Genomic DNA, 56,165 nt, shown 5'->3' on the forward strand with positions numbered 1-56,165 from the left:
GTGACGGGGGTTCCAGGGGGTCGCCCCCCTGGGCTAGAAGGGGCGGGCCGTGGGTGGGATGGGGTAGGGCAGGGCGGTGGCGCCGGTGAGGTAGGCGTCGACGCCGTGGGCGGCGGCGCGGCCCTCGGCGATGGCCCACACGATCAGGGACTGGCCGCGGCCCATGTCCCCGGCGGCGAACACGCCGTCCACGGACGTCTTGTAGTCGCCGTCGCGGACGACGTTGCCGCGCTGGTCCAGCTCGACGCCGAGCTGGTCGAGCAGGCCCTCCCGCTCCGGCCCGAGGAAGCCCATCGCGAGGGTGACGAGCCCGGCGGGGATCTCCCGCTCGGTGCCCTCGATCGGCTTGAACCCGGTGTCCGGCCCGCCGACCTCCACCAGGCGCAGGGCCCGGACGTTGCCGTCGCCGTCGCCCGCGAACTCCGTGGTGGACACGGCGTAGACGCGGTCGCCGCCCAGGTCGGCGAGCTCCTCGTGGGCGCTCTCCATCTTGAACAGCATCGGGTACGTCGGCCACGGCTGCGCGTCCGGGCGGGACTCCGGCGGCCGCGGCATGATCTCCAGCTGGGTGACGGACGCGGCGCCCTGCCGGATCGCGGTGCCGACGCAGTCCGCGCCGGTGTCCCCGCCGCCGATGACCACGACGTGCTTGCCCTTCGCGGAGATCGGCGACTCGTCGTAGTCGCCCTCCTGCGCCCGGTTGGACGGCGGCAGGTACTCCATCGCCTGGTAGACGCCGTTCAGCTCGCGTCCGGGGACGGGCAGGTCGCGCCAGGCGGTGGCGCCGCCCGCGAGGACGACGGCGTCGTGCCCGGCGCGCAGGTCGTCGGCGGTGACGTCGACGCCCACGTGCACGGACGTCTTGAACACGGTGCCCTCGGCGCGCATCTGGTCGAGGCGCCGCTCCAGGTGCCGCTTCTCCATCTTGAACTCGGGGATGCCGTAGCGCAGCAGGCCGCCGATCCGGTCGGCGCGCTCGTACACGGTGACGTCGTGCCCGGCGCGGGTGAGCTGCTGCGCGGCGGCGAGGCCCGCGGGCCCCGAGCCGACGACCGCGACGGTCCTGCCGGTCCTCACGGCGGGCGGCTGCGGGCGCACCCAGCCCTCCGCGAACGCCCGGTCGATGATCTCGACCTCGACCCGCTTGATCGTCACCGGGTCCTGGTTGATGCCGAGGACGCAGGCGCTCTCGCACGGCGCCGGGCACAGCCGCCCGGTGAACTCCGGGAAGTTGTTGGTGGCGTGCAGCCGCTCGATCGCCTCGTGCCAGTCCCCCCGGTGGACGAGGTCGTTCCATTCGGGGATGAGGTTGCCGAGCGGGCAGCCCTGGTGGCAGAACGGGACGCCGCAGTCCATGCAGCGGCTCGCCTGCTTCTCCAGGCGGTCGCGGCCGAAGTCCTCGTAGACCTCGGACCAGCTGCGGATCCGCACGTCGACCGGACGGCGCTTCGGGAGCTCCCGCCGGACGGTCAGAAAACCCTTCGGGTCGGCCATTGAAGGAAGTCCCCCTCTCTCAGCTCTGCGCGGCGGCCATGACGGCCTCGTCCACGTCGCGTCCCTCGGCCTCGGCCCTCGCCATGGCGTCCAGGACGCGCCGGTAGTCGCGCGGCATGATCTTGGTGAAGCGGGCGGCGGCGGCGTCCCAGTCGTCCAGGAGGCGGCGGGCGACGGCGGAGCCGGTCTCGTCGAGGTGCCGTTCGACCAGCGTCCGGACGGAGTCCACGTCGGCGGCGTCGAGTGGCTCCAGGTCGACCATCTCGGCGTTGACCCGCTCGGGCACCAGGTCCAGGACGTAGGCGATGCCGCCGGACATCCCGGCCGCGAGGTTGCGTCCCGTCCGCCCGAGGACGACGGCGCGGCCGCCGGTCATGTACTCGCAGGCATGGTCGCCGACGCCCTCCACGACGGCGGTGGCGCCGGAGTTGCGGACGCAGAACCGCTCGCCGACGATCCCGCGCGCGAACAGCTCGCCTGACGTCGCGCCGTACAGGATGACGTTGCCGCCGATGATCTGCTCCTCGGCCGCGAACCCGGCGTCCGCCGGGGGACGCAGCGTCAGCCGCCCGCCGGACAGGCCCTTGCCGACGTAGTCGTTGGCGTCGCCGACCAGCCGCAGCGTGATGCCGCGCGGCACGAACGCGCCGAACGAGTTGCCCGCCGAGCCGGTGAACGAGACGTCGATCGTGTCGTCGGGCAGGCCCTCGCCGCCCCACTTGCGGGTGATCTCGTGGCCGAGCATGGTGCCGACCGTCCGGTTGACGTTGCGGATCGGCAGCTCAAGCGTGACCGTGTCGCCGAACGCGATCGCGCCCTCGGACAGCTGGATCAGCGTGTTGTCCAGCGCCTTCTCCAGGCCGTGGTCCTGGACGGTGGTGCGGTGCAGCGCGGCGCCGTCCGCGACCTCCGGCGCGTGCAGGATCGGCGCGAGGTCCAGGCCGGACGCCTTCCAGTGCTCGACGGCGTCGCGGGCGTCGATCAGCTCGACGTGCCCGATGGCCTCGTCCAGCGAGCGGAACCCGAGCGCCGCCAGGTACTCGCGGACCTCCTCGGCGACGAACTCGAAGAAGTTGACGACGAACTCCGGCTTGCCCGCGAACCGCCGCCGCAGGACGGGGTTCTGCGTCGCGACGCCGACCGGGCAGGTGTCCAGATGGCAGACGCGCATCATGATGCAGCCCGACACCACCAGCGGGGCGGTCGCGAAGCCGTACTCCTCGGCGCCGAGCAGCGCGGCGACGACGACGTCCCGTCCGGTCTTCATCTGCCCGTCGGTCTGCACGACGATCCTGTCGCGCAGGCCGTTCAGCAGCAGCGTCTGCTGCGTCTCGGCGAGGCCCAGCTCCCACGGCGCGCCCGCGTGCTTCAGCGACGTCAGCGGGGACGCGCCGGTGCCGCCGTCGTGCCCGGAGATCAGCACCACGTCGGCGTGCGCCTTGGACACCCCGGCCGCGACCGTCCCGACGCCGACCTCCGCGACGAGCTTGACGTGCACGCGCGCCGCCGGGTTGGCGTTCTTCAGGTCGTGGATGAGCTGCGCGAGGTCCTCGATGGAGTAGATGTCGTGGTGCGGCGGCGGCGAGATGAGGCCGACGCCGGGCGTGGAGTGCCGCGTCTTCGCGATCCACGGGTACACCTTGTGGCCTGGCAGCTGGCCGCCCTCGCCGGGCTTGGCGCCCTGCGCCATCTTGATCTGGATGTCGTCGGAGTTGGTCAGGTACTCGGACGTGACGCCGAACCGGCCCGACGCGACCTGCTTGATCGCGCTGCGGCGCAGGTCGCCGTTCTCGTCCGGGGTGAAGCGCACCGGGTCCTCGCCGCCCTCGCCGGTGTTGGACTTGCCGCCGAGCCGGTTCATCGCGATCGCGAGCGTCTCGTGCGCCTCCGCCGAGATGGACCCGTACGACATCGCGCCGGTGGAGAACCGCTTGACGATCTCCGATACGGGTTCGACCTCGTCCAGCGGGACGGGCTCCCGCTCGCCCTCCTTCAGCCGGAACAGGCCGCGGAGCGTCATCAGCTTCTCCGCCTGCGAGTCGACCTTGGAGGTGTACTCCTTGAAGATCTCGTAGCGGCGGGTGCGGGTGGCGTGCTGCAGCTTGAACACCGTGTCCGGGTTGAACAGGTGCGGCTCGCCCTCGCGGCGCCACTGGTACTCGCCGCCGACGTCGAGCGTCCGGTGCGCGAGGTCGTTGCCGCCCGGCGGGTAGGCGCGGGCGTGCCGCTCGGCGGCCTCGCGGGCCAGCACGTCGAACCCGACGCCGCCGAGCCGGGACGTGGTGCCGGTGAAGCAGCGGGACACGACGTCCTCGCCGAGGCCGATCGCCTCGAAGATCTGCGCGCCGGTGTAGGACGCGACCGTCGACACGCCCATCTTCGACATGACCTTCAGGACGCCCTTGCCGTACGCCTTGACCAGGTTCCTTACGGCCTTCGGCGCGTCCAGGCCGTCGATGACGCCGCCGCGGACGAGGTCCTCGACGGTCTCGATCGCCAGGTACGGGTTGATCGCGGACGCGCCGTACCCGATCAGCAGCGCCATGTGGTGGCACTCGCGGGCCTCGCCCGTCTCGATCACCAGGCCGACCCGGGTGCGGGTCTTCTCCCTGATCAGATGGTGGTGGACGGCCCCTGTCAGCAGCAGCGACGGGATCGCGGCGCGGGCCGGTCCCGCGCCCCGGTCCGACAGGACGATGATGCGGGCGCCGGCGTCGATGGCCCGGCTGACCTCGGAGTTGATCTCCTCCAGGCGGGCCTCCAGGGCCGCTCCCCCGCCCGCGACGTCGTACAGCCCATGGACGACGTGGGCCTGCAGATGCGGCAGCGATCCCTCGTCGTCGATGTGGATGATCTTGGACAGCTCGTCGTTGTCCAGGATGGGCGTGGGCAGGACGAGCCGCCGGCACGAGTCGGGGCCGGGCTCCAGGAGGTTGCCCTCCGGGCCGAGCGTCGACTGGAGCGAGGTGACGAGCTCCTCGCGGATCGCGTCCAGCGGCGGGTTCGTGACCTGCGCGAACAGCTGCTTGAAGTAGTCGAACAGCAGCCGCGGACGCTCCGACAGCACCGCGATCGGCGTGTCGGTGCCCATGGAGCCGATCGGCTCCGCACCCGTCCGCGCCATCGGCGTCAGGATGATCCGCTGTTCTTCGAGCGTGTACCCGAACGTCTGCTGCCGCTTCACCAGCGTGTCGTGCGTCGGGATCTCCCGCTCGCGCTGCGGCAGCTCCTCGAACCGGACGAGCCCCTCATGCAGCCACTCCCCGTACGGGTGCTCGGCGGCCAGCTCGGCCTTGACCTCGTCGTCCTCGACGATCCGCCCGGCGGCGGTGTCCACCAGGAAGATCTTGCCGGGCTGGAGCCGTCCCTTCCGGACGACGTCGGCCGCCGGGATGTCGAGCACGCCCGCCTCGCTGGCCAGCACGACCAGGCCGTCGCGCGTCACCCAGTACCGGCCGGGACGCAGCCCGTTGCGGTCCAGGACCGCGCCGACGACGGTGCCGTCGGTGAAGCTGACGCTCGCCGGGCCGTCCCACGCCTCCATCAGCGTGGAGTGGAACTCGTAGAAGGCGCGGCGCTCCGCGTCCATCTCCGTGTGGTTCTCCCAGGCCTCCGGGATCATCATCAGCACGGCGTGCGGCAGCGACCGGCCGCCGAGGTGCAGCAGCTCCAGGCACTCGTCGAACGACGCCGTGTCGCTGGCCTCGATGTCGATCACCGGGTAGATCCGGGACAGGTCGCCCGGCAGCAGGTCGGACTTCAGCAGCGCCTCGCGGGCCCGCATCCAGTTCCGGTTGCCCTTCACCGTGTTGATCTCGCCGTTGTGCGCGATGAACCGGTACGGGTGGGCCAGCTCCCACGCGGGGAACGTGTTCGTCGAGAACCGGGAGTGGACGAGCGCGATCGCGCTGCTGAACCGGCGGTCCGACAGGTCGGGGAAGAACGGCTCCAGCTGCGGCGTCGTCAGCATCCCCTTGTAGACGATCGTCCGGCTGGACAGGCTCGGGAAGTAGACGGCTACGTCCTGTTCGGCGCGCTCGCGCATGCAGAACACGACGCGGTCGAGCTCCAGGCCCGTCTTGCCGTCGTGGGGGCCGCCGGCGGTGGGCGTGACGAACAGCTGCGCGAAGTGCGGCATGACACGTCGGGACGCCGGGCCGGTGAAGTCGGGGTCGTGCGGGAGCTCGCGCCACCCGAGGGCGGTCAGGCCCTCTTCGGCGCAGAGCGTCTCGACGTGGGCGATGACGGCGGCGCGCTCGTCGCCGTCCTGCGGGAGGAACGCGATCCCGGCCGCGTACGCGCCGCGCTCGGGGAGCGGGAAGTCGCAGACCTCGCGGAAGAACGCGTCCGGGACCTGGACGAGGATGCCGACGCCGTCGCCGTCGTCCGGCTCCGCGCCCACGGCCCCGCGGTGGTCGAGGTTCTTCAGGACGGTCAGGGCCTTCTGCACGATGTCGTGGCTCGTGCGGCCGTGCAGGTCGGCGACCATGCCGACGCCGCACGCGTCGTGTTCGTTCGCCGGGTCGTACAGGCCCTGGGCGCGGGGGCGTCCCGTCGCGCCGGGCGCGGGCGCGGGGGCGGTGGGCTCAGGGGCGGGAGCGGCAGGTGCGCCGGGCGCACGGCCGGCGGGTGTGAGGGCAGCAGCAGCCATGAAACCCTCCGTCGTCGTCTTGTCACTGCTTCGGTGTCAGTGCAGGCTCGGGACGACGTTGGCCCTGCTGCGGTGAGATGACATTACATCACTGCCGGGATCATGCCCGAAGGCACCAGATCACGAAACTTCCGGGCGCCGATCGACCCCGTGGCATCTCACAGTGGTTTAGACCAGTTTACCCGCAGAGCCCCGGCGGGAAGGGCGCTGACCTCGGTGAGCATCGTCACCGGCGCACAAGGTTTACGGTCCCCGCCGGTAACCTGCCCGAAACCCGGTCAGTCGGACGTGCGGGCGGCGCGGCCGAGCACCGCCGGGGCCTTGCCGCCCTCGATCAGCAGCGACAGCAGCGTCTCGTCCTTCTCGTCGCCCTTGCCGTCCAGGCGCTCCGCCCACGTGACCACGGCGAAGTGGCCCATGGCGAGGCCGCGCGACATCCCGAAGCCGCGTCCGAAGACGTCCAGCGGGGCCGGGGCCTCCAGCGGCCGGACGGACCCGGCGCCGAGCGTCTCCTCCAGCGTCGCGACGAACCGGTCCGCGTCCGCCGACCCGGCCAGGTTGAACACCGCGACGGCAAGCCCGTAGCCGCGCTCGGTGTCGGAGTAGATCCCGCGGACCGCCTGCGTGCAGCCGCCCTTGCCCAGCACGTCGCCGACGGTCGCGCCCCACACGGCGGCCGCGCAGTCGGCGTCGAGGCGCTTGGCGCGCAGCTTCACCTCGACGTCGCCGTCGGGGACGGACAGCGTCGTGGCCGACGCCGGGAACGCCTCCTCGATCGTCAGCGGCTTGGCGTCCGTGCCGCGGGACGCGATGCCCGCGTACGCCGACGTCGACGGCGAGCTGGAGTAGAAGTCCGGCGAGAGGCCGTTCCCCGCGGGCTTCCCGATCCGCGCGTTGCTCATGGCCGGGCTCTCGGCGCCGCCCCCGCCGCGCAGGACGACCACCACGCCGAGTCCGAGCAGCACGAACAGGCCGAGGACGGCCGCCGCGCCGAAGTACAGCCTCGGCCCGAGCCCGCCCCCGCCCCGCCCGGGACGGGCCTGGCACGCACCACGGCCGTCGCGGATCTCGCGGCCGTCACGGCCGTCGCGGACGTCGCGCGGCGGCTCGATCGGAAGCTCGGCCCTGGCGTCGCGCCGGTTCCGCCTGCCGGGACGCGGCGGCGGTGCCTGCCTGGACGCGTCCCGGTACCCGGACTCGTCGTCCTCGTAGGGCAGGCGCGGCGGAGGCGTCGCGGGACGGTCCGGGCGCGGCGGACGGCGGGACGCGTCGCGCGGGCGGGGGGCGCCCGCGCGGCCCGGGACGGTCCGGCGCGGGGCGGGGCGCCCGCGGCCCTGGCGGCTCACCGGCGCCCGCCGGGGGCCGCCGCCGCGGCGGCGTTCGTCAGGTTCCATGGCTCATCGGGGTCCACGACCGCGCAGACTACTGCCCGGCGACCGGTGACGCGCCCGCGCGCCGCCCGCTCACGGCCCGGGCTTCCCGCTGGAGGCCAGGTCGAGCCGCCCGTACAGGAAGTCGGCGGCGTTCTCGATGACCAGGCTCACGTCGATCATCTCGTTGAGCGAGCCCGGCTGCTGCCCGCCGGCTCGCTCCACCAGCGTGAGCACCGCGTAGTGGCCGTAGGTCTTGGCGTAGGCGGCGCTGAACCCGGCGCCGGTCGCGGGCACGCCCGGCGCCTTCAGCAGGGTCGGCCAGCCCGCCTTGGTCCGCGGGTCCAGGTCGCGCAGGATCTGCTTGACGCCCTCGACCCCCACCAGGTTGATCACGATGAAGTGGCCGACGTGCTTCTTGTCGGCGCTCACGTACGCGGCGCGGGCGACCTGGTTGCAGCCGAACTTGGCGAGGTCGCCCTGCAGCCGGGCGCCCCACGTCGCGGCCTTGCAGTCGGACTTCAGGTCGGACGCGGCGAGCGCGAAGGTGTAGCCGCCGGACTTCAGGCTCTTGGCGGAGAACGCCTCGCCCTCGGTGATCGCGCGGCCGTCGGCGGACCGCTCGGCGATCTGCCGGAAGCCCTCGCCGTTGTAGTCCGGCGTGTAGGCGGTCGGCAGGACCTCCTTCGGGGCGGCGCCGCCCTCCGTGCCGCCGCCGGTCAGCGCCATCACGGCCACCACCGCGACGACCACCGCCACCAGCGCGGCGGCCGCGGCGTACAGCAGCTTCGGACTGGGGAGCCGGCGGCCGGGCTTGTCGTCGTCCGGCCAGAAGTCCCGCCCGCGGCCCCGGCGCGGGGTCTTGCGGGAGCCTGTGTCACGAGCCTCGATCACGTCCGGGAGCTTAGCGGCCCCGCCGCCCCCCGCGAGGCCAAAAGGGCGTTTCATCCAGATTCCTTGGACGGCCGGGCGGACCCTCCGGCGGGACCGTTCCGATCAGCTCGTCCCGATCAGCGCGCCCACCCCGTAGGTGATCGCCGCGGCGGCCGCGCCGAACAGCAGCTGCCGCGTCCCGCCGGACCACCAGGCGCGGGTCGTCACCCGCGACACCAGCGCTCCGGCGGTGAACAGGCCGAGCGCGGCGACGCCCGCGGCGGGCCACAGCGAGGACGCGCCCAGCAGGTACGGCAGCACCGGCAGCAGCGCCCCGACCGCGAACGACAGGAACGACGAGCCCGCCGCCAGCACCGGGGACGGCAGGTCGCCGGGCGTCACGCCGAGCTCCTCCCTGGCGTGCACCTCCAGGGCCTCGTCCGGGTCGCGGGACAGTTGCCGCGCGACCTCCGCCGCGGTGTCCGGGTCGACGCCCCGCGCCTCGAAGACCCCGGCCAGCTCCCGCTCCTCGGCCCCCGGATGCCGGGCGAGCTCCAGCCGCTCCACCTCGATCTCCGCCTCGGCCAGCTCCGACTGGGACGCGACCGAGATGTACTCCCCCGCCGCCATCGAGAACGCGCCCGCCGCCAGGCCGGCGAGACCCGCGAGCAGGACGACCCGCTGACTCGCCTGGCCGCCCGCGATGCCCGCGATCAGCGCGAAGTTGGAGACGAGGCCGTCCATCGCGCCGAACACCGCGGGCCGCAGCCAGCCGCCGGTGACGTCGCGGTGCTGGTGGTGGCGCTCCGGACGCACTCCGGCCTTGCCGCTGGTCATGTCTCCCGCACCGGTCGCCGCCGCCGACTCCTACTTCCCGTCCCTGACGGGCTCCCCTTCTTCTACCCGTTCGGTGGGTTCGGCGGCACCGTCGTCTTTGGCGTCCCCGGCGCGATCCTTCTCGGGCTCCTCGTCGTCCGGGTCGTCCTCCGTGTCCTCCGCGTCCGCGTCGGAAGCGGGCTCCTCGCCGGAGTCGGACGCCTCGTCGGCCTCGGGCTTCTCCTCGGCTTCGGACGCCTCGGCGGTTTCGGTCTTCTCGGCGGGTTCTTCGGGTTCCGGCTCTACCGCGGCGTCCGGGGTGACCGCGGTCTCTTCAGTGTCCGCCTCGTCCTCCGGATCGAGGTCCTTGTCCAGGTCCACCTTGGTCTCGGCGGAGTCGGCGGGGTCGGCGGTGGCCGATTCGCCGGACGCGGGTTCCGTGGCGGGAACGCCGACGTTCTCCGGGGCGGTGCGGTTGCGGGCCTGGTACATGTACGCGACCGCGCCCACGAAGAGGATGATCGACGTCCAGTCGTTCAGCCGCAGGCCGAGGATCTCGTGGGCCTCGTCGATGCGCAGCGCCTCGATCCAGGCGCGTCCCAGGGTGTAGGCGGCGACGTAGAGCGCGAACGCGCGCCCGTGCGTGAGCTTGTAGCGGCGGTCGGCCCAGATGACGAGGATCGCGACGCCGACGCACCACAGGAACTCGTACAGGAACGTCGGGTGGTAATGGGCGATGTCGGCGTACTCGGGGTCGAGCGCGGGCCCGCCGTCCAGCACCGGACGGTGGTTCTCGTCGATCTCGATGGCCCAGAACGCGTCGAGCGGCCGCCCGTACAGCTCCTGGTTCCAGTAGTTGCCCCACCGGCCGATGGCCTGCGCGAGGACGATGCCCGGCGCGACCGCGTCGGCGAGCGCGAGGGTGGAGATCCCGCGCCGCCGGCAGCCGATGATCGCGCCGACCGCGCCGACCGCGATCGACCCCCAGATGCCGAGGCCGCCCTTCCAGATCTCCAGCGCGCGGAGCGGGTCGCCGTCCGCGCCGAAGTAGCGCTGGTAGTCGGTGAGGACGTGGTAGAGCCGCCCGCCGACGAGCCCGAACGGCACCGCCCACACGGCCACGTCGACGATCACGCCGGGCGCGCCGCCCTTGGCGGCCCAGCGGCGTTCGCCCAGCCAGACCGCGACGACGATGCCAAGAATGATCATGACGGCGTAGGCGCGGATCGGGATGGGCCCGAGGTGCCAGACGCCCTGCGAGGGACTCGGAATATAGGCCAGCGGCTCCATGCCCGCAGACGTTACCGCCTCGGGGCCGCGGTGCGCGCGGTCTCGATCACGCCGCCGGGTCGCCGCCCGTCGCGGCGCCGCCCGAGTGGGTGACGGCGGGCGCCGGGGCCCGTCCCCCGGTGGCCTTCGCGACGGCCTTCTCCAGCTCGTCCGGGGAGCCGAGGACGTCGGCGTCGACCTTCCGGCCGTTCAGCGCCAGGTACGGGGTGGCGTCGACGCCGGACCTCCCGGCCAGGGCGCTGGCCTTCTCCACCAGGTCGATCCGCTGGGAGCCGTTGACGCAGGCGGCGAACGCCGGGTCGGCGGTCCCCTGCGCGGCGGCCCAGTCGATCAGGTCCTCGTTGCCGAAGCCCGTGTCGCCCTCGGTGGGCTGCTCCGCGAAGAGCCTGTCGTGGTACGGAACCCAGTTGGCGACCGGGATGCAGGCCGCGGCGTTCGCGGCGCGCCGCGAGTTCGACATCAGCGGCTCCTGCTGGAAGAGCTGGAACGGCCGGTAGACGACCTTGGCCTTGCCCTCGGCGGCGAGCTGCTTGATCGTCCCGCCGAGCCGCTTCTCCAGGGCCCTGCACGCGGGGCACTGGAAGTCCTCGTACAGGTCGAGGACGGGTGCGGAGACGCCGGGCCGCGCCATCGCGACGGCGCCGTACTGCTCGCGGGCCGTCGGCGCCAGCGGGCCCTCGTACGAGTCGAGCGCCTCGTCCCCGGCGTCGCGGGAGACGACGGCCACGACCACCACCACGACCACGACGGCCGCCGCGACGACCCCGCCGAGGACGACCAGCAGCAACCGCCGGCGCCGCTCCCGCGCCTCGGCCCTGGTCCACTCGTCCGTGAGCCGCCGGCGTGCCGAAGGCTCACTCCCCTGCTCGCTCATCGATCCCCCGATCGCTACCGTGCGTGACTGAATGCTCGCACGAGCGTAGCGGGACGCGGCGCCACGGGGCGGTCAAACGCGCCGCGCCGCGCCGTCCCGGCGGGGACGGCGCGGCGCGGATCGGCCGGACGTTACTTGCCGGCGGCCCTGGCGGCGTCGATGGTGGCCCGCAGCGCCCCGGGGTTCGTGAACTGCTCGGAGTTGAGCTTCTTGCCGTCGAGGAAGAGGGTCGGCGTGCCGTCGACGGCCCGCGTCTGCAGGGCGTACTTGGTCATGGCGTCGACCTGGGGCTTCTTCTGCTCGTCCCGCACGCACTTCTCGAAGTTCGCGTCGGTGACGCCGACGTCCTTGCCCCACTTGACGAGGTCGTCGGGGGAGAAGCCCTCGTCGCCCTCCCTGGGCTGGAACTTGAACAGCGCGTCATGGTAGGAGATCCACTTGTCGGCCGGGACGCAGAGCGCCGCCTCCGCCGACCGCAGCGAGTTGATCTTGACCGGGTCCTGCTGCTGCCCGAACAGGTGGAACGGCCGGTAGACGACCTTGACCTTGCCCTGCTGCGCGAGCTCCAGGATGGTCTTGCCGGTGCTCTCCTCGAACTGCTTGCAGATCGGGCACTGGAAGTCCTCGAAGATCTCCAGTTCGGGCTTGGCGACGCCGGCCTGGGCCATCACGATCGAGCCGTCCGCCTGGCGGCTGAGCGGGGCGAGCGCGCCCGTGTGCGGCTCGGCCTTGCCGTTCTTGCGCTGCTGGTCGACGATCAGGACGGTCCCGACCACGATGACCGCCACCGCCACCACCGACCCGAGGACGATGGCGAGCAGCCGCCGCTGCTTCGAGCGCGCCTCCTGCCGCTTGCGCTCCGCGGCCAGGCGCTCCCGCGCGGACCGCTCTCGTGCGGCCTTGCTCATGGGGTTTCTCCTAGTGCGTGTGGGCCGCGCCGCCACCGTGCGGCGCGGTGACGGCGAGACTAGTCCACTTGACCGATTCGCCGGAATTCGTCGATGAGAACGAGAAGGAAGAGAAGGACGGTCACGACGTGCACCCCGGTGCACCACAGGCAAATTTTGTGCAGAATTGCCAGCTCGACGGTGACGAGATAGACGACGAACAGAACGCCGACCGCCACGCTCGCCACCCGCGCCCACCGCAGCGGCGGCCAGGCCGACCGCAGCGCCCACGGGGTGATCAGCGCGGCGAACACGACGAAGAACGACAGCCCGAGCAGCGGCATGGGAATCCCGGCCAGCTTCGAGTACTCGCTGGTCGTGACCGCGTGGCAGTCGACCGTCTTGGACGCCGAGCACACCAGCGCCCCTTCCCGGTAATGCGCGATCGTCAGGTAGACGGAGATCCCGAACCCGGCGACCGTCAGGATCCAGGCCACGACCTGGAACCATGCGGGCGGCAGCGGCGGCGCGGCCGTCTTGGCCCGGTCCTTCGCCGTCATCTCTTGCGTCATCGTGATCCTTCCAGGACCGCCTCACCCGGCGAACACACACCCTACGGGAGAGCGGCGGCATCACAAGCACAACTCGGAGGCCGCGTCCGCGAGTTCCCGGACCCGCATCCCGTGGGGGACGCCCCAGGAATCGAGGGGCGTCCCACCGGGAATGTAGACCCTCTGGTCAGCGGGCGCGGACGCCCGCGGCCAGCTCCTCGGTGAGCGCGCGGACGCCGGCCAGCCCGGACGCGAGGTCGGGCGCGTCCAGCAGGCGGCGGACGAACGCCGACCCGACGATCACGCCGTCGGCGAACCCGGCGACCTCGGCGGCCTGCGCGCCGTCGCCGACGCCGAGCCCGAGCCCGACCGGCAGCGCCGTCCCCGCCTTGTCGATGATCGCGCGGGTCCGCTCCACCAGGCGCGGGGCGCCGGTGTCGACGGCCCTGCGGGCGCCCGTGACGCCCATCAGCGACGCCGCGTACACGAACCCGCGGGACGCCCCGGTGATCTTCTCGATGCGCTCGTCGGTGGAGCTGAGCGCGACGAGGAACACCCGGTCGAGGCCCTCCCCCTCGCCGTGCGCGTCGGACGCCGCCAGCCACGCGCCGCCCTCCTCAGGCGTGAGGTCCGGCGTGATCAGCCCGGAGCCGCCGGCGGAGGCGAGGTCGCGGGCGAACCGGTCGACGCCGTAGTGGTCGACGGGGTTCCAGTACGTCATGACGAGCGTGGGGACGCCGGTGGCGGCGACGGCCTCGACGGTCCGGAACACGTCGGCGACGCGGACGCCGCCGACCAGCGCCTGGTGCACGGCGTCCTGGATGGTGGGGCCGTCCATCATCGGGTCGGTGTAGGGCAGCCCGATCTCGATGACGTCGCAGCCCGCGTCGACCATCGTCTTCAGGGCGTCGACGGCGCCGTCGCGGGTGGGGAACCCGGCGGGCAGGTAGCCGACGAGCGCGGCGCGCCCCTCGGCCTTGGCCTTGTCGTAGGCGGCCTGGACGCTCACTGGCCTTCTCCCTCGGGCATCAGGCCGAAGAAGCCGGCGGCCGTGTGCATGTCCTTGTCGCCGCGTCCGGACAGGCACACGACGATCGTGGCGTCCGGGCCCAGTTCGGGACCGATCTTGAGCACGCCCGCGAGCGCGTGCGCGGACTCGATGGCCGGGATGATGCCCTCCGTGCGGCACAGCAGCGAGAACGCGTCCATCGCCTCCGCGTCGGTGATCTCGCTGTACTCGGCGCGGCCGGAGTCGCGCAGCCACGCGTGCTCGGGGCCGACGCCTGGATAGTCGAGGCCGGCGGAGATCGAGTGGGTCTCCAGGGTCTGGCCGTCGTCGTCCTGCAGCAGGTAGGTGCGCATGCCGTGGATGACGCCGAGCGAGCCGCCGACCAGCGTCGCGGCGTGCCTGCCGGTCGCGACGCCGTCGCCGCCCGCCTCGAACCCGAGCAGCCGGACGGACTCGTCCGGGACGAACGCGTGGAACACGCCGATCGCGTTGGAGCCGCCGCCGACGCAGGCGACGACCGCGTCCGGCAGCGAACCGGTCAGCTCCAGGCACTGCCGCCGCGCCTCGACCCCGATGATCCGCTGGAAGTCGCGGACCATCATCGGGAACGGGTGCGGGCCCATCACGGAGCCGATGCAGTAGTGGGTGTCCTCGACACTGGCGACCCAGTCGCGAAACGCCTCGTTGCAGGCGTCCTTGAGGGTGCGGCTGCCGGTCGTCACCGGGACGACCTCGGCGCCGAGCATCCGCATCCGCGCGACGTTGAGCGCCTGCCGCTCGGTGTCGACCTCGCCCATGTAGACGGTGCAGTCCAGGCCGAGCAGCGCCGCCGCCGTGGCGGTCGCGACGCCGTGCTGGCCCGCGCCCGTCTCGGCGATCACGCGGGTCTTGCCCATCCGCCGGGTCAGCAGCGCCTGCCCCAGCACATTGTTGATCTTGTGGGAGCCGGTGTGGTTGAGGTCCTCGCGCTTGAGGAGCACGCGGGCGCCCGCGCGCTCGGAGAAGCGCTTCGCCTCGGTCAGCAGGCTGGGACGGCCCGCGTAGTTCGCGAGCAGGTCGTCCAGTTCGGCGGTGAAGGCGGGGTCGTGCTCGGCGGTCTCGAACTCGCGGGTCAGCTCGTCCAGCGCCGCCATCAGCGCCTCGGGGGCGAACCGGCCGCCGAACGATCCGAAGTGGCCCGTCAGGTCGGGCACGGCACCGCGCGCGGTGTCGATGGTCATGGGAAACGCGTCCTGTCGTAGGAGAAGGGGCTTGTCACTGAGTCAGAGAGTGAAGCCCTGCCATCGCTCCCGGAGCGGTTCGACCTGCATGCCCACAACCCTATCCAGTCTCTCAGCCGCTCTGCCGCAGCGCGGGGTGGGCGCCCGCGGCGACGAGGTCGGCGACCGCGGTGCGCGGGTCCTTGCCGATCACCAGGCTCTCCCCGACCAGCACCGCGTCCGCGCCGCTTGAGGCGTAGGCGAGCAGGTCGTGCGGGCCCCGCACGCCCGACTCGGCGATCTTCACGACGTCCTTGGGGAGGTGCGGCGCGACCCGGGCGAACACGCCGCGGTCGACCTGCAGCGTCTTCAGGTCGCGCGCGTTCACGCCGACGACCTTGGCGCCCGCGTCGACGGCGCGGACGGCCTCCTCCTCGGTGTGCGCCTCCACCAGCGGGACCAGCCCGATCGACTCGGCCCGCTCGACCAGCGACACCAGCGCGTCCTGCGCCAGCGCGGCGACGATGAGCAGCGCCATGTCGGCGCCGTGCGCCCGCGCCTCCCACAGCTGGTAGGACGAGACGATGAAGTCCTTGCGCAGGACGCAGACGTCGACGTTCGCGCGGACGGCGGCGAGGTCGTCCAGGCTGCCGCCGAACCGGCGCCGCTCGGTCAGCACGCTGATCACCTTCGCGCCGCCGGACTCGTAGTCGCGGGCGAGGGCGGCGGGGTCGGCGATCGCGGCGAGCGCCCCCTTGGACGGGCTGCTGCGCTTGACCTCGGCGATCACCGAGACGCCCGGCCCGCGGAGCGCGGCGAGCGCGTCCCGCGCGGCGGGGGCGGCCGCCGCCTTCTCCTTCAGGGCGTCGAGCGGGACCTCACGCTGCCTTTCGGCGAGATCGGCCCGGACGCCCTCAACGATCTCGTCCAAAACGCTCAAGGTCGCAGGCCCCCCTATTTCAGGTCGTTCCGTGCACCGATCGTAGCCGCCCCCTGGAACGGTCTCCGCATCCGGGACCCCTCCGGCGGCTCCGTCGCCCGGGGCGCCGCTCAGGGCGCCAGCGCCTGCGCGAACGGCAGGTTGCGGACGACCCAGTACACGGCGAGGACGCCGACGAACGAGTACGCCACCACCGGCCTGAACAGCGCCGACCGCATCGGCATCCCCCGCGCGCCCAGCACCGTCCACCGGACGAACATGTACCCGAACACCGGCAGCAGGACGAACATCAGCGGGTTGAGCCCGAACGCCGTCCCCACGTCCCCGTGCGTGAGCGCATGGACGGACCGCATCATCCCGCACCCCGGACAGTAGTACCCGGTCATGGCCAGAAACGGGCAGCCCGGATAGTGCCCCGCCTCGTTCGGGTCCCGGAACGCGACCATCAGCGCGCCCGCGACGACCCCGCTGAGCACGAGCCCCTGCGGCAGCAGCGTCCGCCTGGCCGACGGCGATGACACGCGAGTCACACCGTCCACCCTAGGAGCCCCCGCGGCGAGATCACCGGTCGAGGACGTAGCCGACGCCGCGCACGGTCCTGATCGGGTTGCCTTCGCCCAGCTTGGCGCGGAGCTGGGCGACGTGGACGTCCACGGTGCGGCTTCCGGCGCCGGCCCCCGGGCCCCAGGCGGCGTCGAGGAGCTGCTCGCGGGTGAAGACGCGGCCGGGGTTGGCCATGAGGAATTCGAGGAGGTCGAACTCGGTGACGGTGAGGGTGACGCGGCGGTCGGCGATGACGGCGGTGCGGCCCGCGGGGTCGAGGGCGACGGCGCCCGCGCGGAGCGGGCCCGGCGTCTCGGCGGGCCCGCCGCTGCGGAGCGCGTCGGCGACGGCGCCGACGAGGACGCGGGGGCTGAAGGGCCGGTCGACGTGGTGGTCGCCGAGGGTGCGGGCGACGGCGGGGTCCAGCGGTCCGGTCACGGCGATCACGGGCGCGGGCCGCGCGGCCTCGGCGACGCGCCGGTACAGGTCGGCGGGCAGCGCCGAGACGGACAGGTCGAGGACGACGACGTCGGGCCGCCCGCGCTCGGCGGCGGCGGGCGCCCGGCCGGGATCGGCCTCGATCTCGACGTCGAAGCCCTCGCGGGCGAGGTAGCGGCGCTCCAGTTCGGCGACGGCGGGGTCGTGCTCGACGACGAGGACGACCCCGAGGCCGTCGGTGTTCACGGGCGTCCGTTCTTCTGGGCGGTGGGGTCCTCGCCGCGGTCGAGGGACTTCCACATGGCGGACGGATCGTCGTCGGCGGGCCCGACCCCGGCGGGCCCGGCGTCGGCCTCGGCGGCGGGCTTCCGCGGGGTCGCGCGCTCGTAGCGCGCGGACATGGCGGGCCAGCGCGCGCCGCGCACCGCCGTGACGGCGCCGGCGGCGACGAGCAGGACTCCGCCGGCGACGGAGACCGTCCACCAGAGGTTGACGTCCACGGCGGGGTCGGCGCCGAGTTTCAGCAGGGCGCTCTTGTCGCCCGCGGCGGACAGCACGTTGGAGCGTTGCACGGCGGCGGCCGAGGCGTAGACGATGCCGGCGCCGAACAGCGCGATGAGGACGCCGACGCCCGCGCGCACACGGCCGCCGGCGGCGAAGATCGCGGCGAGGCCCGCGAGGCCGGCCCAGCCGAGCGCGCCGGAGGCGCCGCCGAGGTCGCCGCCGGTCAGGGTCTGGCTGAACGGGGTGATGGCGTCCTCGGCCTCGACGGCGGCCCAGGTGCGGCCGGCGGCGAGCAGGACGAGACCGGCCCCGGCGGCGCACAGCAGCGCCGCCAGCCCGCGTTCGCGCCCGGGGGTCATCGGCCCTGCTTCTTCGCCGGCCCGGTCACGGGGCGGGGTCGGGTCGCTCGCCGACGGCGGCGTCCAGGACGTCGGCGTCCCAGCAGGTGCGGTCGCCGGTGTGGCAGGCGGCGCCGACCTGGTCGACCTTCACCAGGATCGCGTCGGCGTCGCAGTCCAGCGCGACCGACTTGACCCACTGCTGGTGGCCGGAGCTCTCGCCCTTCACCCAGTACTCCTGGCGGCTGCGGGACCAGTAGGTGCAGCGGCCGGTGGTGAGGGTGCGGTGCAGGGCCTCGTCGTCCATCCAGCCGAGCATGAGCACCTCGCCGGTGTCGTACTGCTGGGCGATGGCGGGCACGAGCCCGTTGGGGTCGCGCTTGAGCCGGTCAGCGATCTTGGGGTCCAGATTGGACGGTCGAACGGACATGGTGTCCATTGTGCCGCGTGCCGTCCGCCGCACTCGACACGGCCCCGGCGACGGTCTCAACCACGGTCTCGGTCACGGCGACGACGACGGCGACGGTCTCGGAACTGCCCCGGCACACGAAAGGACCCGCCTCCTGCTGAAGAAAGACGGGCCCTGACGTACGACTACGGGCTTTACAGGGGGACGACCTGGTCGGCCTGCGGACCCCGGTTACCCTGCGTCACCTCGAACTGGACGCGCTGGTTCTCGTCCAAAGTGCGGTACCCGGAGGTCTGGATAGCCGAGTAGTGCACGAAGACGTCCGGTCCGCCGCCGTCCACGGCGATGAATCCGAAGCCCTTCTCGGCGTTGAACCACTTCACGGTGCCCTGCTGGGGCATGTCTTTCTCCTTGCGGCAAAACCTGGGCCCACACCTCGCGGGCCCGTGCGGTCGCTGCGGAACGCTCTCGCCCCCGGTACGGTCCCGGAAAAGCCAAAACGCCCGCTGCCATCAGTCCGCGGGCGTCTGAACGATCGAGAACCACGACTGCAACCGACCGGACCACCGTATCACCGCTTCCGCGTAAAGCGGAGGAGCCGCAAGGCTCGCGATTCACCTCTCCGCGAACCATGCCGTTACCTGGCCGTTAAAGACTCCAACCGGTCTCGGTCAGGGTCTTGACAGCGTCCGTCGCCCCGGTGAGGCGGACGTTCGCGACGTCCCCGCGGCCCAGTGCCCACAGGACGAGTTCGCCGACCGGGCCGTGGACGCGGACGGCGCCGCGACCCCGTCCTGATGCGCGGACGCTCCGTCCGTCCGGCTGGACGAGCGTTACCCGAACATGAACTTTCCTTAGGACAAAGCGGGCAATTCTTATCCGTCGCCAGAGCAGTTCCTCTAGTTCCGGGGAGATCTCCCGCGGCTCCCAGTCAGGACGCGCGCGGCGGATGTCCTCATGGTGAACAAAGAACTCGACGCCGTTCGCGATTTTGTCCACGCCGGGAAGCGCGTACGGCGAGAACTTCGGCGGTCCCGACCGAAACCGTTCTACCAGACGGTCGAACGGAACGGTCCGCGCCGTACGGCGCCGCACGCGCTCGGAGTAGAAGGACAGCGGGGGCAGAAGTATTCCCGGTGCGGCGTCGGGACGCCCTTCCCGGACGATCAGATGCGCGGCGAGATCCCGCGCGTTCCAGCCGGCGCACTTGGTGGCCGCGTCCGGTCCGGCCTCGGCGAGGGCGTCGGCCAGCGCCCGCCGCTCGCGCCGGACGGGTTCGTCCTGCCGCTCGCGCCGGACGGGCCCGTCCTCCGGGGTGCTCATCGCCTGATCGTAGGCCGCGGCGGACGGGCCGGGAATAAGCGCGGGTGGCAAATGGTAGGCAATATCCAGGCCCGCAAACCCCCACAACCCCGTTCGCAGGGGGACATTTCCCGGGCGCCAGCCGTGATCGAGGAGTCGCCGTGCCACCTGCGTCCAGACGGGTCAGCCCGCATGTCCTCCGGGAGGGGATGGCCGTTCTGTGGGTCGCGGTGCGGGCCGAGCCCCGGGTCTTCGCGCTGTCGGTCCTCGCCAGCGCGCTGTACGCGGCGATGACCGTGGCGACCGCGACGGTGCTCGGCTGGGCGACCGAGGAGGTCGTGCTGCCGGCGTTCGAGTCGGGGGACACGACGGCCGGGTCGCTGGCCGGGGCGGCCGTGCTGATCGTCGGGGTCGCGCTGCTGAAGGCGGTCGGCGTGGCGGGACGCCGGTTCTACGCGGGCCTGATGCAGTACCGCCTGCAGGCCGAGTACCGGCGTGCGGTGACGCGGCAGTACCTGCGGCTGCCGCTGGCGTGGCACCACCGGCATCCGACGGGGCAGCTGCTGTCGAACGCCAACGCGGACGTGGAGGCGGTGTGGGCGCCGATCGCGCCGCTGCCGATGGCGGTCGGCGTGGTGTTCATGCTGCTGATCGCCGCGGTGTCGATCATGGTCACGGATCTGGTCGTGGCCGGGGTCGGGTTCCTGGTGTTCCCCGCGATCGCGCTGATCAACGTCGTGTACCAGCGGCGGCTGTCGCCGGTGGCGACCCGCGCCCAGCAGCTGCGCGCGGAGGTCAGCGAGGTCGCGCACGAGAGCTTCGAGGGCGGCCTGGTCGTCAAGACCCTCGGCCGCGAGGAGGCCGAGACGGAGCGGTTCGCCGGGCGGGCGGAGGCGCTGCGGGACGCGAACGTCGCGGTCGGCCGGATCCGCGGGCTGTTCGACCCGGTGCTGGAGGCGCTGCCGAACCTGGGCGTGCTCGCCGTCCTGCTGATCGGGTCGCTGCGGCTGGAGTCGGGGGCGATGTCGCCGGGCGACCTGGTGAACGTCGCGTACCTGTTCACGCTGCTGTCGTGGCCGATCAGGGCGCTGGGCTGGGTGCTGGGCGAGGTGCCGCGCAGCGTCGTCGGCTGGGAGCGGGTCCGGAGCGTCCTGGACGCGACGGGCTCCCTGCCGTTCGGGGACGGCTCCCTGGACGGGGCGGGGAAGGCGACGTCGCTGGAGGTCAGGGACGTCCGGTTCGCCTACGAGTCCGCGGCGGGGGACGGCGACGCGGCGGGACGGCCCGTCCTGCACGACGTGTCGTTCGCCGCGTCCCCCGGCCGGACGATCGCGGTCGTCGGCCCGACGGGCTCCGGCAAGTCGACGCTCACCTCGCTGCTCGTCCGGCTGGTCGACCCGGCAGGCGGGGCGGTGCTCCTGGACGGCGTCGACCTGCGCGACGTCCGGCGGGGCGGGGTCGCCGAGACGGCCGCGCTCGTCCCGCAGCAGACGTTCCTGTTCGACGACACCGTCCGCGGGAACGTGACGCTCGGCCTGGACGTCCCCGACGAGCGGGTCTGGGAGGCGCTCCGGCTGGCGCAGGCCGAGGGGTTCGTCGCGGCGCTCTCCGGCGGGCTCGACACGCGGGTCGGGGAGCGGGGGGCGACGCTGTCGGGCGGGCAGCGGCAGCGGCTGGCGCTCGCGCGGGCGCTGGTCAGGCGGCCCCGGCTGCTCGTCCTGGACGACGCGACGTCCAGCGTCGACCCGCAGGTGGAGGCCCGCATCCTGCGAAGCCTCCGGGACGCGCAGTCCGCGGCGGCGGGCGGCGCGACCGTCGTGGTCGTCGCCTACCGCAAGGCGACGATCGCGCTGGCCGACGAGGTCGTCTACCTGGAGCACGGCCGCGTCACCGCCCGCGGCTCCCACGCGGACCTGCTGGAGCGGTCCGAGGGCTACCGCAACCTCGTCACCGCCTACGAGCGGGCCGAGGCCGAACGGGCGGAGGCGGAACAGGCCGACGCGGAACAGGCGGACGCGGAACGGACGGCGGTCGAAGGCGGAGAGGAGGCCCTGACATGACGGTTGCCAGTGGGACGGGGCTCAGCGAGACCGCGACGACGGAAGGCGCCCTGAGCACGCTCAAGCGGGGCGTCCTGCTGAGCCCGGAGTTCAGCGCGGGGCTGGCCGGGACGCTGATCCTCGCGCTGCTGTCCACGGCCGGACGCGTGGTGGTGCCGATCGCCGTCCAGCAGACGATCGACAAGGGCCTCGGCGGCGACGGCGGCGGCCCCGACATCGGGTTCGTCCGGACGGCGGTGGCGCTGTGCGCGGTGGCCGTGCTGGTGACGGCCGTGTGCGCGTACCTGATGAACGTCCGGCTGTACAAGACGTCCGAGGGCGGCCTGGCGGGGCTGCGGATCAAGGCGTTCCGGCACGTGCACGACCTGTCGATGCTGACCCAGAGCGGCGAGAAGCGCGGCGCGCTGGTGTCGCGGGTGACCGGCGACGTCGACCAGATCAGCCAGTTCATGCAGTCGGGCGGGCTGATGTTCATCGTGTCGATCGGGCAGCTGGTCGTCGCGAGCGTGCTGATGCTCGTCTACTCGTGGCAGCTGGCCCTGCTGGTGTGGCTGGCGTTCCTGCCGCTGGCGTGGGCGCTGCGGCACTTCCAGCGGATCCTGTCCGCGGCGTACATGGGGGTGCGGGAGAAGATGGGCGACCTGCTGGCCGCGGTCAGCGAGTCCGTCGTCGGAGCCCCGGTGATCCGCGCGTACGCGTCCGAGGACCGAACCGGACGGCGCGTGAACGAGACCGTCGACGCCCACCGCGACGCGCAGACCGGCGCCCAGGCCATGGTCGCGCTGACCTTCCCGGTCAGCGAGCTGGTCGCCGCCGTCGCGACCGCCGCCGTCGTCATCGCCGGGACGCTCCTCGGCATCGGCGGGCACCTGTCGGCCGGTGAGCTCATCGCGTTCCTGTTCCTGGTCACGCTGTTCGTCAGCCCGATGCAGACCGCCACCGAGGTGTTCAACCAGGCCCAGAACGCGATCGCGGGCTGGCGGCGGGTGCTGAGCGTGCTGGACACCGTCCCCGACGTGGCCGACCCCGGCGACGGCGGCGAGACGCTGCCGCGCGGGCCGATCGAGGTGCGGTTCGAGTCCGTCGGGTTCGCCTACCCGGGCGGGCCGCCCGTCCTGCACGACGTGACCGTGGACATCGCGCCGCGCAGCCGCGTCGCGGTCGTCGGCGAGACCGGCTCGGGCAAGACGACGTTCGCCAAGCTCCTCACCCGGCTCATGGACCCGGCGTCCGGACGGGTCCTCGTGGACGGCGTGCCGCTCGACCGGATCCGGTTCTCGTCGCTGCGCGAGCGGATCGTCATGGTGCCGCAGGACGGTTTCCTGTTCGACGCGTCCCTGGCGGACAACGTCCGGTACGGCCGGCCGGACGCGTCCGACGCCGACCTCGTCCTCGCCCTGACCGAGCTGGGCCTCGCCGACTGGCTCGACGGGCTCCCCGGCGGCCTGGGCACGCCCGTCGGGCAGCGCGGCGAGTCGCTGTCGGCGGGCGAGCGGCAGCTCGTCGCCCTGGCCCGCGCCTACATCGCCGACCCGGACCTCCTCGTCCTGGACGAGGCCACGTCCGCCGTCGACCCGGCCACGGAGGTCCGCATCCAGCGCGCCCTGGACGGCGTGACCCGGGGCCGCACCGCGATCTCCATCGCACACCGGCTCTCCACCGCCGAGGCCGCAGACGAGGTCATCGTGTTCGACGCGGGACGCATCGTCCAACGCGGCCCACACGCCGAACTCGTCGCCGAGGAAGGCGTCTACGCCGACCTGCACTCGTCCTGGATCAGCCAGCGAACCCTGTGACCGAACGGGCCCGCGACACGGAAAGAAGGCGCTCCGCTGCGAAGACAGCCCTAAAGCACTTGCCCGTTATCTGGTCTCGTGCGCATTCTGGCGTGGTGAGTAACGAGGTCGTGTTGGAATCGGCGAGCACGCTGCACGGTCAGTTGCAGCGGGGGCTCGGGAGGGCCGCGCGGCGCGCGGCGGACAGGCCGGGCGCGGGCGAGTACGTCTACGACTGCATCCGGCGGGATCCGCGGTGGGACCGCCAGTGCGAGTCACGGCGGCTGTATTACGCCCGGTTGATGGTCGATCTGGAGATGCCGACGGGGCCCGTGGCGGCGCATCTGTTCGACCCGTCCGACCAGGCCGACGCCGACGAATGGCGGGTCGACCTGGCGCTGGGCGTCCTCGCCGACCTGGTGCGGCTGAGCCGGCGGGAGGCCGCGGCGCCGCTGCGGCGGTACGCCGAGGAGGGCGCGCAGTGGTTCGACGCCGTCGAGGAGCTGATCGATCTTGAGGACCCCGCGCTGACCGTGGGTTTGGACGAGCTGGTCGCCGCCCGCTGCGACGAGTCGGATCTGGCGCTGCTGATCCCGGCGCACCACAACCCGGTGATCGAGTCGTGGGCGGCGCGGCAGCCGCGGATAGCCGAGGCGCTGGCGCGCCAGCGGGAGGCCGGACGGGCGGCGCGCCGGGCGATGGTCGCCGCGCCCGGACGGGACGCGCAGAGCGAGGCCGAGCTGCTGGACGTCGCGCGACGCCGCGGCGAAGGGGCCATCGGCGCGATCTTCGAGCTGGGCCGACGCCGGACGCTCGCGCTGCTCGACCTGGCCGAGGAGCTGCTGCCGCAGCGGCCCAGCAGGTACGGCGGGGCGGTGTGCCGGGCGCTGCGGGAGTACGGCCCCGAGACGCTGCCACGCGCGCGCGCGTGGGCGACGCAACGCGGCGGCTGCGAGGACATGGGGCTGAGCATCCTCGCCCGCTACGGCACCCGCCAGGACGTCCCGCTCCTCATGGACGAGCTGCACGTGGCCCTGGACCGGCGCGAGTGGCGCGCCGCCGCCAGCCCCATCGAAGGACTCGGACGCCTCCGCGCCGGCGAGGCCGTCCCGCTGCTGAAATCCGCTTGGACCGAGTCGACGTACGCGTTCCTGAGACCCAGAATCCTGACCGCGCTGACGAGGACGGCCCCGCACACCGCCGAGTCCTACACCGTCGAGGGGCTGTGGGACTGCGAGGAGGGCGTCCGGCTGGAGGCGGCGCAGTTCGCGCCGATCACCCGCGACACGGAGATCCGCCTGCAGCGGCTGCATCACGACACGTCCGAGGAGCCCGGCGTCCGGGCGGCCGCCGCGGCCCGTCTCGTGGCCTGAACCCGTCCGAATGAACCCCGCCGGGGCGGGGCGCGTATTCAACACCCGAATCGCGCATCTCACCCCGGAGGAAGAGCGATGGGTTCCCGACACCACCTGCGCCTGACGAAACACGCATTCCTGTGCGCCGCGGCGGTGGCGTTGCCGCTGGCCGCCGGCTGCTCCGCGAAATCGGACGCGGCCGGCGGCGAGGGCAAGGTCGCCGAACCGGCGAGCCTGGCGCAGCTCGCCCAGCAGACCAGCTGCTCGCTGACCGGCCAGCGGAAGGTGAAGGACCTGGAGCAGGGGAACTGCAAGACCTCCCAGGGGCGCTACGTCCTGCTCAGCTTCACCACCGACAACGGCATGAACGCCTGGCTGCGCGAGGCCAAGCCGTGGGGCGGCGTGTATCTGGTCGGGGCGCGCTGGGTGGTGGTGAGCCAGCAGCCGACCCTGGAGACGCTCCGCAAGGACCTTGGCGGCAAGATCGTCCACGGCGACAACCACGGCGGCGGCGGCGGGGCGAGCCACGGCACGACCCACGGAACGGGCCACGGCTGACCCGGCCGGGCCCGCGCCAGGCTGAGCCGGGCGAGGGCAAACACCGGCGGCCGGTCAGGGCCAGGGCGGGAACGGGCCCGTCAGGGCGTCCGGGCCTCGGTTCCGTGCTCGTCGGCGTCGTCCGCCGCTTCGTCCTCGCCGCGCACCAGCAGGACGCCCCAGCGTTCGAGCGCGGGGCCGACGCGCGCCAGGATCCGGCGCGCGGCCAGCCCGCGGCCGACCATGCCCGGGTGCAGCAGCCGATGGCCGGGACCGTCGACGATGACCCGGACGGCCGCGACCGGACGGCTCCCCGCCCGCGCCGCGACCACGGCGGACTCCATGTCCGCCGCCCGCGCGCCCTGCGCGGCCCAGATCGCCCGCTCCTTCCCGCGGACGACGTGGTCGGTGGTCACGAGCGGCCCGACCTGCACGCTCAGGCCGTCCCTGATGAGCTCCTCGGCGAGCAGGCGCGGCGCGGCGCACGGCACCGGGTCGGCGCACGGTCCCATCCCCTGGGGAGGGTCGGCCCCGCTCGCGCCCCGGGACGGCCCGGAGCCGCGGATCTCGTCGGCCACCAGGACGTCCCCGGGGCGCAGCCGCTCGTCGAGCGCGCCCCCGAAGCCGACGATCACGAGCGCGGCGCTGGCGGCCGGCAGCCGGTCGGCGCGGCGGGCCCGGTAGCCGACGACCACGACCGGCGTGCGGACGAGGCCGCGGCGGACCGCGCGGGCCTCCACGCCCAGCGCCGCGCACACCACGGGCCCCACCATCGGCCGCGACTCCCCCGCGTCGTCACTGGTCACCGGTCCAGCGAAACACGGCGGCGGCGGAAGATCCAGTCGCGTCACCGCGCGGTACTACATCGGCCGGCCGCGGATCCGCCTTCGGGATGGCGCAGCCATCGGGAGCGTGGCCCTAGACTCCCCGGCATGACCTCCTTTCCCGTTCGGCGGAAGCTGGCCGTCCTGCCGTTCGTCCTGCTGCCGCTCGGCGCCGTGGCCGCGTGCAGCGGCGAAGGCAACAACGCCACCACCGACTGCGGCGTGAACTCCTGCACGGTGACGTTCGACCGCGGCGTCGACGCGAACGCCTCCATCCTCGGCATCAAGGCCGAGCTGGTGAAGGTGCAGGGCCAGATGGTCACGCTCAAGATCGCGGGCCAGACGGTGACGGTGCCCGTCGGCGAGGGCGAGCAGGCCGAGGGGTTCGACGTCTCGGTCCAGTCCGTCACCAAGGACAAGGTCGTCGTCAAGATCTCCGGCGGCGGGGGCGGCTGATCCGGCCGGACGCGCTAGGCTTTCGCTCATGCGTTCGATGAACGTGGCGGAGCGCCGCGCCCGGCTCGGCGTCCGCCACCGCCTGTCCCCCGTCGCCAGGACCGACGACGTCGCCGGTATCGCGCGGTCGATGGTGGTACTGCACGCCACCGACCCGGCCACCGTGTACCTGTCGGTCGCGGCACGCAGCGTCGACGCGGTCCCCGGGGCGGTGGAGCGGGCCCTGTACGACGACCGCACGCTGCTGCGGATGCTCGCGATGCGCCGGACGATGTTCGTCGCGCCCGTCGAGCTCGTCCCGGTGCTGCAGGCGTCCACGGCGAACGCGCTGGCGGTCAAGCAGCGCGCCACCTATGCCCGCATCATCGAGCGGGGCAGCGACATCCCCGACGTGCCCGCCTGGTTCGCGGAGGTCGAGAAGGCCGCGCACGCGGCGCTGCTGGCGCGCGGGGAGGCGACGGGCGCGCAGCTCAGCGCCGACGAGCCCCGCCTGCGGACGCAGGTCGACCCGGCGCCCGGCAAGCCGTACTCCAGGCCCACGAACGTCACCACCTGGATCCTGGTCACGCTCGGCTGCGAGGGCCTCGTCGTCCGCGGCCGCCCGAACGGGTCGTGGATCAGCAGCCAGTACAGGTGGTCGCCGATCGAGGCGTGGCTGCCCGGCGGCATCGAGGCCGTCCCGGCCGGGCCGGCCCGCGCCGAGCTCGTCCGCCGCTGGCTGCGCGCGTTCGGCCCCGCCCCGGTCTCCGACCTCAAGTGGTGGACGGGCTGGAACGCCGGCGACGTCAAGAAGGCCCTCGCGCTCCTCGACGTCACCGAGGTCGACCTCGGTGACGGCGGCACCGGGCTCGCGCTGTCCGACGACCTGGAGCCCGAGCCCGCGCCCGACCCGTGGGCGGCGCTGCTGCCCGCCCTCGACCCGACGCCGATGGGCTGGCAGGAGCGCGGCTGGTTCCTCGGCGGCCACGGTCCGCGGCTGTTCGACCGGAACGGCAACATCGGCCCGTCCGTCTGGTGGGACGGCCGGATAGTCGGCGGCTGGGCCCAGCGCAAGGACGGCGAGATCGCCGTCCGCGTCCTGGAGGACGTCGGCGCCGACGCGCGGGCCGCGATCGAGCGGGAGGCCGCGCGGACGGCGGCCTGGTACGGCGACGTCCGCGCGACACCCCGGTTCCGCACCCCGCTGGAACGCGAACTGACGTCCTGACGCGGGTCCGGCACCGGGCGCGGTCAGTAGTCGTAGCGCGGCGGAGTGTCGACGGGCGGGGTGTCGACCGGCGGGGCGGCGACGGGGGCGGCCCTGCGTTTCGCGCCGCCGCGCCGGACGATGACGACCGTGAACACGATGGCCGCGGAACCCGTGAGGCCGGCCGCGACCAGGAGGGCGAGGCCCAGGTAGGCGTAGGCGGTGTCGTCCGGCGTCACCAGGATGGTCTCGTCGGTGCCGCGGCAGGTGAGCAGGGCCGTCCCGGAGACGGGCGCCTCGAACGAGGCGGTGTAGCGGTACGACGCGTGCTCGGACGCGCTCCACGAGTTCTTCCGCGTCAGCTGGATGGGCCCGGACCGGCCGTCCACCTCGACCGAGCACGCGAACGGCGACGGCCCGCCGGTGCGCACGTAGAGGAAGTAGCCGTACCCGCGCGACAGCTCGATCGTCACCCCGGCCGCGGGGTTCCCGGACGCGGACGGGCCGTCCGCGGCCTCCGAGTCGTCCCAGACGAACGCGACGACGATGGCGAACCCGATGGCCGCCACCAGTAACAGGACGACCGGCAGGGCGTACCAGCCGGCGGACGGCCTGATCGGCGGCGGCGGAGCAGGAGGACCCCACGAGGGCCCCGGCACCGGCCCGCCAGGCTGGCCCGGCCCCATGGGCGGCGGACCCATCGGCGGATTCGACCCGGGCCACATATGTCCCCCTATGGAGCCGGCGGTGCGGTACACAACGATTCCAGAGAACCCCGTACCCGCCAAGGGCGCCCGTCAGGACGCGGCGGCGACCGCGGTCGCGGGACCGGTTACCTTACTAGGGAGTAGCGAAATCGGCGGAGACGGAGGCGGCATGGCGCCCTGGGACCGACTGCCCACTCCGCCGATCAAGCTTCCCCGGCCCCGCGGGCTGGCCCCGTACACCGTCCGGCGCGACCTGCCGGTGCCCATGCCGGACGGCGTGACGCTGCTCGCCGACCGGTACGTCCCGTTCGGGGTCGAGCGCCCGCCCACGATCCTGGTGCGGACCCCGTACGGGCGGCGCGGCCCGGCGGCCCTGGCCAACGGGCTGCCGTTCGTCCCGTTCGGTTTCCAGCTGGTCGTGCAGAGCGTGCGCGGGACGTCCGGGTCCGGCGGCGAGTTCGACCCGCTCGGCCGGGAACGGGACGACGGGCTGGCGACCGTCGAGTGGCTGAAGCGGCAGCCCTGGTTCCACGGCACGTTCGGCGCGTTCGGGCCCAGCTACCTCGGCTACGCGGCGTGGGCGATCGCGGCGGCGGCGGGTCCCGAGCTGAAGGCGATGTCGCTGCAGATCACCGCGTCGTCGTTCCGGGACGCCGCCTACGTGGGCGGGTCGTTCGCGCTGGAGTCCGCGCTCACCTGGACGGACCTGACGCACCGGCAGCGGCGGCCCCTCGGCATGCTCACCGCGCCGCTGACGTCCCGGCGCCGCGCCGTCCGGGCCGCGCGGTCCGGCCGCCCCCTGTCGGAGCTGGACGTGCTCGCCGGCGGCCGGTCCATGCGCTTCTACCAGGACCTCCTCGCCAACCACACCGCCGCCGAGAACGGGTACTGGGACGACCGCGACTTCAGCGGCACCGTCGGGGACGTCGCCGCGCCCGTCACCCTCCTCGGCGGCTGGTACGACGTGTTCCTGCCCTGGCAGCTCAAGGACTACCTCGCGCTCCGCGCCGCCGGGCACACCCCGTACCTGACCATCGGGCCGTGGTGGCACACCGACGCCCGCCACGGCCTGGTGACGATCCGCGAGTCGCTCGCCTGGTTCCGCGCGCACCTGCTCGGCGACCCGTCCGGGCTGCGGCGCGACCCCGTCCGCGTCTACGTCACCGGCGCCGGCGAATGGCGGCACTACCGCGACTGGCCGCCGCCCGGGACGCGCCAGGCGGCATGGCGCCTGCACGCGGGCGGCGGCCTCGGCGAGGACGGCCCGCGGGACGCCCCCGCGAGCACGTACCGCTTCGACCCGGCCCGCCCGACGCCCGCGCTCGGCGGCCCGACCCTGCTCGGCAGCTCCCGCCCGGTCGACAACCGGCGGCTGGAGCGGCGTCCCGACGTCCTGGTGTTCACCTCCGCCGCCCTCGCCGCCGACCTGGACGTCGTCGGCCCGGTGGGCGCCGACCTGTTCGTCCGGTCCGACCGGGAGCACACGGACTTCGTCGTCCGGCTCTGCGACGTCGCGCCGGACGGGACGTCCCGCAACGTCTGCGAGGGCGGCCTGCGCCTGCCCGCCGCCGCGGCGAAGCCCGTCGGGACGGACGGCGTCCGCCGCATCGCCGTCGACCTGTGGCCGACCGGGCACCGGTTCCCGCGCGGGCACCGCGTCCGCGTCCACGTCACGAGCGGCGCGCACCCGAAGGTCGCCGCGAACCCCGGCACCGGCGAGCCCCTCGCCACCGCGACCCGGATGGTCACGGCCCACCAGGAGGTCTTCCACGACCCGGACCGTCCGTCCGCGATCATCCTCCCGATCGTGGAACGGTCCGCCGAGGCGACCGTCCCCGCCCCCGCCGAAGAGCCCGAGGAGCCCGAGGGGCCCGGGGAGAGCGCCTAGCGGTCGCTCAGCGGACGGGGTCGCCCGCGGCGCGGAGGGCCGCCTTGACCTCGGAGATCGTCAGTTCGCCGAAATGGAAGACGCTGGCGGCGAGGACGGCGTCCGCGCCCGCGGCCACGGCGGGCGCGAAGTGCTCCACGGCCCCGGCGCCGCCGCTGGCGATCACCGGCACGGTCACCGCCGCGCGGACGCGGCGCAGCAGCTCCAGGTCGAAGCCCGCCTTGGTGCCGTCGGCGTCCATGGAGTTCAGCAGGATCTCGCCGACGCCGAGGTCCTGGCCGCGGCGGGCCCACTCGATCGCGTCGAGGCCCGTGCCCCGGCGGCCGCCGTGCGTGGTGACCTCGAAGCCGGACTCGGTCCCGGCCGCGCGGCGGGCGTCCACCGACAGGACGACGCACTGCGACCCGAACCGGTGCGCGGCCTCCCGCAGGAACTCGGGGCGCGCGATCGCGGCGGTGTTGACGGACACCTTGTCGGCGCCCGCGCGCAGCAGCCGGTCGATGTCGTCGACGCTGCGGACGCCGCCGCCGACCGTGAGCGGGATGAACACCTGCTCGGCGGTCCGCCGGACGACGTCGTAGGTGGTGGAGCGGTCGGCGCTGGACGCGGTGATGTCCAGGAACGTCAGCTCGTCGGCGCCTTCGGCGTCGTACCGGCGGGCCAGTTCGACGGGGTCTCCGGCGTCCCGCAGGTTCTGGAAGTTGACGCCCTTGACCACGCGCCCGGCGTCGACGTCCAGGCACGGGATCACCCGCACGGCGACGGTCACCTGACCGCCGCCAGGGCCTGTTCCAGCGTGAACGCCTGCGCGTAGAGGGCCTTGCCGACGATCGCGCCCTCGACGCCGTCGCCGGCGAGCCCGGCCAGCGCACGCAGATCGTCCAGGGACGAGACGCCGCCGGACGCGATCACCGGCTTGTCGGTACGGGAGCAGACCTCGCGGAGCAGGCCGGTGTTGGGGCCGCGCAGGGTGCCGTCCTTGGTGACGTCGGTGACCACGTAGCGGGGGCAGCCGTCGTCCTCCAGGCGGGCGAGGACCTCCCACAGGTCGCCGCCCTCCCGCGTCCAGCCGCGCGCGGCGAGCGTGGTGCCGCGCACGTCGAGGCCGACCGCGATCCGGTCGCCGTGCGAGGCGATGATCTTCCGGCACCAGGCGGGGTCCTCCAGCGCGGCGGTGCCGATGTTGACGCGGGCGCAGCCGGTGGCGAGGGCCGCGTCCAGGGACGCGTCGTCGCGGATGCCGCCGGACAGCTCCACCTTCACGTCCAGCCGCCCGGTGACCTCGGCGAGCAGCTCCCGGTTCGAGCCGCGGCCGAACGCGGCGTCCAGGTCGACCAGATGGATCCACTCCGCGCCCGCCCGCTGCCAGGCGAGCGCAGCCTCCAGCGGCGATCCGTAGGAGGTCTCGGTGCCGGCCTCGCCCTGGACCAGGCGGACGGCCTGGCCGCCGGCGACGTCAACGGCGGGAAGGAGCGTCAAGGACATGCGGAAACCCTATCGAGGCAGAGGGAAGGGGACGTTCAGGCGAGCGTGGTCAGCCAGTTGCGGAGCAGCTCGGCGCCCGCGTCGCCGGACTTCTCCGGATGGAACTGCGCGGCGCACAGGGGCCCGTTCTCGACGGCGGCGACGAACCGGTCGCCGTGCTCGGCCCACGTGACCAGCGGCGGCTCGATGACGCCGGTCGGGTCGGGCTCCAGCTCCCACCTGCGGACCGCGTAGGAGTGGACGAAGTAGAACCGCGCGCCCTCCAGCCCCCGGAACAGGACCGAGCCCTCGGGGACGTCGACGGTGTTCCAGCCCATGTGCGGCACGACCGGCGCGTCGAGGCGGTCGACGGTGCCCGGCCACTCGTCGCAGCCCTCGGCGGTGACGCCGTGCTCGATGCCCTTGGTGAACAGGATCTGCATGCCGACGCAGATCCCGAGGACGGGCCGTCCCCCGGCGAGCCGCCGTCCGATGATCTGGTCGCCGCGGACGGACCGCAGCCCCGCCATGCACGCCGCGAACGCGCCGACGCCCGGGACGACGAGGCCGTCCGCGGCGAGCGCGGCGTCCCAGTCGGCGGTGACGGTCACGTCCGCGCCGGCTCGGGCCACGGCGCGCTCGGCCGAGCGCAGGTTCCCCGACCCGTAGTCCAGGATGACGATCTCGCTCACAGCCACAGCACGCCCCCGGTGAAGGTGAGCGCCGCGAGCACGAACACGACCAGCGCGGCGATCTTCAGGCCCTGCTTGACGAAGCTGTACACGCCCGCCAGCAGGAACGCCGCCACCGCGAAGACCGCGACGTTGCCGTAGGTGAAGTGCAGGTCGCCGATGTCCACGGCTACAGGGCCCCCTTGGTGGACGGGATGCCGTGCACCTTCGGGTCGAACGCCACCGCGTCGCGCAGCGCGCGGGCGAGTGCCTTGAACTGCGCCTCCACGATGTGGTGCGCGTTCCGCCCGTACGGGACGTGGACGTGCAGCGCGATCCGGGCGTTCGACACGAACGACTCGAAGACGTGCCGGGTCATCGTGGTGTCGTACTCGGGGCCGATCATCGGGGCCATGCCGTCCGGCTCGACGTGCACGAGGTAGGGGCGGCCGGAGACGTCCACGGTGACCTGCGCGAGCGCCTCGTCCAGCGGGACGGACGCGTCCGCGAACCGGTGGATCCCCGCCTTGTCGCCGAGCGCCTCCCGGAACGCCTGGCCGAGCGCGATCGCGGTGTCCTCGATGGTGTGGTGGCTGTCGATGTGCAGGTCGCCGGTGGTCTTGACGGTCAGGTCGAACGACCCGTGCTTGCCGAGCTGGGTCAGCATGTGGTCGAAGAACCCCACGCCGGTCGCCACGTCGACGTGCCCGGTGCCGTCCAGGTCGATCTCGACGAGGACCTGCGTCTCCCCGGTCCCGCGTTCGACTCGTCCCTTGCGCGTCACAGACTCTCCTTCAATGTTTCCTTCAGGCCTTCAGTGTCTCGCTCAGCGCGGTGCGGAAGGCGGCCATCTCGTCCGGGGTGCCGACGCTGACCCGCAGCCACTCGGGCGGCCCCACCTCCCGGATCAGCACGCCGCGCTCCAGCAGGCCCTCCCAGACCGCGCGGCGGTCGGGGAACGTTCCGAACAGGACGAAGTTGGCGTCGGAGTCGGCCACCCGGAACCCCCCGGCGCGCAGCCACGCGACGAGATCGTCGCGTTCGCGGCGGAGCGCGTCGACGCCGCCGAGCAGTTCCTCGCCGTACGCGAGGGCGGTGCGCGCGACGGCCTGGGTGACGGCCGACAGATGATACGGCAGCCGGACGAGCAGCAGCGCCTCGACCACGGCGGGGTCGGCGGCGAGGTAGCCGAGCCGGGTCCCGGCCATGGCGAACGCCTTGGACATCGTCCGGGTGACGATCAGCCGGGGGCGGCCGTCCAGCAGCGTCAGCGCGGACGGCGTCTCAGCGCGGCGGAACTCCGCGTACGCCTCGTCGACGACGACCATGCCCGGCGCGACCTCCAGCACCGCCTCGATCGCCGCCAGCGGCAGCGCGGTGCCGGTCGGGTTGTTCGGCGAGGTCAGGAACACGATGTCGGGCCGGTTCTCCTGGACGGCGGCGACGGCGCGGGCCGGTCCGAGGCCGAAGTCCTCGTCGCGGAAGGCGTTCACCCAGCGCGTCCCGGACACCCCGGTGATGATCGGGTGCATCGAGTAGGACGGCTCGAAGCCGAGCGCGGTGCGGCCCGTCCCGCCGAACGCCTGCAGGATCTGCTGGATGATCTCGTTGGAGCCGTTCGCCGCCCACACCCCGTCGGCGCCGAGGCCGACGCCCGGCGTGTCGGCGTTCAGGAAGGCGGCGAGGTCCTCGCGGAGCGCGGCGGCGTTCCGGTCGGGGTAGCGGTTCAGGGTTCCGGCGACGTCCATGACGGCCTCGCCGAGGGCCTTCACCAGCCGCTCGGACGGCGGGTACGGGTTCTCGTTGGTGTTCAGCGCGTACGGGACGTCCAGCTGCGGCGCGCCGTACGGTTCGCGGCCGCGTAGGTCGTCGCGCAGCGGCAGGTCGCCGAGCGAGCTCACGACGGGACCTCCCAGTCGAAGCGCGCCTTCAAAGCGGCGCCGTGGGCGGGCAGGTCCTCGGCCTCGGCGAGCGCGACGACGCGTCCGGTGGCCTCGGCGAGCGCGTCCCGGTCGTACTCGACGACGTGCACGCCCCGCAGGAACGACTGGACCGACAGCCCGGACGAGTGGCACGCGCACCCGCCGGTCGGCAGCACATGGTTGGACCCGGCGAGGTAGTCGCCGAGCGACACCGGCGCGTGCCGCCCCACGAAGATCGCTCCGGCGTTGCGAACGCGGGCGGCGACGGCGGCCGCGCCGGCGGTGTGGATCTCCAGGTGCTCGGCGGCGTAGGCGTCCACGACCTTCAGGCCGGCTTCGACGTCGTCCACGAGGACGATCCCGGACTGCCGCCCGGCGAGCGCCTCGGTGATCCGCTCGGTGTGCCGGGTGCGGGCGACCTGCGCCTTCAGCTCGGTCTCGACCTCGTCGGCCAGCCGCACCGAGTCGGTGACCAGGACGGCGGCGGCGAGCGTGTCGTGCTCGGCCTGGCTGATCAGGTCGGCGGCGACGTCCACTGGGTCCGCGGTCGCGTCGGCGAGGATCGCGATCTCCGTCGGGCCGGCCTCGGCGTCGATGCCGATCACGCCCTTGAGCAGCCGCTTCGCGGCGGCGACGTAGACGTTGCCGGGCCCGGTGACCAGGTCGGCGCGCGGGCACTCGTCGGTGCCGTGGGCGAACATCGCGATCGCCTGCGCGCCGCCGGCCGCGTACACCTCGTCCACGCCGAGCAGCGCGCACGCCGCCAGGATCGCCGGGTGCGGCAGCCCGCCGAACTCGCGCTGCGGCGGCGAGGTGACGGCCAGCGACCCGACGCCGGCCTCCTGCGCCGGGACGACGTTCATGACCACGCTGGACGGGTACACGGCCCGCCCGCCCGGCACGTACAGCCCGACGCGCCCGACCGGGATCCACCGCTCGGTGACCGTCCCGCCGGGCACGACCTGCGTCGTGACGTCGGCGCGCCGCTGGTCGCGGTGGACGAGCCGCGCCCGCCGGATGCTCTCCTCCAGCGCGTCCCGGACGGCCGGATCAAGCTCGGCCAGCGCCCGGTGGACGGTCTCCACCGGAACGCGGACGCTCTCCAGCTCGACCCCGTCGAACGCCTTCGTGTACTCCCGTACCGCGTCCGAGCCGCGATGGCGCACGCCGTCGCAGATGGGCCGCACCTTCTCCAGGGCGGCCTCGACGTCGAGCTCGGCGCGGGGCAGCACGGAGCGCAGGTCGCCGGGAAGCGAGCCGCGCAGGTCGATACGGGAAATCACCCGTCCAGTCTACGGAGTGGCCCCAACCCCTCGCGCAGTGTCTGCCCAGGGGGGCGACCCCCTGGAACCCCCGTCACCGGCCGGTGGACCGTTTCCCGAGCCGCTGGCGCGTCTCGTGAAACGGCGCTTCCAACCCAGGGGGGCGACCCCCTGGAACCCCCGTCACCGGCCGGTGAACCGTTTCCCGAGCCGCTGACGCGTCTCGTGAAACGGCCCCCCGACCGGCGGGTCGTGCGGCCTCCGGCGCTGGGCGCCTCCGGCCGCACGACCCGTGGCCCCGGCTGAGGTCTTTGTGCGGGGGTGTCAGACGCGGAGGTCGGCGTCCAGGACGGTGACGGCCGTGCCGGACAGGACGACCCGGTCGCCGCGCAGCGCCACGTGGACGTACCCGCCGCGCGCCGACGCCTGGTAGCCGGTCAGCGTGTCCCGGCCGAGGCGCCGGGCCCAGTGCGGGGCGAGGGCGCAGTGGGCCGAGCCGGTGACCGGGTCCTCCCCGTCGCCGGGCAGGACGCGCGGCGCGAAGAAGCGGGACACGAAGTCGTGCCCCCGTCCCGCCCCCACCGCCGTGACGATCACGCCGCGGGCGTCGATCTCCGCGAGCGCCCGGGTGTCGGGGGCGACCTTGCGGACGGCCGCCTCGTCCTCGACCTCGACGATCAGGTCGTTCTGGACGTTGCGCCCGACGGCGGCAACCGTGACGCCGAGCGCGTCCGCGAGGCCCGCGGGGACGTCGGCGGGCTCGGCCGGGCAGGCGGGGAAGTCCATGGACAGCCGCCCGGTCCCGTCCCGGGTGACGGTGAGGACGCCGCTCTTCAGCGTCCGGAACCGGATCGGGCGGCCGGACGCGACCACGCCGGTCTCGTAGAGCGCGTGCGCGGCGGCCATCGTGGCGTGGCCGCACAGCGCGACCTCCATGACCGGCGTGAACCAGCGAAGCTCGAAATCCGCCGCGCCATCCCGGGGGGACGACCCCCCAGACCCCCCGGCCGCGTCTTCGACGGACCGGACGAAAGCGGTCTCGGAGTGCTTCATCTCGGCGGCGACCCGCCGCATCCACTCCGGGTCGGCGGCGCCGGGCGGCAGGCACACGCCGGCAGGGTTGCCGGCGAACGGGCGGTCGGTGAAGGCGTCCACGACGAGCATCCTCATGGGGACCGACGCTACCGACGATGACTTCCGCTTCACACTGTGAAAAATCGCCCCTTACCAAGATCATTGGACAGGACGTAGGCTTGCGCGGAAGGCGCTTTCCCGGCGGCGCCCCGACCGTGGAGCGACAGTGACCGAGCGGCTCGCCCTGTTCCCCCTGGGCACCGTGCTGTTCCCCGGCCTCGTGCTCCCCCTGCACCTGTTCGAGGACCGCTATCTCAGCCTGATCGGCGACCTCCTGGAACGGCCCGAGCCGCGCGGGTTCGGCGTCGTCGGCATCGAGCTCGGCCACGAGGTCGGCGAGGCCGCCGCGCACCGCCTCGCGGAGATCGGCTGCGTCGCCGAGCTGCGGGACGCGCGGCGGCACCCGGACGGCCGGTACGACATCGTGACGGTCGGCGCGCGCCGCTTCCGCCTCAAGGAACTGGACCGGTCCCGGCCCTACCTCCAGGGCGAGGTGGAGTTCCTCCCCGAGGAGCCGGGGGCCGACCCGGAGCCCGTCGCGGTGCGCGTCCGGCGGCTGTTCCGGCTGTACCGGCACCGGCTGATGGCCGCCGGGGCCGGCGCGTTCGAGAAGGGCGAGCCGCCGGACGACCCGGTCGCCCTGTCGTACGTGATCGCGGCGTCGCTCGTCCTGGACGGCCACGAGAAGCAGCGCCTGCTGGAGTGCGACGACGCGACGCTGCGCCTTGAGGCCGAGCGCGACCTGCTGGCCAGGGAGAACCGCATCCTGGACGTCCTCCCGATGATCCCCGCCGGGCAGTTCCTGGACGGGTCGTTCAACGCGAACTGACCCCGGCACGGCAGACTGCCCCCATGAGCAAGGCGAAGGGCGGCACCGGAAAAGGCGGCGCCGCGAAGGGCGGGACGGGCACCCCGGCGACCGTCGCCGCCGCGAAGGCGAAGATCGAGTTCACGCTGCACCCGTACGAGGCGGACCCGAACGCCGAGTCGTACGGCGAGGCGGCGGCCGACGCCCTCGGGATCCCGCACGGCCACATCTTCAAGACGCTGCTCGCCGAGGTCGACGGGCGGCTCACGGTCGGTGTCGTGCCCGTGTCGTCCAGCCTGGACCTGAAGGCCCTCGCGGCCGCGGCCGGCGGCAAGAAGGCCCGGATGGCCGAGCCGCGCGACGCCGAGCGCGCGACCGGGTACGTCGTCGGCGGGATCAGCCCGCTGGGCCAGCGCAGGCGGCTGCCGACCGTGATCGACGCGTCGGTGTCAGGGCTCGCGACCGTCTACGTCTCGGCCGGCCGGCGCGGACTCCAGATCGAACTCGTCCCCGCCGACCTCGTCCGCCTCACCGGCGCCCGCCTCGCCGCGATCGCCCGCGGGTAGCCGCCGGACGACCAGCTCCAGCAGCCCGTAGGCGGCGACCGCGGGCAGCGGCCAGAACACGAGGACGCCCTTGGCGCGCAGGTCGGCGACGCCGGTCACGGTCGTGCCGTCGCGCGCTGTCTGGACCGCGTCCTGGAACGCGTCGAGCCCGATCGTGTGGCCGATCTTCCAGGCCAGGACGGCCGCCGCCGTCCCTCCCACGGCCAGCCCGAGCAGCATTGCGACGTCGTCGCCGCGGCCGCCCGCCAGGAAGCCCGCGACGCCGCACAGCAGCCCCGCGACGAGGGCGATCAGGGCGAACCTGGCGTCGATGCCGATCGGGCCCTGACCTTCCGGTTGGGCAAGCAACGGCTCACCCTGGACTATTACGTATGTCACCTCGGGGACGGTCTTGGCCCACAGCACTCCCACGAGGGGGCCCGTCAGCGTCACGATGGCGGCGGTCACCGCCCAGGTCACCAAGAACCTCATCGCCGAGAGCCGCCCGGTGGGTCCCCGCACCTCGTACGCTCCTCGTTGGAAGTCCGCTGACAACGAAAGCCTAGCCTGTCCGATACGGCCCCATGATCGCCTCGACACTGGGATAATGTGCCCGACATGTCCGGATTCAGTCCCGCGTTCGAACGCCTCGGCGCCGCCCTGGCGGCCGTCGTGCTGCAGCAGCAGGAGACGCTCGCCGAGTTCCTGCCGCGCGAGGACTGGAGCGCCGACCTGACCGCCCGCACCTACTCCAGCGGCGGCGTCACCGTCCGGGTGTCGCTGCTCGGCAGCTACGCCGCGCGGGAGCGCACCTGGCTGTGGGGATGGGCGAACCCCCAGTTCGGCGACGCGCACCCCGCGGTCACCCCCACCCTCGTCATCCGGACGGTCGGCGAGCGGCTCGGCATCACCGAGTTCACCACCCCCGAGGTCGACCTCTCCTGGTACGAGGGCCCGGCCGGGCACGGCGGCGAGTTGATCGCGATGGCCGCGGGCGGCGTCCTCGGCGGCGCCGGCTACATCGGCGCAGGCTACGACGGCGGCTCCGCCTACCTGCACGTCGACGACCCGCAGGCCCCGCCCGCCCGCTGGGACCCGATCCCCCTCCCCCGCATCCTCGCGAACGCGACGAGCCTGTTCCCGCACGAGCCGCGCCTGACGCTCGCCGGGTTCCTGTCCCGCCACCGCGTCCCCTACCGCCAGACCGACCTGCTCACCGAGGCGCTCCTCCCCGGCGGCGCCACGGCCCGCGCCCGCTTCGACGGCCTCGGCCGCTTCGTCGACTGGCACGGAGAGCTGAGCACCGCCGCGCTGAGCACCTGACCCGGCGGCGCCGGCCCGTATCACTACTGATTCGGGCGCGGCCGGTGGCTCGGTAGCTTCGGCTGCATGACCTTCCGATTCGGCATCCAGCTCGCCCCGTCCGCCGCCGGGCTGGGCGAGGTCCGCGCCCTCGCCCGGCACGCCGACCGCGACGGGCTCGACCTGCTCGGCGTCCAGGACCACCCGTACGCGGCCGGCCAGGCCGACACGCTCGCGCTCATCGCGACCCTGCTCGCCGACACCGAGCGGCTGCGGGTGTTCCCGGACGTGGCGAGCCTGCCGCTGCGGGGTCCCGCCGTCCTGGCCAAGCAGGCCGCGACCCTCGACCTGCTCAGCGGCGGACGGTTCGAGCTCGCGCTCGGCGCGGGCGCGTTCTGGCCCGCCATCGCCGCGATGGGCGGCCCGGACCGGACCGCGGGGGAGGCGCTCCGGGCGCTGGAGGAGGCCATCGAGATCATCAGGGGCATGTGGCGTCCGGGCGAGACGGTCGAGGTCAGCGGCGCGCACTACACGGTGAAGGGCGTCCACGCGGGCCCCGCCCCGGCGCACCCGGTCGGCATCTGGCTGGGCAGCGTCGGCCCGAAGGCGCTCGCGCTCACCGGCCGCGTCGCGGACGGCTGGGCCGCGCCGATCCCGCACTACCTGCCGTACGAGACCTGGCGCGGGGCGCAGGACATCATCACCCGCGCCGCCGAGGACGCCGGACGCGACCCGTCCGCGATCACCCGCATCGCCCAGTTCGTCGGCCACATCACCGAAGCCCCGGCGCCCGTCCGGCTGGAGGGCGAGGAGCCCATCCGCACGGACGCGGCGGGCTGGGCCCGCGTCCTCGCCGACCTGGCCGCCGACACCGGCTTCGACACGTTCGTCTACTGGCCCGAGACCGCCGACGAGACACAACTCCTCCGCTGGACCCGAGAGGTCGCCCCCGCCACCCGCACCCTCCTGAACAACTGACCCGTCAGCCCAGGCAGGACGGGCCAAGGAGTTGTTTCAGGTCGCCCATCAGGGCCGGGGACGGGGCCACGCGGAGGCGGTCGTCCAGGCGGACGACCGTGGTCCGCGGGCCGTTCTGGACGTGGAGGTGCACCTCGGACCGGCCCGGGTGGGTGACCAGGACCTCCTTGAGCCGCGACACCATCGGGGGCGTGCACCGGCCGAGCGGCATCGTGACCGCGAACGGGCCGGTCGCGTCGGTGATCGTCAGGTCGGGCTGGGCGACCTCCATCGCGATGATCTTCGCGACGTCCTCGCGGCGGTCGAGGCGGCCCTTGACGATCAGGATCGCGTCCTCGGCGAGCAGCGTCGAGCACAGCTGGTAGGACGACGGGAAGCACAGCACCTCGATGGAGCCGCCGAGGTCCTCCAGCTGGAACATCGCCCACGAGTTGCCCTGCTTGGTGACCTTGCGCTGGAGGCCCGACAGCAGCCCGGCGACGACCACGACCTGGCCGTCGGGGCGCTCGCCCTCGTTCAGGACGGCGATCGTGCAGTCGGCCTCGCGTTCCAGGATGTGCTCGACGCCGAGGAGCGGGTGGTCGGAGACGTACAGGCCGAGCATCTCGCGCTCGAAGGCCAGGAGGGTCGTCTTGTCCCATTCCTCGGCTTCGGGGATGGCGACGGCGAACGCGTCGTCGCCGCCGTCCTCCTCCAGGGCGCCGAAGAGGGAGTCCTGGCCGACGGCCTCCTTGCGCTTGATGTCGATGACGGAGTCGATCGCCTGCTCGTGCACCATCAGCAGCGCCTTGCGCTGGTGGTCGAGCTCGTCGAACGCGCCCGCCTTGATCAGCGACTCCACGACCCGCTTGTTGCAGACGATCGGCGGGACCTTGCTGAGGAAGTCGTTGAAGTCGGTGTAGGCGCCCTTCTCCTTGCGGGCGGCGACGATGCCGTCCACGACGTTGGTGCCGACGTTGCGGACGGCCGACAGCCCGAACCTGATCTCGGTGTCGCCCAGCGGCGTGAAGTCGGCCTCGGAGGTGTTGACGTCCGGCGGCAGCACCTTCAGCCCCATCCGGCGGCATTCGGACAGGTAGAGGGCGCTCTTGTCCTTGTCGTCGCCGACGGACGTGAGCAGCCCCGCCATGTACTCGGCCGGGTAGTTCGCCTTGAGGTAGGCCGTCCAGTAGGAGACCAGCCCGTACGCGGCGGAGTGCGCCTTGTTGAACGCGTAGTCGGAGAACGGGACGAGGATGTCCCACAGCGTCTTGACGGCCTCCTTGGAGAAGCCGTTGTCGACCATGCCCTGCTCGAAGCCGACGAACTGGGCGTCCAGTTCCGCCTTCTTCTTCTTGCCCATGACGCGGCGGAGAAGATCCGCTTTGCCGAGCGTGTAGCCCGCCACCTTCTGCGCGATCGCCATGACCTGCTCCTGATAGACGATCAGGCCGTAGGTCGTGTCGAGGATCTCCTTGAGCGGCTCCTCCAGCTCCTTGTGGATCGGGGTGATCTCCTGCTGGCCGTTCTTGCGGAGCGCGTAGTTGGTGTGGGAGTTCGCGCCCATCGGGCCCGGCCGGTACAGGGCGCCGACGGCGGAGATGTCCTCGAAGTTGTCGGGCTTCATCAGCCGCAGCAGCGACCGCATGGGGCCGCCGTCGAACTGGAACACGCCGAGGGTGTCGCCGCGGGCGAGCAGGTCGTAGGTCGGCTGGTCGTCCAGGGGGAGGGCGAGCAGGTCGACGTCCACGCCCTTGTTCTTCTTGATGCCGCTGAGCGCGTCGTCGATGATCGTCAGGTTCCGCAGGCCCAGGAAGTCCATCTTCAGCAGGCCGAGCGTCTCGCAGGTCGGGTAGTCGAACTGCGTGATGATCGCGCCGTCGGCGTCCCGGCGCATGATCGGGACATGGTCGGTGATCGTCTCACCGGACATGATGACGCCGGCGGCGTGCACGCCGGTCTGGCGGATCAGGCCCTCCAGGCCCTGCGCGAGGTCGACGGTCTGCTTGACGTCGGGCTCTTCCTCGTACAGCCTGCGCAGCTCGCCCGCCTCGCCGTGGCGGGGGTGCTTGTCGTCGAAGATGCCCGACAGCGGGATGTCCTTGCCCATCACGGTGGGCGGGAACGCCTTGGAGATGCGGTCGCCGAGCGCGTACGGGAAGCCGAGGACGCGGCCCGCGTCCTTGATCGCGGCCTTCGCCTTGATGGTGCCGAACGTGGCGATGAACGAGACCTTGTCGGCGCCCCACTTCTCCGTCGTGTACTTGATGACCTCAGCGCGCCGGTCTTCAGGGAAGTCGATGTCGATGTCGGGCATGGACGCGCGCTCGGGGTTCAGGAACCGCTCGAAGATCAGCCCGTGCGGGATCGGGTCGAGGTCGGTGATGCCCATCGCGTACGCGATCAGCGACCCCGCCGCGGACCCCCGGCCGGGGCCGACCAGGATGCCGTTCTCCTTGGCCCACATGATGAAGTCGGCGACGACGAGGAAGTACGACGGGTACCCCTTGCCGAGGATGACGCCCATCTCGTACTCGGCCTGCTCCTTGTACCCGTCGGGCAGGCCGTCCGGGAAGCGGCGCTCCAGGCCCTTCCAGACCTCCTTGCGGAACCAGCTCTCCTCCGTCTCGCCCTCGGGGACGGGGAAGCGGGGGCTGAGGTCCTTGTACTCGAACATGCCGTCCGGCTCGACCCGCTCGGCGATGAGCAGCGTGTTCCGGCAGCCCTCCGCCCAGATGTCGGACGAGTCGATCGCGCGCATCTCGTCGGCGGTCTTCAGGTAGTAGCCGGACCCGTCGAACCGGAACCGGTCGGGGTCGGCGAGCTGCTTGCCGACCTGCACGCACAGGAGCGCGTCGTGCGCGGTGGCCTCCGACTCGTGCGTGTAGTGCGAGTCGTTGGTGACGACCGGGGGGATGTTGAGCTTCTTGCCGATCTCGACGAGCCCGTCGCGGACGCGGCGCTCGATGTCCAGGCCGTGGTCCATCAGCTCAAGGAAGTAGTTCTCCTTGCCGAGGATCTCCTGGAAGTTGGCGGCGGCCTTGAGCGCCTCGTCGAACTGGCCGAGCCGCAGCCGGGTCTGGACCTTGCCGGACGGGCAGCCCGTCGTCGCCATGATCCCGTCGGCGTGCTCGGCGAGGAGCTCCTCGTCCATCCGGGCGTACTTGAAGACGAAGCCCTCGGTGTAGGCGCGGCTGGACAGCTTGAACAGGTTGTGCAGGCCCGTCCTGTTGCGCGCCCACAGCGTCATGTGGTTGATCAGGCCGCCGCCGGAGACGTCGTCGCGCTTCTGGCTCGGCTCACCCCACTGGACCTTCTTCTTGTGGTAGCGGGACTCGGGCGCCATGTACGCCTCGATGCCGATGATCGGCGTGACCCCGGCCGCCGTCGCCTGCTTGTGGAAGTCGTAGGCGCCGTGCATGTTGCCATGGTCGGTCATGGCGATGGCGGGCATCTTCTGCCGTCCGACCTCGTCGAACATCTGCTTCAGCCGAGCGGCCCCGTCCAGCATGGAGTACTCGGTATGAACGTGCAGGTGAACGAAAGAGTCGGCCATGCCTGCTGCGCCTCCTGCTCGTCGCATGCGAACGCGCACGCACCTGGGCGGTACGTGGCGGCATATCGGTTCCGGGGGAAGATCGTCAACCCGGCGGGGGCCGGAATGACGCGGTCCTGAGAGCCTAACTCGATCGGCCGGGCGCGGCCGGCACGACGCGCCCAATCGTGCGGGCACTACGGTAGGCGCCCGGAGGGACACCCAGCGTGCGCTTGAAATGGCGGGTCAGATGGGCCTGGTCGGCGAAGCCGGTGCGGGCCGCGACGTCCGCCGGGCGCAGGCCCTCGTCCAGCAGTGCCCGCGCCTCCTGCACGCGCATCTGGTTGAGGTAGGCGTGCGGCGGCAGGCCGACGGTGTCGCGGAACGCGCGCAGCAGCGGGAACGGGCGGGTCCCGACGGCCTCGGCCAGCTCGTCCAGCGACGGCGGGCCGACGAGGCTCGCGTGCAGGATCTCGCGGGCCTCGCGGACGGCGCGCGGCATCCCGCCGCCGGACGCGCCGCCCCCGCGGAAGCCGTGGGCGTGCCGGGTGAGCAGCCCGGCCAGCGCCCTCCTCAGCGTGGTGGACGCCGCCAGCGCGTCGCCCTTCTCCCCCGCCCGGTGGACGGCCCGCACCAGATCGGCGGAGGCGGGGTCGTCCAGGACGGGGTCCGGGAACGCGGGCGTGCCAGGACGCGCGCCCAGTTCGGCCGCCACCCCGGCCACGACGTCGACCGGCGGGTAGATCACCCGGTACGCCCAGCCCTCCGGCGCGCCCGCGTGGCCGCCGTGCACGACGCCGGGGTTGACCACGACGACCGAGCCGGGCCCCGCGCGCTGCACGCCGCCCGGATGCTCGAACTCCTCCACGCCCGCCTCGATGACGCCGAACACGTAACCGTCGTGGATGTGCCGGGTGAACCGGTGCGTCACGAAGCGGGCCCGCAGCAGATCGACCTCGGGCAGCGTCGGATGCCGGTAATAATGCGCGGCCTCTTCCCCCATATCGGACAGTTTATCGACGACGTCTCACACGGCGGGACGATCCGCCGGGCGTTTGACGCGCACCCGCCGGTCCGGCATACGATCAGCGGGTGGAACGTCGTCACTTCAGGTTTACGCGGCCGGCTCCGGGCGAGCCGGTCGCCGCCGCGACCTGAGCGACGACCCCGGAGCCGGCAAGGCAGAGCCCCGCAGCGGGCTCTGCCTTTTCTGTCGATCGGAGCGGCCCGGGCACGGATCCCCTTGCGCGAACGGCCGCCGCACGAGAGGGAACCCGACATGCACGACCAGGTCATCGAACCCGTGGAGGACGCCGCCGCCTGCCCGTCCTGCGGGCGGCCGGGCCGGGACGGGGAGCTGCGCGTCGCGCTGCCATCCGCGGAGGCCGTCACGACGCTCGGCGAGGCCAGGGCCGCGATCGACGGCCTCGACGCCGCCCTCGCCGTCCTGCTGGAGCACCGCGCCGCGGTCGCCGCCGTCGTCCAGCGGCTCAAGCCGGTCGGCGGCTTCGCCGGCCGCGACCCGGCGCGCGAGCGGGAGATCGTCGAGGCGATGGCGGCGCACGCCCCGTCCCTCGGCCCCGACCGCCTCGCCCGCATCATGACCGCGGTCATCGAGGCCGGGCTCGACGCCGCCGAGGGCCGGTGACCGCCGTCCCCCGCCGCCGCGGGGCGCAAAAACGTTCAAGACCGCGGGCGCGCCCGTCCCTAGCGTGGACGGCATGAGCACCACCGAAGCCGAAACCGAAGCCGAGGAGGTGGGCGCCCCGGACGAGGCCGCGCGGAAGTCCGCCGTGCGGGACGGGCTGGGCGTCGGGATCGGCGTGGGCGTGTCCGGGCTCGCGTTCGGCGCGGCGGCGGTCACGTCGGGCCTCACTCTCGCGCAGGCCTGCGTGCTGAGCCTGCTGGCGTTCACGGGCGCGTCGCAGTTCGCGCTCGCCGGCGTGATCGGCGGGGGCGGCGGGCTGGTCGCCGGGTCGATGGGCGCGGTCCTGATCGGCGGACGCAACGCCCTGTACGGGATGCGGCTGGCGCAGACGCTGCGCGTGCGAGGCTGGCGGCGTCTCGTCACGGCGCACGCCGTCATCGACGAGTCCACCGCCGTGGCGACCGCGCAGCCCGGGCCGGCGGCCGCCCGCGCCGGTTTCCGCGCCACGGCGATCAGCCTCTACCTGGCCTGGAACGTCACCACCCTGCTGGGCGCCGCGGGTGCGGCACGGCTCGGCGACCCGGACGTCGTCGGCCTGGACGTCCTCGGCCCCGCCGCGTTCCTGGCCCTGCTCTGGCCGCGGCTGACCGCCGGGCGGACCGAGGTGCGGGTCGCGCTGGCCGCCGCGGCGATCGCGATCGCGGCGACGCCGCTGCTGTCGCCGGGCGTGCCGGTCATGCTGGCCGCCGTCGCCGCGCTGCCCGCCCTGATCAGGAGGACCGGGACGTCGTGAACGTGTGGATCGCGGTGATCGCCACCGGGCTCGGCTGCTACGCGCTGAAGCTCGGCGGGCTCGTCACCCCGCAGCGGGTCCTGGACGACCCGAGGGTGGGCCGGTTCACCGAGCTCGTCCCGGTGGCGCTGCTGACCGCGCTGGTCGCCGTCCAGGCGCTCGCCGACGGCAGGACCCTGGAGTTCGACGCCGCCCGCATGGCGGGCCTGGGCGCGGCCGTGGCCGCGCTCCTGCTGCGCGCGCCCTTCCTTGTGGTGCTGATCGTCGCCGCGGGTGTCGCCGCCGGGCTGCGCCTGCTCGGCCTCTGACCGCTACGACTCTTCCTGGACGATCTCCAGCGCGTGGGCCAGGTCGTCCGGGTACGGGCTCTCGAACTCCACGTGCTCCCCGCTGGCCGGGTGCTCGAAGCCGAGCCGGGCGGCGTGCAGCCACTGCCGCCTCAGGCCGAGCCGCGCCGACAGGGTCGGATCGGCCCCGTACAGCAGGTCGCCGACGCACGGATGGCGGATCGCCGACATGTGCACCCGGATCTGGTGGGTCCGGCCCGTCTCCAGGTCGATGTCGAGCAGCGTCGCCGCCCGGAACGCCTCGACGGTGTCGTAGTGCGTCACCGACGGCCTGCCGCCCGCCACGACCGCGAACCGGCCGTCGCCGGACGGATGCCGGTCGATGGGCGCGTCGACCGTCCCCCGGAACGGGTCGGGGTGTCCCTGCACGAGCGCCTGGTAGCGCTTGTCGACGCGGCGTTCCTTGAACGCGCGCTTCAGACGCGAATACGCGACCTCGCTCTTGGCCACGACCATCGCGCCGGTGGTGTTTGCGTCGAGGCGGTGCACGATGCCCTGCCGCTCGGACGCGCCGCTGGTCGCGATCGTGTGCCCGGCCCCGAGCAGCCCGCCGAGGACGGTCGGGCCCGTCCAGCCGGTCGTGGGGTGGGCCGCGACGCCGATCGGCTTGTTCACCACGACGATGTCGTCGTCCTCGTACAGGACGCCCATGCCGGGGACGGGCTCGGCGACCGGCGCGGGCGGCGCGGGCGGCGGCGGAAGCGTCACCTCAAGCCAGGCGCCGGCGTGCAGCCGCTCCGACTTGGTCGCCACGGCGGCGCCGTCCAGCAGGACGTCGCCAGCGGCGATGACGTCGGCGGCGCTGCTCCGCGACAGCCCGAACAGCCGCGACAGCGCGGCGTCGACCCGCTCGCCCTCAAGCCCGTCCGGGACGGGGAGGCTCCGCACCTCGCCCATCACGACTTCTCCTCCGAGGCCCGAGCCCCACCGGCCTCGGTCTCGGCCTCGGACTCCGGTTCGATCTCGGGCTCCGGTTCGCGCGCGGCCTCGGTTTTTGGCGCAGCCTCGGCTTCGCGCGCGGCCTCGGCTTCGCGCGCGGCCTCGGCTTCGCGCGCGGCCTCGGCTTTGGGCTCGGGCCTGGGCTTCGGCCCGGAGGCGGGGGCAGGCGCGGGGTCGGCCTTGCCGGTGAGGCGCGTCCCGTCGACCTGGAGGCCGCGCGCCGCCAGCAGGACGGCCAGCACGCCGCCGCAGACGATCGCCGAGTCGGCCAGGTTGAACACCGGGAAGTTCGGCACCTGGATCCAGTCGACGACATGGCCTTTGAGCGGCGCCGGCTCCCGCAGCAGCCGGTCGATGAGGTTCCCGATCGCGCCGCCGAGCAGCAGCCCCAGGCAGATCGCCCAGGGCACGCTCCGCAGGTTGCGGGCGGTGCGCAGGATCGCCACCACCACGCCGCAGGCGATCAGGGTGAAGACGATCGTGTAGCCGGTGCCGATCGAGAACGCGGCGCCGCTGTTGCGGGTCTCGCGCAGGGTCAGCAGGCCGCCGAGCAGCCGGATCGGCTCCTCGTCCTGCAGGGTCGCCACCACGACGGTCTTGGACACGATGTCGGCGGCCAGCGCGGCCAGCGCCACGGCGATCAGCACGCCGACGCGGCGCGGCCGAGGAGATCCCGTGGATTCCTCGGCCCCGCCCTCTGGGTTCGTTGAGTCGCTCAGCGACGTTCCTCGCGTTGTTTGCATGTCACACACAGGGTCGCACGCGGGAAGACCTGGAGGCGCGCCTTGCCGATCGGCCTGGTGCACGACTCGCAGATCCCGTACGTGCCGGTGTCCATCCGCTGGACGGCCCGCTCGATCTGGGCGAGCAGGTCCTGTGAATTGTAGGACAGCGCCAGCTCGTGCTCGCGCTCGTAGGTCTTGGCGCCCGCGTCGGCCTGGTCGTCGCCCGCGCCGTCGCTGGAGTCGCCCTCGGCGATCTGGCTCGCGGACGCCGCGATCTCGGTCCGCAGCGCCTCGATCTGCTCCTGCAGCCCGGCCCTGACCTCGGCGAGCTCGGCGGCCGTCCACTGGTGCTCCCCCTCGCGGACCGGCAGTTCCGCCGCCGCCGTCCCCTGGGCCCGCCCGCCCGGCTTCGCCTTGGCCGCCTTCTTGGCCGCCTTCGCCGGGCCGCGCCCGGCGGGCTTGGCGGCCGGGCTCCTGGCGGCGGGCTTCTTAGCCGCCGGCGGCCTCGTCCCCCGTGTCGTCTTTCCAGCGGGCGGCTCCTGAACGGGCTGGGTGCCCCTCTTCGCGCCGGCCATGTCGGCCCCCCTCGCGCTGATCGCCTCGACGGGCAGTGCGGGCAGCATAAGTCCCCTTTCTCGGGCCCGGCAAACAGCCTGGGCCGCGTTACCGACCGCTTATGCCCGGTCGCCGATCGCCCGGAAACCCCAACGGGACGCACGAGATCGCAAAGGAACGGCACGGGCCGCCTCCCGGCCCGGACGGGACGAAATCGGGAAGAGCTCGCGGCCCCGCGTGCGTTAAGGTCGGAACGAGCAAGTCGTATCGGCAGGCACCGATGGGGACACCTGCCGCCGCACGCAGCCATGAGCGACCCGGGGACGGTGCGAGCCCGGGGGCGAGCCCGGCGGTCTGATCACCCCGGAGCCGCCGGAAGAACCGTCCGGGACGTCCGTCCGCGGGCCAAGTAGAACCGGTGGCCGAGACTCGAACGAAGCGGACCGTGCCCGCGTGGCGCGGTCAAGGAGGGTGGTACCGCGGGGCGTCCGCCTCGTCCCTCCGGTCAACGTCGTACACGTCGTTCCGGAGGTCCGCCATCGTGAGCCGAAGTTTTCGGCCGCTGCCCGCGCAGGTCGATCTGCCCGCCCTTGAGCGGGACATGCTGCGCCGCTGGCAGGAGAGCAAGGTTTTCGAGCGGTCGCTGGAGCGCACCGCGTCCGGTCCGCGCTGGGTGTTCTACGAGGGCCCGCCGACGGCCAACGGGATGCCGGGCGTCCACCACGTCGAGGCGCGCGTTTTCAAGGACGTCTTCCCGCGCTTCAAGACCATGAAGGGCTACCACGTCCCGCGGAAGGCGGGCTGGGACTGCCACGGCCTTCCTGTCGAGGTGGCCGTGGAGAAGGAACTCGGCCTCACCGGCAAGAAGGACATCGAGGAGTACGGCGTCGCGGAGTTCAACGACCGCTGCCGTGAATCCGTCCTGCGCCATGTGGACGCGTTCGAGGAAATGACCGAGCGCATGGGCTACTGGGTCAACATCGACCAGGCGTACCGGACGATGGACCCCGAGTACGTCGAAGCGGTCTGGTGGTCCTTGAAGCAGGTCTTCGACAAGGGCCTGCTGTTCCGCGACTTCCGCATCACTCCGTACTGCCCGCGCTGCGGGACGGGCCTGTCCGACCACGAGCTGGGGCAGCCCGGCGGGTACGAGGAGGTCACCAGCCCGTCGGTGTACGTGCGGATGCCGGTCACGTCCGGCCCGCTCGCCGACCTGGGCGCCGCGCTGCTCATCTGGACGACGACGCCGTGGACGCTCGTGTCCAACACGGCCGTGGCCGTCCACCCCGACGTCACCTACGTCGCCGCCCGTCCCGCGGGCTCCGACGAGGTGCTCGTCGTGGCCGAGCCCCTCCTCGACCAGGTCCTCGGTGAGGCCGCCGAGCGGCTCGCCACGTACCAGGGCACCGAACTCGAACGCACCACGTACCAGCGGCCGTTCGAGCTGGTCGAGATCCCGGACGCGCACTACGTCGTCCTGGGCGACTACGTCACCGTCGAGGACGGCACCGGGCTCGTCCACCAGGCGCCCGCGTTCGGCGGCGACGACATGACCGTCTGCAAGCGCTACGGCATGCCGATCGTCAACCCCATCGGCCCGGACGGACGCTTCCTCCGCGAGGTTCCGCTGGTCGGCAACAAGTTCTTCAAGGACGCCGACGAGCCGCTCACCGACGACCTGCGCGCGCGCGGGCTGCTGTTCCGCGGCGGACACTTCGACCACAGCTACCCGCACTGCTGGCGCTGCCACACGCCGCTGCTCTACTACGCGCTCCCCGCCTGGTACATCCGCACCACGCAGATCAAGGACCGGCTGCTGGAGGAGAACGAGAACACCAACTGGTTCCCAGAGACGGTCAAGCACGGCCGGTACGGGGAATGGTTGCGCAACAACGTCGACTGGTCGCTGTCCCGCAGCCGCTACTGGGGCACACCCCTCCCCCTCTGGGTCTGCGGTGAGGACGAGGAGCACGTCACCTGCGTCGGCTCCCTCAAGGAACTGGGCGACCTCGCGGGCCAGGACATGTCCGGCCTCGACCCACACCGTCCCTACGTCGACGACGTCACGTTCCCTTGTCCAGCCCGTGTCGGAGACGCGGAATCGGACAGGTGCGGGGCTGAGGCGCGGCGCGTCCCCGACGTCATCGACGCCTGGTACGACTCCGGCTCGATGCCGTTCGCGCAGTGGGGCGCACCCCACCGCAACAACGACGTCTTCGAGGACTCCTACCCCGCGCAGTACATCTGCGAGGCCCAGGACCAGACCCGCGGCTGGTTCTACTCCCTCATGGCCATCGGGACGCTCGTGTTCGACAAGTCGTCCTACGAGAACGTCGTGTGCCTCGGGCTGATCCTCGCCGAGGACGGCCGCAAGATGAGCAAGCACCTCGGCAACGTCCTGCGGCCCATCCCGCTGATGGACGAGCACGGCGCCGACGCGGTCCGCTGGTTCATGGCCGCCGGCGGGCTGCCCTGGGCGTCCCGCCGCGTCGGGCACGGCGCGCTGGAGGAGATCGTCCGCAAGGTGCTGCTCACGTACTGGCACACCGCGTCGTTCTTCGTCCTGTACTCGAACGCGGCCAAGGAGCAGGGCCGCGCCTGGACGCCCGACCGCCGCGCCGAGGCACCCGCACCGGCCGACCGCCCCCTCCTGGACCGCTGGGCGCTCGCCGAGCTGCACCGCACCGTCCGCGAGGTCGACGCCGCGCTGGAGGAGTACGACACCGCCCGCGCGGGCCGCGTCCTCGCGCAGTTCGTCGACGACCTGTCCAACTGGTACGTGCGCCGGTCCCGCCGCCGCTTCTGGGAGGGCCCGGAGACCCCGGACGGCTCGTCCGCCTTCGCCACCCTCTACGAGTGCCTGGAGACCCTCACCCGCCTGATGGCGCCGCTGGTTCCGTTCGTCACCGACCAAGTGTGGGACGTCATCCGCCCCGACGACGGCCCCGAGTCGGTGCACCTCGCCGACTGGCCGTCGGTCGACGAGTCCCTGCTGGACGACGTCCTGACCGCGCGGATGGCGCTCGTCCGCCGCCTGGTCGAGCTGGGCCGCTCCGCCCGCGCCGCCAGCGGCGTCCGGACCCGCCAGCCCCTCGGCCGCGCCCTCGTCGGCGCCGCCGGCTGGTCGGCGCTGCCCGAGCAGCTCCGCGCGCAGATCTCCGAGGAGCTGAACGTCCTCGGGTTCGAGGAGCTGTCGTCCATCGGCGGCGACCTGGTCGAGTACGAGGTGAAGCCCAACTTCCGCGAGCTGGGCAAGCGGTACGCCAAGGACACCCCGAAGGTCGCCAAGGCGATCACGTCCGCGGACGCGTCCGCGCTCGTCCACGCGCTCCGCAGCGGCGCCGCCGAGGTCGAGGCCGCCGGCCTCGGCGCCGTCCCGCTCTCCCCGGACGACGTGATCGTCACCGAGCGTCCGCGGAGCGGCTGGGCGGTGGAGAGCGCCGCCGGGGAGACCGTCGCCCTGGACCTCACCGTCACGCCCGAGCTGCGCCGCGCGGGCCTCGTCCGCGAGGCCGTCCGGCTCGTCCAGGACGCCCGCAAGACCGCGGGCCTGGAGGTCACCGACCGCATCGACCTGTGGTGGGAGGCCACCGGCACCGATCTCGCCGAGGCCCTGCGCGCCCACACCGGCGAGGTCGCCACCGAGGTCCTGGCCGCCACGATCACCGAAGGGCGGCCCCGGGACCTCAAGGCCACCCGCGACGAGGACCTGGGCCTCACCTACTACCTCCGCAAGGCCCGCCCGTAGGTCCCCGCGCCGCCGACGTGGTCCGGTCCAGGGGGTCGTCCCCCTGGACCGGCACTGCAATGATTAAAGGGTGAATCTTCCCGAAAAGCCGTCCGAGTCCGGGGGGCCCGCGGAGTCGCGGGCCGCGCGCATGCGGGCGTCGGACGCCGATCGCGACGAGGTCGCCGACCGGCTGCGCGAGGCCCTGGCGGAGGGACGCATCACGCCGGAGGAGCACGCCGAGCGCATCGACGTGGTGTACAACGCGAAGACGTACGCCGAGCTGGAGCCGGTCCTCAGCGACCTGCCGCCGGAGCGGGCGCCGCGGCCGGGGCTGGAGCCGCGCCGGGAGGAGCAGATGCTGCCGCCGCCTCCGGCGCAGTCGCCCAACCTCGTGGCGATCTTCAGCGGGGTGGAGCGGAAGGGCCGCTGGCTGGTCGAGGCGACGACGAACGTCACCTGCGTGTGCGGCGGCGCGGACCTCGACTTCCGGCAGGCGGTCCTCAGCCGCGGCGAGGTGACCGTCAACGTCACGTGCGTGTTCGGCGGCGTGACCATCGTGGTGCCGCCGGGGGTGCGGGTCGTCGCGTCCAACACGGCGATCTTCGGCGGGAACGACCTGCCGGAGGACGACACGACGGACCCGGACGCGCCCGTGATCCGGCTGACGGGGACGCTGCTCTTCGGCGGCCTGTCGGTCACGCGGAAGGCGGTCGACGACAAGGGCGGGCACGGCGCCCGGCACCTGGACGCGATGCGGCACCACGCCCGGCGCGAGGAGGTCCAGGAGGAGCTCCGCGAGCGAAGGCGGAAGGGGCTTGAGCACCGGGACGAGCGCCGGGAGCACCTGCGGGAGCTGCGCGACGAACGGCACCGCGACCGCTGAGCGCGAGGCCGGGCCGGGGGTGCTCAGTCCCGGGCGTGCTCGCGGTCGGGCTGGCAGACGAGGCAGGGCGTGCAGCCCCGGGACTTCGCCTCGGCGCGGGACAGCGACTCCAGGTCGTCGGCCTCGTCGCCGATGTCCTCGATGAGGGCGCAGTCGACGCGGTGGTACCGCTTGGTGCCGCTCAGGATGCGGACCTGCGGGCCTTCGTCGTCGGGCTCGTCCCCTGACGCGGCGGCGTCCCGCGGCACGGCGGACGGCTCCGGACGGGCGTCCTCGACCCGGTCGGCGAGGGGGTCCTCGGCTTCGGCGCCGCGCGGCTTCGGCGCCGCGCCGTCCGGCGCGGGACCGAGATCGGTGACGGTGTCCGGCGCCGCGGAAGCGCTCTCAGCGGCCCGGTCGCCGGCGGACGCGTCCTCCGGCTTCTCCGGCTTCGGCTCGCCCTTCTCCGCGGGCCTGGAGGCCGGTTCCGGCGTGAAGGGGCCCGCGACGGGCAGGTCGGTGAGGGTCGGGCCGACGGGGCCCGGCGCCGGGACCGGCGGCTCGGGGACGGCGGGCTTGTCCGTCCGCGGGATCTCGGCGGTCTTGTCGAACGAGGTCGGCGCGGAATGCGGAGTGGACGCGGAATGCGACGCGGACGACGCCGGTTTGGCCGGTGCCGCCGGTGCGGACTTGGCGAGACCGGCCAGGCCGCTCTCGGAGCGCTCCGCGCCGGGCTTCGGAGAAGCGGTCGCGGCCCCCGCCGCCTTGCTCGCGCCCGTGGACGCTGGACCCGACGCCGCGGCGCGCGCCGCCAATGCGGTGTCGGGCATGCAGGCGGTACAGGGGCTGAACCCCTCCTCCTTGGCCTCGGCGTAGGTGAGCTCCTCCGTGTCGCGTCCGGCGAGCTGGCGGCACGTGTCGAGGTGGTAGCGCTTGCGTCCGCGGACGACGAAGACCAGCGCGTCGCCGGGGACGTCCACCGGCGGGGCGGGTATCGCCACCTCGTCGGTCGGGCCCGTGACCGGGGCCTTCGCCTCGGGAGCGGTCCCCTTGGCGGGCATCGGGGGAACGGGCGGCGCGGTGGTCGCGCGCTTGCCCTTCTTGTCCTTCTTCGTCTTCCTGCTCTGGCGGGCGGGCGCCGTCGCGGCACCCTGACCGAAGAGCTCCTTACGACGCAGGAAGACCCCGACGGCCAGGCACAGTGCGGAGACGATGCTGACGGCGATCGAGATGTAGATCACCGTCAGTGCCTCAAGGTTGAAGACCTCGGCGCTGTCTCCGTTGCCGGCGACGATCCCCGCTACCAGCAGGGCGATCGCCACCACCACGAGGACGCCACTCAGGATGATCACAGGGTCTCTCCCACTCGTTCAGACCACTCGACTTCCCGCCGGCCGACCCCCGGCCGGACTACCGCGCCGCCGGGATGGCGGCGGTGCCATCCTCGGCGCGGCGATCGGGAAGACACTATCGCCCGACGCCGGCGTCAGCGCCTGTCGTGCGGCGGGTTGTCGCCGCCGCCCGAGTGGAACGCGCCGGTCGCCGAGTGCTGCACCTGCTGGGCGTGCTCGGCCGGCGTCGGGAACGGGCCCGCCTGTGCCGAGCCGGCCGTGCCGTTGCGGTTCTCGTTGTGCGGCAGCGTGGCCTGCGGGCCGGTCTGGGGGGCGCTCGGCTGCGACTGCGCCGGCGCCGCGCCCGGGACGGCGGCGAACGCGCCCGTCTCGGTGCTGCCGGCCTCCAGGTCGCGCAGCTGGCCCTCCAGGTAGACCTTCAGGCGGCTGCGGTACTCGCGCTCGAAGGCGCGCAGGTTGTCGACCTCGCGTTCGAGCTCCTCGCGCTGCTGCACGAGCGAGCCCATGACCTGGCGGTGCCGCTCCTGCGCGTCGCGGTCGAGGGCTTCGGCGCGCGACCGGGCCTCGCTGACGATCTGGTCGGCCTGCCGCCGGGCCTTGCCGAGGATCTCCTCGGCCTCGCGGCGGGCGCGGCCGAGCGTCTCGTCGGCCTCCCGGCGGGCGTCGGCGATCGCCTGGTCGGCGGTCTGCTGCGCGAGCGCGAGCACGCGCGCCGCGGTGTCCATGTTGTCCTCGCCGGTCGGGGCGGCGGACATGCCGAGGCCGCCGAGCGCGGGCTCCGGCTCGGGCTGCGGCTGCGGCTCGGGGCGGGGAGGCTCGGGGATCTTCTGGACGTCCGGCTTCGGCTCCACGATGGGGGCGGCCATGGCGGGGACCTTGCCGCGCAGGCACTCCGCGAGCTTGGCCCGCAGCTCCTCGTTCTCCTGGATGAGGCGGTCCAGCTCGGCCTCGACCTCGTCGAGGAAGGCGTCCACCTCCTCCTCGTCGTACCCCGGCCTCAGCCTGGTGGTACTGAACTGCTTGTTCCGCACGTCGGCGGGTGTCAGCGGCATGTTCGTCTCCTTGGCGCGCTTGGAGTCTGTCCCAAAGGACGGTATCCGATCAGATCCTCTGCACGAAGATGATCAAGACCCAGACCACAAGGATGAGCACGGTGAAGCTGAGGTCCAGCGCCACGTTACCGAGTCGTATGGGCGGGATGAAGCGCCTCAGGAATTTCAGTGGCGGATCGGTGACGGTGTACGTCGCCTCGGCGATCACCAGAACGACCCCGGTCGGCTTCCACTGCCGGGCGAACGACTGCAGGACCTCCAGGATCAACCTCCCGATCAGGAACAG

Annotated in this window: 53 protein-coding genes (1 of these 53 running past the window's edge); 16 read left to right on the top strand and 37 right to left on the bottom strand. The window is 73.0% G+C overall.

The features are described from left to right. Positions 1-33: 33 nt before the first annotated feature. The 18 genes from ACH34T_RS27925 to ACH34T_RS28010 form a co-directional block, all read right to left on the bottom strand. Positions 34-1,494, bottom strand: coding sequence for a glutamate synthase subunit beta (locus tag ACH34T_RS27925; RefSeq protein WP_396023894.1), 1,461 nt, complete (start codon positions 1,492-1,494; stop codon positions 34-36). Positions 1,495-1,513: 19 nt separating this feature from the next. Continuing rightward, the gene (gene gltB / locus ACH34T_RS27930) at positions 1,514-6,145 is read right to left on the bottom strand and encodes a glutamate synthase large subunit (RefSeq protein ID WP_396023895.1); all 4,632 of its coding nucleotides are present in this window, start codon (positions 6,143-6,145) and stop codon (positions 1,514-1,516) included. A gap of 278 nt (positions 6,146-6,423) precedes the next feature. Then, a complete protein-coding gene (locus ACH34T_RS27935) occupies positions 6,424-7,539 on the bottom strand; it encodes a hypothetical protein (RefSeq protein WP_396023896.1) in 1,116 nt (371 codons plus the stop codon). Positions 7,540-7,608: 69 nt separating this feature from the next. Then, positions 7,609-8,409 (bottom strand): hypothetical protein, encoded by an 801-nt coding sequence (locus ACH34T_RS27940; RefSeq protein ID WP_396023897.1) that lies wholly within the window; start codon positions 8,407-8,409, stop codon positions 7,609-7,611. A 102-nt stretch (positions 8,410-8,511) separates the two neighbouring features. Next, the gene (locus tag ACH34T_RS27945; RefSeq protein WP_396023898.1) at positions 8,512-9,225 is read right to left on the bottom strand and encodes a VIT1/CCC1 transporter family protein; all 714 of its coding nucleotides are present in this window, start codon (positions 9,223-9,225) and stop codon (positions 8,512-8,514) included. Positions 9,226-9,255: 30 nt separating this feature from the next. Further along, positions 9,256-10,494: a prolipoprotein diacylglyceryl transferase gene (gene lgt / locus ACH34T_RS27950; protein ID WP_396023899.1), complete on the bottom strand. Its 1,239-nt coding sequence runs from the start codon at positions 10,492-10,494 to the stop codon at positions 9,256-9,258. A 46-nt stretch (positions 10,495-10,540) separates the two neighbouring features. Further along, on the bottom strand, positions 10,541-11,368 hold the full coding sequence (locus ACH34T_RS27955) for a DsbA family protein (RefSeq protein ID WP_396023900.1): 828 nt from the start codon (positions 11,366-11,368) through the stop codon (positions 10,541-10,543). 131 nt (positions 11,369-11,499) lie between these two features. Then, positions 11,500-12,276: a DsbA family protein gene (locus tag ACH34T_RS27960; protein WP_396023901.1), complete on the bottom strand. Its 777-nt coding sequence runs from the start codon at positions 12,274-12,276 to the stop codon at positions 11,500-11,502. A gap of 59 nt (positions 12,277-12,335) precedes the next feature. Further along, a complete protein-coding gene (locus ACH34T_RS27965) occupies positions 12,336-12,827 on the bottom strand; it encodes a vitamin K epoxide reductase family protein (protein WP_396023902.1) in 492 nt (163 codons plus the stop codon). Positions 12,828-12,993: 166 nt separating this feature from the next. Further along, positions 12,994-13,815: a tryptophan synthase subunit alpha gene (trpA, locus tag ACH34T_RS27970; RefSeq protein ID WP_396023903.1), complete on the bottom strand. Its 822-nt coding sequence runs from the start codon at positions 13,813-13,815 to the stop codon at positions 12,994-12,996. Next, a complete protein-coding gene (gene trpB, locus ACH34T_RS27975; protein WP_396023904.1) occupies positions 13,812-15,035 on the bottom strand; it encodes a tryptophan synthase subunit beta in 1,224 nt (407 codons plus the stop codon). The genes trpA and trpB overlap by 4 nt, the downstream gene beginning before the upstream one ends. Positions 15,036-15,147: 112 nt before the next feature. Beyond that, positions 15,148-15,954 (bottom strand): indole-3-glycerol phosphate synthase TrpC, encoded by an 807-nt coding sequence (trpC, locus tag ACH34T_RS27980; RefSeq protein WP_396023905.1) that lies wholly within the window; start codon positions 15,952-15,954, stop codon positions 15,148-15,150. A 110-nt stretch (positions 15,955-16,064) separates the two neighbouring features. Beyond that, positions 16,065-16,484 (bottom strand): DUF2752 domain-containing protein, encoded by a 420-nt coding sequence (locus ACH34T_RS27985; protein WP_396023906.1) that lies wholly within the window; start codon positions 16,482-16,484, stop codon positions 16,065-16,067. A gap of 31 nt (positions 16,485-16,515) precedes the next feature. Further along, positions 16,516-17,181, bottom strand: a complete 666-nt coding sequence (locus ACH34T_RS27990) for a response regulator transcription factor (RefSeq protein ID WP_396023907.1) — start codon at positions 17,179-17,181, stop codon at positions 16,516-16,518. Next, complete coding sequence (locus ACH34T_RS27995; RefSeq protein ID WP_396023908.1) at positions 17,178-17,798, bottom strand: Trp biosynthesis-associated membrane protein; 621 nt, start codon at positions 17,796-17,798, stop codon at positions 17,178-17,180. Before ACH34T_RS27995 ends, ACH34T_RS27990 begins: the two co-directional genes overlap by 4 nt. A gap of 25 nt (positions 17,799-17,823) precedes the next feature. Continuing rightward, positions 17,824-18,207, bottom strand: coding sequence for a phosphoribosyl-AMP cyclohydrolase (gene hisI, locus ACH34T_RS28000; protein ID WP_396023909.1), 384 nt, complete (start codon positions 18,205-18,207; stop codon positions 17,824-17,826). Between the two features lie 173 nt (positions 18,208-18,380). Beyond that, positions 18,381-18,587 carry a cold-shock protein gene (locus tag ACH34T_RS28005; RefSeq protein ID WP_026405868.1) on the bottom strand — a complete coding sequence of 69 codons (207 nt, stop codon included), beginning with the start codon at positions 18,585-18,587 and terminating at the stop codon, positions 18,381-18,383. 247 nt (positions 18,588-18,834) lie between these two features. Then, on the bottom strand, positions 18,835-19,509 hold the full coding sequence (locus tag ACH34T_RS28010) for a TIGR03085 family metal-binding protein (RefSeq protein ID WP_396023910.1): 675 nt from the start codon (positions 19,507-19,509) through the stop codon (positions 18,835-18,837). Between the two features lie 188 nt (positions 19,510-19,697). Here ACH34T_RS28010 and ACH34T_RS28015 point away from each other — a divergent pair, with 188 nt between their 5' ends. The 4 genes from ACH34T_RS28015 (at position 19,698) to ACH34T_RS28030 (ending at position 25,236) form a co-directional block, all read left to right on the top strand. Then, complete coding sequence (locus ACH34T_RS28015; protein WP_396023911.1) at positions 19,698-21,548, top strand: ABC transporter ATP-binding protein; 1,851 nt, start codon at positions 19,698-19,700, stop codon at positions 21,546-21,548. Continuing rightward, entirely contained in the window at positions 21,545-23,344 is a 1,800-nt protein-coding gene (locus ACH34T_RS28020) for an ABC transporter ATP-binding protein (protein ID WP_396023912.1), read from the top strand. The genes ACH34T_RS28015 and ACH34T_RS28020 overlap by 4 nt, the downstream gene beginning before the upstream one ends. A gap of 95 nt (positions 23,345-23,439) precedes the next feature. Further along, positions 23,440-24,696, top strand: a complete 1,257-nt coding sequence (locus tag ACH34T_RS28025) for a hypothetical protein (protein WP_396023913.1) — start codon at positions 23,440-23,442, stop codon at positions 24,694-24,696. Between the two features lie 78 nt (positions 24,697-24,774). Beyond that, entirely contained in the window at positions 24,775-25,236 is a 462-nt protein-coding gene (locus tag ACH34T_RS28030; RefSeq protein WP_396023914.1) for a hypothetical protein, read from the top strand. Between the two features lie 80 nt (positions 25,237-25,316). Here ACH34T_RS28030 and ACH34T_RS28035 read toward each other — a convergent pair whose 3' ends face one another. Then, positions 25,317-26,021: a hypothetical protein gene (locus tag ACH34T_RS28035; RefSeq protein ID WP_396023915.1), complete on the bottom strand. Its 705-nt coding sequence runs from the start codon at positions 26,019-26,021 to the stop codon at positions 25,317-25,319. Positions 26,022-26,147: 126 nt separating this feature from the next. On the opposite strand from ACH34T_RS28035, the gene ACH34T_RS28040 reads away from it, so the two are divergent. Continuing rightward, positions 26,148-26,495: a hypothetical protein gene (locus tag ACH34T_RS28040; protein WP_396023916.1), complete on the top strand. Its 348-nt coding sequence runs from the start codon at positions 26,148-26,150 to the stop codon at positions 26,493-26,495. 28 nt (positions 26,496-26,523) lie between these two features. Continuing rightward, positions 26,524-27,702 carry a winged helix DNA-binding domain-containing protein gene (locus tag ACH34T_RS28045; RefSeq protein WP_396023917.1) on the top strand — a complete coding sequence of 393 codons (1,179 nt, stop codon included), beginning with the start codon at positions 26,524-26,526 and terminating at the stop codon, positions 27,700-27,702. A gap of 23 nt (positions 27,703-27,725) precedes the next feature. On the opposite strand, the gene ACH34T_RS28050 is transcribed toward ACH34T_RS28045, so the two are convergent. Next, on the bottom strand, positions 27,726-28,382 hold the full coding sequence (locus tag ACH34T_RS28050; RefSeq protein WP_396023918.1) for a hypothetical protein: 657 nt from the start codon (positions 28,380-28,382) through the stop codon (positions 27,726-27,728). Between the two features lie 175 nt (positions 28,383-28,557). Here ACH34T_RS28050 and ACH34T_RS28055 point away from each other — a divergent pair, with 175 nt between their 5' ends. Beyond that, positions 28,558-30,276 carry a CocE/NonD family hydrolase gene (locus ACH34T_RS28055; protein ID WP_396023919.1) on the top strand — a complete coding sequence of 573 codons (1,719 nt, stop codon included), beginning with the start codon at positions 28,558-28,560 and terminating at the stop codon, positions 30,274-30,276. Positions 30,277-30,283: 7 nt separating this feature from the next. Here ACH34T_RS28055 and hisF read toward each other — a convergent pair whose 3' ends face one another. The 8 genes from hisF to ACH34T_RS28095 form a co-directional block, all read right to left on the bottom strand. Continuing rightward, positions 30,284-31,045, bottom strand: coding sequence for an imidazole glycerol phosphate synthase subunit HisF (hisF, locus tag ACH34T_RS28060; protein WP_396023920.1), 762 nt, complete (start codon positions 31,043-31,045; stop codon positions 30,284-30,286). After that, complete coding sequence (priA, locus tag ACH34T_RS28065; RefSeq protein ID WP_396023921.1) at positions 31,042-31,761, bottom strand: bifunctional 1-(5-phosphoribosyl)-5-((5-phosphoribosylamino)methylideneamino)imidazole-4-carboxamide isomerase/phosphoribosylanthranilate isomerase PriA; 720 nt, start codon at positions 31,759-31,761, stop codon at positions 31,042-31,044. Before priA ends, hisF begins: the two co-directional genes overlap by 4 nt. Positions 31,762-31,796: 35 nt before the next feature. Further along, the gene (gene hisH / locus ACH34T_RS28070; RefSeq protein ID WP_396023922.1) at positions 31,797-32,432 is read right to left on the bottom strand and encodes an imidazole glycerol phosphate synthase subunit HisH; all 636 of its coding nucleotides are present in this window, start codon (positions 32,430-32,432) and stop codon (positions 31,797-31,799) included. Further along, positions 32,429-32,599, bottom strand: a complete 171-nt coding sequence (locus tag ACH34T_RS28075; RefSeq protein ID WP_396023923.1) for a hypothetical protein — start codon at positions 32,597-32,599, stop codon at positions 32,429-32,431. Before ACH34T_RS28075 ends, hisH begins: the two co-directional genes overlap by 4 nt. Positions 32,600-32,601: 2 nt before the next feature. Next, positions 32,602-33,195, bottom strand: a complete 594-nt coding sequence (gene hisB / locus ACH34T_RS28080; RefSeq protein WP_396023924.1) for an imidazoleglycerol-phosphate dehydratase HisB — start codon at positions 33,193-33,195, stop codon at positions 32,602-32,604. A gap of 22 nt (positions 33,196-33,217) precedes the next feature. Beyond that, positions 33,218-34,312, bottom strand: coding sequence for a histidinol-phosphate transaminase (locus ACH34T_RS28085; protein WP_396023925.1), 1,095 nt, complete (start codon positions 34,310-34,312; stop codon positions 33,218-33,220). After that, positions 34,309-35,616 (bottom strand): histidinol dehydrogenase, encoded by a 1,308-nt coding sequence (hisD, locus tag ACH34T_RS28090; protein WP_396023926.1) that lies wholly within the window; start codon positions 35,614-35,616, stop codon positions 34,309-34,311. Before hisD ends, ACH34T_RS28085 begins: the two co-directional genes overlap by 4 nt. A 303-nt stretch (positions 35,617-35,919) precedes the next feature. Continuing rightward, complete coding sequence (locus ACH34T_RS28095; RefSeq protein WP_396023927.1) at positions 35,920-36,765, bottom strand: PhzF family phenazine biosynthesis protein; 846 nt, start codon at positions 36,763-36,765, stop codon at positions 35,920-35,922. A gap of 130 nt (positions 36,766-36,895) precedes the next feature. On the opposite strand from ACH34T_RS28095, the gene ACH34T_RS28100 reads away from it, so the two are divergent. Together ACH34T_RS28100 and ybaK are read left to right on the top strand one after the other, a co-directional pair. Beyond that, positions 36,896-37,558, top strand: a complete 663-nt coding sequence (locus ACH34T_RS28100) for an LON peptidase substrate-binding domain-containing protein (protein WP_396023928.1) — start codon at positions 36,896-36,898, stop codon at positions 37,556-37,558. Positions 37,559-37,581: 23 nt separating this feature from the next. After that, entirely contained in the window at positions 37,582-38,103 is a 522-nt protein-coding gene (ybaK, locus tag ACH34T_RS28105) for a Cys-tRNA(Pro) deacylase (protein ID WP_396023929.1), read from the top strand. Here the strand turns inward: ybaK and ACH34T_RS28110 are convergent. Continuing rightward, positions 37,987-38,604, bottom strand: coding sequence for a hypothetical protein (locus tag ACH34T_RS28110; protein WP_396023930.1), 618 nt, complete (start codon positions 38,602-38,604; stop codon positions 37,987-37,989). The two genes, ybaK and ACH34T_RS28110, sit on opposite strands and share 117 nt — an antisense overlap. Before the next feature lie 96 nt (positions 38,605-38,700). On the opposite strand from ACH34T_RS28110, the gene ACH34T_RS28115 reads away from it, so the two are divergent. Further along, positions 38,701-39,405 carry a DUF6882 domain-containing protein gene (locus tag ACH34T_RS28115; protein WP_396023931.1) on the top strand — a complete coding sequence of 235 codons (705 nt, stop codon included), beginning with the start codon at positions 38,701-38,703 and terminating at the stop codon, positions 39,403-39,405. Between the two features lie 66 nt (positions 39,406-39,471). Continuing rightward, positions 39,472-40,362, top strand: coding sequence for an LLM class flavin-dependent oxidoreductase (locus ACH34T_RS28120; RefSeq protein ID WP_396023933.1), 891 nt, complete (start codon positions 39,472-39,474; stop codon positions 40,360-40,362). Positions 40,363-40,366: 4 nt separating this feature from the next. Here the strand turns inward: ACH34T_RS28120 and dnaE are convergent, their stop codons facing one another. Both dnaE and ACH34T_RS28130 read right to left on the bottom strand, forming a co-directional pair. Then, positions 40,367-43,897: a DNA polymerase III subunit alpha gene (gene dnaE / locus ACH34T_RS28125; protein WP_396023934.1), complete on the bottom strand. Its 3,531-nt coding sequence runs from the start codon at positions 43,895-43,897 to the stop codon at positions 40,367-40,369. 124 nt (positions 43,898-44,021) lie between these two features. Then, positions 44,022-44,879 (bottom strand): AraC family transcriptional regulator, encoded by an 858-nt coding sequence (locus ACH34T_RS28130; RefSeq protein ID WP_396023935.1) that lies wholly within the window; start codon positions 44,877-44,879, stop codon positions 44,022-44,024. A 276-nt stretch (positions 44,880-45,155) separates the two neighbouring features. Here ACH34T_RS28130 and ACH34T_RS28135 point away from each other — a divergent pair, with 276 nt between their 5' ends. The 3 genes from ACH34T_RS28135 to ACH34T_RS28145 all read left to right on the top strand — a co-directional run bounded on the left by ACH34T_RS28135 (position 45,156) and on the right by ACH34T_RS28145 (position 46,625). Beyond that, positions 45,156-45,524, top strand: coding sequence for a chorismate mutase (locus ACH34T_RS28135; protein WP_396023936.1), 369 nt, complete (start codon positions 45,156-45,158; stop codon positions 45,522-45,524). A gap of 73 nt (positions 45,525-45,597) precedes the next feature. Continuing rightward, a complete protein-coding gene (locus ACH34T_RS28140) occupies positions 45,598-46,317 on the top strand; it encodes an AzlC family ABC transporter permease (RefSeq protein ID WP_396023937.1) in 720 nt (239 codons plus the stop codon). Continuing rightward, on the top strand, positions 46,314-46,625 hold the full coding sequence (locus ACH34T_RS28145; protein WP_396023938.1) for an AzlD domain-containing protein: 312 nt from the start codon (positions 46,314-46,316) through the stop codon (positions 46,623-46,625). The genes ACH34T_RS28140 and ACH34T_RS28145 overlap by 4 nt, the downstream gene beginning before the upstream one ends. Positions 46,626-46,628: 3 nt before the next feature. Here ACH34T_RS28145 and ACH34T_RS28150 read toward each other — a convergent pair whose 3' ends face one another. The 3 genes from ACH34T_RS28150 to ACH34T_RS28160 form a co-directional block, all read right to left on the bottom strand. Continuing rightward, positions 46,629-47,561 (bottom strand): RluA family pseudouridine synthase, encoded by a 933-nt coding sequence (locus ACH34T_RS28150; protein WP_396023939.1) that lies wholly within the window; start codon positions 47,559-47,561, stop codon positions 46,629-46,631. Further along, a complete protein-coding gene (lspA, locus tag ACH34T_RS28155) occupies positions 47,561-48,250 on the bottom strand; it encodes a signal peptidase II (protein WP_396023940.1) in 690 nt (229 codons plus the stop codon). The genes ACH34T_RS28150 and lspA overlap by 1 nt, the downstream gene beginning before the upstream one ends. 68 nt (positions 48,251-48,318) lie before the next feature. Further along, entirely contained in the window at positions 48,319-48,699 is a 381-nt protein-coding gene (locus ACH34T_RS28160; RefSeq protein WP_230421292.1) for a TraR/DksA family transcriptional regulator, read from the bottom strand. 725 nt (positions 48,700-49,424) lie between these two features. Between ACH34T_RS28160 and ileS the strand changes: the two genes are divergently transcribed. Both ileS and ACH34T_RS28170 read left to right on the top strand, forming a co-directional pair. Beyond that, positions 49,425-52,631: an isoleucine--tRNA ligase gene (ileS, locus tag ACH34T_RS28165; protein ID WP_396023941.1), complete on the top strand. Its 3,207-nt coding sequence runs from the start codon at positions 49,425-49,427 to the stop codon at positions 52,629-52,631. A gap of 70 nt (positions 52,632-52,701) precedes the next feature. After that, positions 52,702-53,496 carry a DUF1707 domain-containing protein gene (locus ACH34T_RS28170; RefSeq protein ID WP_396023942.1) on the top strand — a complete coding sequence of 265 codons (795 nt, stop codon included), beginning with the start codon at positions 52,702-52,704 and terminating at the stop codon, positions 53,494-53,496. A gap of 23 nt (positions 53,497-53,519) precedes the next feature. Here the strand turns inward: ACH34T_RS28170 and ACH34T_RS28175 are convergent, their stop codons facing one another. The 3 genes from ACH34T_RS28175 to ACH34T_RS28185 all read right to left on the bottom strand — a co-directional run. After that, a complete protein-coding gene (locus tag ACH34T_RS28175) occupies positions 53,520-54,827 on the bottom strand; it encodes a hypothetical protein (protein WP_396023943.1) in 1,308 nt (435 codons plus the stop codon). 134 nt (positions 54,828-54,961) lie between these two features. Further along, positions 54,962-55,879 carry a DivIVA domain-containing protein gene (locus tag ACH34T_RS28180; RefSeq protein WP_396023944.1) on the bottom strand — a complete coding sequence of 306 codons (918 nt, stop codon included), beginning with the start codon at positions 55,877-55,879 and terminating at the stop codon, positions 54,962-54,964. A gap of 49 nt (positions 55,880-55,928) precedes the next feature. Then, on the bottom strand, positions 55,929-56,165 hold the 3' portion of the coding sequence (locus ACH34T_RS28185) for a YggT family protein (RefSeq protein ID WP_396023945.1). It continues 48 nt past the right edge of the window; the window shows 237 of its 285 coding nt (coding positions 49-285); its start codon lies off the right edge, out of view; it ends in the stop codon at positions 55,929-55,931.

Origin of the sequence: Actinomadura sp. 9N215, from assembly GCF_044326345.1 — a bacterium.
GTDB lineage: Bacteria > Actinomycetota > Actinomycetes > Streptosporangiales > Streptosporangiaceae > Spirillospora.

Excerpts from the sequence above, each read along its gene's own strand:
- ACH34T_RS27925 (WP_396023894.1), bottom strand. The coding sequence starts at position 1,494 with ATGGCCGACCCGAAGGGTTTTCTGACCGTCCGGCGGGAGCTCCCGAAG.
- gltB (WP_396023895.1), bottom strand. The coding sequence starts at position 6,145 with ATGGCTGCTGCTGCCCTCACACCCGCCGGCCGTGCGCCCGGCGCACCT.
- ACH34T_RS27935 (WP_396023896.1), bottom strand. The coding sequence starts at position 7,539 with ATGGAACCTGACGAACGCCGCCGCGGCGGCGGCCCCCGGCGGGCGCCG.
- ACH34T_RS27945 (WP_396023898.1), bottom strand. The coding sequence starts at position 9,225 with ATGACCAGCGGCAAGGCCGGAGTGCGTCCGGAGCGCCACCACCAGCAC.
- lgt (WP_396023899.1), bottom strand. The coding sequence starts at position 10,494 with ATGGAGCCGCTGGCCTATATTCCGAGTCCCTCGCAGGGCGTCTGGCAC.
- ACH34T_RS27955 (WP_396023900.1), bottom strand. The coding sequence starts at position 11,368 with ATGAGCGAGCAGGGGAGTGAGCCTTCGGCACGCCGGCGGCTCACGGAC.
- ACH34T_RS27960 (WP_396023901.1), bottom strand. The coding sequence starts at position 12,276 with ATGAGCAAGGCCGCACGAGAGCGGTCCGCGCGGGAGCGCCTGGCCGCG.
- ACH34T_RS27965 (WP_396023902.1), bottom strand. The coding sequence starts at position 12,827 with ATGACGCAAGAGATGACGGCGAAGGACCGGGCCAAGACGGCCGCGCCG.
- trpB (WP_396023904.1), bottom strand. The coding sequence starts at position 15,035 with ATGACCATCGACACCGCGCGCGGTGCCGTGCCCGACCTGACGGGCCAC.
- ACH34T_RS27995 (WP_396023908.1), bottom strand. The coding sequence starts at position 17,798 with ATGACCCCCGGGCGCGAACGCGGGCTGGCGGCGCTGCTGTGCGCCGCC.
- hisI (WP_396023909.1), bottom strand. The coding sequence starts at position 18,207 with ATGTCCGTTCGACCGTCCAATCTGGACCCCAAGATCGCTGACCGGCTC.
- ACH34T_RS28005 (WP_026405868.1), bottom strand. The coding sequence starts at position 18,587 with ATGCCCCAGCAGGGCACCGTGAAGTGGTTCAACGCCGAGAAGGGCTTC.
- ACH34T_RS28010 (WP_396023910.1), bottom strand. The coding sequence starts at position 19,509 with ATGAGCACCCCGGAGGACGGGCCCGTCCGGCGCGAGCGGCAGGACGAA.
- ACH34T_RS28015 (WP_396023911.1), top strand. The coding sequence starts at position 19,698 with ATGGCCGTTCTGTGGGTCGCGGTGCGGGCCGAGCCCCGGGTCTTCGCG.
- ACH34T_RS28020 (WP_396023912.1), top strand. The coding sequence starts at position 21,545 with ATGACGGTTGCCAGTGGGACGGGGCTCAGCGAGACCGCGACGACGGAA.
- ACH34T_RS28030 (WP_396023914.1), top strand. The coding sequence starts at position 24,775 with ATGGGTTCCCGACACCACCTGCGCCTGACGAAACACGCATTCCTGTGC.
- ACH34T_RS28040 (WP_396023916.1), top strand. The coding sequence starts at position 26,148 with ATGACCTCCTTTCCCGTTCGGCGGAAGCTGGCCGTCCTGCCGTTCGTC.
- ACH34T_RS28045 (WP_396023917.1), top strand. The coding sequence starts at position 26,524 with ATGCGTTCGATGAACGTGGCGGAGCGCCGCGCCCGGCTCGGCGTCCGC.
- ACH34T_RS28050 (WP_396023918.1), bottom strand. The coding sequence starts at position 28,382 with ATGGGTCCGCCGCCCATGGGGCCGGGCCAGCCTGGCGGGCCGGTGCCG.
- ACH34T_RS28055 (WP_396023919.1), top strand. The coding sequence starts at position 28,558 with ATGGCGCCCTGGGACCGACTGCCCACTCCGCCGATCAAGCTTCCCCGG.
- priA (WP_396023921.1), bottom strand. The coding sequence starts at position 31,761 with ATGTCCTTGACGCTCCTTCCCGCCGTTGACGTCGCCGGCGGCCAGGCC.
- ACH34T_RS28095 (WP_396023927.1), bottom strand. The coding sequence starts at position 36,765 with ATGAGGATGCTCGTCGTGGACGCCTTCACCGACCGCCCGTTCGCCGGC.
- ybaK (WP_396023929.1), top strand. The coding sequence starts at position 37,582 with ATGAGCAAGGCGAAGGGCGGCACCGGAAAAGGCGGCGCCGCGAAGGGC.
- ACH34T_RS28115 (WP_396023931.1), top strand. The coding sequence starts at position 38,701 with ATGTCCGGATTCAGTCCCGCGTTCGAACGCCTCGGCGCCGCCCTGGCG.
- ACH34T_RS28120 (WP_396023933.1), top strand. The coding sequence starts at position 39,472 with ATGACCTTCCGATTCGGCATCCAGCTCGCCCCGTCCGCCGCCGGGCTG.
- dnaE (WP_396023934.1), bottom strand. The coding sequence starts at position 43,897 with ATGGCCGACTCTTTCGTTCACCTGCACGTTCATACCGAGTACTCCATG.
- ACH34T_RS28130 (WP_396023935.1), bottom strand. The coding sequence starts at position 44,879 with ATGGGGGAAGAGGCCGCGCATTATTACCGGCATCCGACGCTGCCCGAG.
- ACH34T_RS28135 (WP_396023936.1), top strand. The coding sequence starts at position 45,156 with ATGCACGACCAGGTCATCGAACCCGTGGAGGACGCCGCCGCCTGCCCG.
- ACH34T_RS28140 (WP_396023937.1), top strand. The coding sequence starts at position 45,598 with ATGAGCACCACCGAAGCCGAAACCGAAGCCGAGGAGGTGGGCGCCCCG.
- ACH34T_RS28150 (WP_396023939.1), bottom strand. The coding sequence starts at position 47,561 with ATGGGCGAGGTGCGGAGCCTCCCCGTCCCGGACGGGCTTGAGGGCGAG.
- ACH34T_RS28180 (WP_396023944.1), bottom strand. The coding sequence starts at position 55,879 with ATGCCGCTGACACCCGCCGACGTGCGGAACAAGCAGTTCAGTACCACC.